This window comes from Enterococcus sp. 7F3_DIV0205 (assembly GCF_002141365.2).
GTDB lineage: Bacteria > Bacillota > Bacilli > Lactobacillales > Enterococcaceae > Enterococcus_L > Enterococcus_L palustris.
The window spans coordinates 865,074-922,744 of sequence record NZ_CP147244.1 but is presented as its reverse complement, the minus strand read 5'-3'; the positions used below and the strand labels follow the sequence as shown (position 1 = coordinate 922,744).

General features: G+C 36.1%; 54 protein-coding genes, 1 other RNA gene and 1 pseudogene (2 of these 56 cut by a window edge). 49 read left to right on the top strand and 7 right to left on the bottom strand.

Translation table 11 applies throughout. The annotated features are described in order from the left end of the window. The 11 genes from ppdK to A5821_RS04250 form a co-directional block, all read left to right on the top strand. Nucleotides 1-284, top strand: partial view of a pyruvate, phosphate dikinase gene (gene ppdK, locus A5821_RS04300; RefSeq protein WP_086313382.1) — the 3' portion only. Its footprint begins 2,332 nt before the window's first position; the window shows 284 of its 2,616 coding nt (coding positions 2,333-2,616); the start codon falls outside the window, past its left edge; the stop codon is at nt 282-284. 137 nt (nt 285-421) lie between these two features. Beyond that, the gene (locus A5821_RS04295; RefSeq protein ID WP_086313381.1) at nt 422-1,528 is read left to right on the top strand and encodes a serine hydrolase domain-containing protein; all 1,107 of its coding nucleotides are present in this window, start codon (nt 422-424) and stop codon (nt 1,526-1,528) included. 91 nt (nt 1,529-1,619) lie between these two features. Then, complete coding sequence (gene lysA / locus A5821_RS04290) at nt 1,620-2,921, top strand: diaminopimelate decarboxylase (protein ID WP_086313380.1); 1,302 nt, start codon at nt 1,620-1,622, stop codon at nt 2,919-2,921. 180 nt (nt 2,922-3,101) lie between these two features. Then, nucleotides 3,102-4,070 carry an alpha/beta hydrolase gene (locus A5821_RS04285; RefSeq protein ID WP_086313379.1) on the top strand — a complete coding sequence of 323 codons (969 nt, stop codon included), beginning with the start codon at nt 3,102-3,104 and terminating at the stop codon, nt 4,068-4,070. Between the two features lie 14 nt (nt 4,071-4,084). Beyond that, entirely contained in the window at nt 4,085-4,453 is a 369-nt protein-coding gene (locus tag A5821_RS04280) for an EamA family transporter (RefSeq protein ID WP_086313378.1), read from the top strand. Beyond that, nucleotides 4,450-4,797 (top strand): EamA family transporter, encoded by a 348-nt coding sequence (locus A5821_RS04275; RefSeq protein ID WP_086313377.1) that lies wholly within the window; start codon nt 4,450-4,452, stop codon nt 4,795-4,797. Before A5821_RS04280 ends, A5821_RS04275 begins: the two co-directional genes overlap by 4 nt. Nucleotides 4,798-5,229: 432 nt before the next feature. Beyond that, nucleotides 5,230-5,673 carry a hypothetical protein gene (locus A5821_RS04270; RefSeq protein ID WP_086313376.1) on the top strand — a complete coding sequence of 148 codons (444 nt, stop codon included), beginning with the start codon at nt 5,230-5,232 and terminating at the stop codon, nt 5,671-5,673. Between the two features lie 202 nt (nt 5,674-5,875). Next, nucleotides 5,876-6,346 (top strand): hypothetical protein, encoded by a 471-nt coding sequence (locus tag A5821_RS04265; RefSeq protein WP_086313375.1) that lies wholly within the window; start codon nt 5,876-5,878, stop codon nt 6,344-6,346. Next, nucleotides 6,343-7,512 carry a hypothetical protein gene (locus A5821_RS04260; RefSeq protein WP_086313374.1) on the top strand — a complete coding sequence of 390 codons (1,170 nt, stop codon included), beginning with the start codon at nt 6,343-6,345 and terminating at the stop codon, nt 7,510-7,512. The genes A5821_RS04265 and A5821_RS04260 overlap by 4 nt, the downstream gene beginning before the upstream one ends. A 16-nt stretch (nt 7,513-7,528) precedes the next feature. Beyond that, entirely contained in the window at nt 7,529-7,870 is a 342-nt protein-coding gene (locus A5821_RS04255) for a hypothetical protein (RefSeq protein WP_086313373.1), read from the top strand. Then, nucleotides 7,864-8,121: a hypothetical protein gene (locus tag A5821_RS04250; RefSeq protein WP_086313372.1), complete on the top strand. Its 258-nt coding sequence runs from the start codon at nt 7,864-7,866 to the stop codon at nt 8,119-8,121. Before A5821_RS04255 ends, A5821_RS04250 begins: the two co-directional genes overlap by 7 nt. A gap of 286 nt (nt 8,122-8,407) precedes the next feature. Here the strand turns inward: A5821_RS04250 and A5821_RS04245 are convergent, their stop codons facing one another. Beyond that, nucleotides 8,408-8,749 (bottom strand): metal-sulfur cluster assembly factor, encoded by a 342-nt coding sequence (locus A5821_RS04245; RefSeq protein WP_069644547.1) that lies wholly within the window; start codon nt 8,747-8,749, stop codon nt 8,408-8,410. A 185-nt stretch (nt 8,750-8,934) separates the two neighbouring features. Further along, nucleotides 8,935-9,501 carry a helix-turn-helix domain-containing protein gene (locus A5821_RS04240; protein ID WP_086313371.1) on the bottom strand — a complete coding sequence of 189 codons (567 nt, stop codon included), beginning with the start codon at nt 9,499-9,501 and terminating at the stop codon, nt 8,935-8,937. A gap of 303 nt (nt 9,502-9,804) precedes the next feature. Between A5821_RS04240 and A5821_RS04235 the strand changes: the two genes are divergently transcribed. The 4 genes from A5821_RS04235 to A5821_RS04220 all read left to right on the top strand — a co-directional run bounded on the left by A5821_RS04235 (nt 9,805) and on the right by A5821_RS04220 (nt 15,803). Further along, nucleotides 9,805-10,869, top strand: a complete 1,065-nt coding sequence (locus A5821_RS04235; RefSeq protein ID WP_086313370.1) for a dipeptide epimerase — start codon at nt 9,805-9,807, stop codon at nt 10,867-10,869. A gap of 16 nt (nt 10,870-10,885) precedes the next feature. Further along, a complete protein-coding gene (locus A5821_RS04230) occupies nt 10,886-12,256 on the top strand; it encodes a transglutaminase-like domain-containing protein (RefSeq protein ID WP_086313368.1) in 1,371 nt (456 codons plus the stop codon). 32 nt (nt 12,257-12,288) lie between these two features. After that, on the top strand, nt 12,289-13,959 hold the full coding sequence (locus tag A5821_RS04225; RefSeq protein WP_139844045.1) for a peptide ABC transporter substrate-binding protein: 1,671 nt from the start codon (nt 12,289-12,291) through the stop codon (nt 13,957-13,959). 242 nt (nt 13,960-14,201) lie between these two features. Further along, nucleotides 14,202-15,803 carry a CTP synthase gene (locus A5821_RS04220; RefSeq protein ID WP_086313366.1) on the top strand — a complete coding sequence of 534 codons (1,602 nt, stop codon included), beginning with the start codon at nt 14,202-14,204 and terminating at the stop codon, nt 15,801-15,803. Between the two features lie 85 nt (nt 15,804-15,888). Here A5821_RS04220 and A5821_RS04215 read toward each other — a convergent pair whose 3' ends face one another. Then, on the bottom strand, nt 15,889-18,216 hold the full coding sequence (locus A5821_RS04215) for a PBP1A family penicillin-binding protein (protein WP_086313365.1): 2,328 nt from the start codon (nt 18,214-18,216) through the stop codon (nt 15,889-15,891). Next, complete coding sequence (recU, locus tag A5821_RS04210; RefSeq protein ID WP_086313363.1) at nt 18,206-18,847, bottom strand: Holliday junction resolvase RecU; 642 nt, start codon at nt 18,845-18,847, stop codon at nt 18,206-18,208. The genes A5821_RS04215 and recU overlap by 11 nt, the downstream gene beginning before the upstream one ends. Before the next feature lie 61 nt (nt 18,848-18,908). On the opposite strand from recU, the gene A5821_RS04205 reads away from it, so the two are divergent. From A5821_RS04205 to nth, 7 genes are all read left to right on the top strand, one after another. Further along, a complete protein-coding gene (locus A5821_RS04205) occupies nt 18,909-19,451 on the top strand; it encodes a DUF1273 domain-containing protein (protein ID WP_086313361.1) in 543 nt (180 codons plus the stop codon). 93 nt (nt 19,452-19,544) lie between these two features. Beyond that, nucleotides 19,545-19,979, top strand: coding sequence for a cell division regulator GpsB (gpsB, locus tag A5821_RS04200; RefSeq protein ID WP_086313359.1), 435 nt, complete (start codon nt 19,545-19,547; stop codon nt 19,977-19,979). Nucleotides 19,980-20,002: 23 nt separating this feature from the next. After that, nucleotides 20,003-20,377, top strand: an RNA gene (gene rnpB / locus A5821_RS04195) — RNase P RNA component class B. Nucleotides 20,378-20,503: 126 nt separating this feature from the next. Continuing rightward, complete coding sequence (locus tag A5821_RS04190) at nt 20,504-21,667, top strand: THUMP domain-containing class I SAM-dependent RNA methyltransferase (RefSeq protein ID WP_086313357.1); 1,164 nt, start codon at nt 20,504-20,506, stop codon at nt 21,665-21,667. Between the two features lie 11 nt (nt 21,668-21,678). Next, on the top strand, nt 21,679-23,178 hold the full coding sequence (locus A5821_RS04185; RefSeq protein ID WP_086313356.1) for a carboxypeptidase M32: 1,500 nt from the start codon (nt 21,679-21,681) through the stop codon (nt 23,176-23,178). A gap of 36 nt (nt 23,179-23,214) precedes the next feature. Further along, complete coding sequence (locus tag A5821_RS04180) at nt 23,215-23,931, top strand: DnaD domain protein (protein WP_086313354.1); 717 nt, start codon at nt 23,215-23,217, stop codon at nt 23,929-23,931. Between the two features lie 11 nt (nt 23,932-23,942). After that, nucleotides 23,943-24,590, top strand: coding sequence for an endonuclease III (gene nth / locus A5821_RS04175; RefSeq protein WP_086313352.1), 648 nt, complete (start codon nt 23,943-23,945; stop codon nt 24,588-24,590). Nucleotides 24,591-24,787: 197 nt separating this feature from the next. On the opposite strand, the gene A5821_RS04170 is transcribed toward nth, so the two are convergent. Together A5821_RS04170 and A5821_RS04165 are read right to left on the bottom strand one after the other, a co-directional pair. Then, nucleotides 24,788-26,590: a glycerophosphoryl diester phosphodiesterase membrane domain-containing protein gene (locus tag A5821_RS04170; RefSeq protein ID WP_086313351.1), complete on the bottom strand. Its 1,803-nt coding sequence runs from the start codon at nt 26,588-26,590 to the stop codon at nt 24,788-24,790. A gap of 92 nt (nt 26,591-26,682) precedes the next feature. Further along, a pseudogene (locus tag A5821_RS04165) lies at nt 26,683-27,072 on the bottom strand (TVP38/TMEM64 family protein); the annotation flags it as partial. Between the two features lie 601 nt (nt 27,073-27,673). On the opposite strand from A5821_RS04165, the gene A5821_RS04160 reads away from it, so the two are divergent. From A5821_RS04160 to rplS, 4 genes are all read left to right on the top strand, one after another. Continuing rightward, on the top strand, nt 27,674-29,041 hold the full coding sequence (locus A5821_RS04160; protein WP_086313348.1) for an Nramp family divalent metal transporter: 1,368 nt from the start codon (nt 27,674-27,676) through the stop codon (nt 29,039-29,041). A 115-nt stretch (nt 29,042-29,156) separates the two neighbouring features. After that, a complete protein-coding gene (gene rimM / locus A5821_RS04155; protein WP_086313346.1) occupies nt 29,157-29,681 on the top strand; it encodes a ribosome maturation factor RimM in 525 nt (174 codons plus the stop codon). Beyond that, nucleotides 29,671-30,420: a tRNA (guanosine(37)-N1)-methyltransferase TrmD gene (trmD, locus tag A5821_RS04150; protein ID WP_086313344.1), complete on the top strand. Its 750-nt coding sequence runs from the start codon at nt 29,671-29,673 to the stop codon at nt 30,418-30,420. The genes rimM and trmD overlap by 11 nt, the downstream gene beginning before the upstream one ends. Before the next feature lie 144 nt (nt 30,421-30,564). Further along, on the top strand, nt 30,565-30,912 hold the full coding sequence (gene rplS / locus A5821_RS04145; protein WP_010772344.1) for a 50S ribosomal protein L19: 348 nt from the start codon (nt 30,565-30,567) through the stop codon (nt 30,910-30,912). A gap of 500 nt (nt 30,913-31,412) precedes the next feature. Here the strand turns inward: rplS and A5821_RS04140 are convergent, their stop codons facing one another. Next, entirely contained in the window at nt 31,413-33,830 is a 2,418-nt protein-coding gene (locus A5821_RS04140; RefSeq protein ID WP_086313343.1) for a hydroxymethylglutaryl-CoA reductase, degradative, read from the bottom strand. 185 nt (nt 33,831-34,015) lie between these two features. On the opposite strand from A5821_RS04140, the gene A5821_RS04135 reads away from it, so the two are divergent. The 23 genes from A5821_RS04135 to A5821_RS04025 form a co-directional block, all read left to right on the top strand. Further along, nucleotides 34,016-35,167 (top strand): hydroxymethylglutaryl-CoA synthase, encoded by a 1,152-nt coding sequence (locus A5821_RS04135; RefSeq protein ID WP_086313340.1) that lies wholly within the window; start codon nt 34,016-34,018, stop codon nt 35,165-35,167. A gap of 221 nt (nt 35,168-35,388) precedes the next feature. Next, nucleotides 35,389-35,931 carry a hypothetical protein gene (locus A5821_RS04130; protein ID WP_086313339.1) on the top strand — a complete coding sequence of 181 codons (543 nt, stop codon included), beginning with the start codon at nt 35,389-35,391 and terminating at the stop codon, nt 35,929-35,931. 209 nt (nt 35,932-36,140) lie between these two features. Beyond that, nucleotides 36,141-36,554: a MerR family transcriptional regulator gene (locus A5821_RS04125; protein ID WP_086313338.1), complete on the top strand. Its 414-nt coding sequence runs from the start codon at nt 36,141-36,143 to the stop codon at nt 36,552-36,554. Nucleotides 36,555-36,673: 119 nt separating this feature from the next. Then, the gene (locus A5821_RS04120) at nt 36,674-37,657 is read left to right on the top strand and encodes an aldo/keto reductase (RefSeq protein ID WP_086313336.1); all 984 of its coding nucleotides are present in this window, start codon (nt 36,674-36,676) and stop codon (nt 37,655-37,657) included. A gap of 36 nt (nt 37,658-37,693) precedes the next feature. After that, a complete protein-coding gene (locus A5821_RS04115; protein WP_086313334.1) occupies nt 37,694-38,110 on the top strand; it encodes a cupin domain-containing protein in 417 nt (138 codons plus the stop codon). 19 nt (nt 38,111-38,129) lie between these two features. Next, nucleotides 38,130-38,444 (top strand): carboxymuconolactone decarboxylase family protein, encoded by a 315-nt coding sequence (locus tag A5821_RS04110; protein WP_086313332.1) that lies wholly within the window; start codon nt 38,130-38,132, stop codon nt 38,442-38,444. A 192-nt stretch (nt 38,445-38,636) separates the two neighbouring features. After that, on the top strand, nt 38,637-39,323 hold the full coding sequence (locus tag A5821_RS04105) for an alpha/beta hydrolase (protein WP_086313330.1): 687 nt from the start codon (nt 38,637-38,639) through the stop codon (nt 39,321-39,323). A gap of 261 nt (nt 39,324-39,584) precedes the next feature. Beyond that, nucleotides 39,585-40,826: a sugar ABC transporter substrate-binding protein gene (locus tag A5821_RS04100; RefSeq protein WP_086313328.1), complete on the top strand. Its 1,242-nt coding sequence runs from the start codon at nt 39,585-39,587 to the stop codon at nt 40,824-40,826. Between the two features lie 115 nt (nt 40,827-40,941). Further along, nucleotides 40,942-41,826, top strand: a complete 885-nt coding sequence (locus tag A5821_RS04095; protein ID WP_086313326.1) for a carbohydrate ABC transporter permease — start codon at nt 40,942-40,944, stop codon at nt 41,824-41,826. A 14-nt stretch (nt 41,827-41,840) separates the two neighbouring features. Beyond that, nucleotides 41,841-42,671 (top strand): carbohydrate ABC transporter permease, encoded by an 831-nt coding sequence (locus A5821_RS04090; RefSeq protein WP_139844044.1) that lies wholly within the window; start codon nt 41,841-41,843, stop codon nt 42,669-42,671. 33 nt (nt 42,672-42,704) lie between these two features. Beyond that, entirely contained in the window at nt 42,705-44,852 is a 2,148-nt protein-coding gene (locus A5821_RS04085; protein ID WP_086313324.1) for a glycoside hydrolase family 3 N-terminal domain-containing protein, read from the top strand. Between the two features lie 14 nt (nt 44,853-44,866). Next, entirely contained in the window at nt 44,867-48,172 is a 3,306-nt protein-coding gene (locus A5821_RS04080; protein ID WP_086313322.1) for a GH36-type glycosyl hydrolase domain-containing protein, read from the top strand. 13 nt (nt 48,173-48,185) lie between these two features. Further along, nucleotides 48,186-49,157 (top strand): LacI family DNA-binding transcriptional regulator, encoded by a 972-nt coding sequence (locus A5821_RS04075; RefSeq protein ID WP_086313321.1) that lies wholly within the window; start codon nt 48,186-48,188, stop codon nt 49,155-49,157. A 144-nt stretch (nt 49,158-49,301) separates the two neighbouring features. Beyond that, entirely contained in the window at nt 49,302-49,727 is a 426-nt protein-coding gene (locus A5821_RS04070; RefSeq protein WP_086313319.1) for a MarR family winged helix-turn-helix transcriptional regulator, read from the top strand. Nucleotides 49,728-49,738: 11 nt separating this feature from the next. Continuing rightward, nucleotides 49,739-50,644 carry a magnesium transporter CorA family protein gene (locus A5821_RS04065; RefSeq protein WP_086313317.1) on the top strand — a complete coding sequence of 302 codons (906 nt, stop codon included), beginning with the start codon at nt 49,739-49,741 and terminating at the stop codon, nt 50,642-50,644. A 193-nt stretch (nt 50,645-50,837) separates the two neighbouring features. Further along, nucleotides 50,838-52,811 (top strand): BglG family transcription antiterminator, encoded by a 1,974-nt coding sequence (locus A5821_RS04060; protein ID WP_086313315.1) that lies wholly within the window; start codon nt 50,838-50,840, stop codon nt 52,809-52,811. 2 nt (nt 52,812-52,813) lie between these two features. Then, entirely contained in the window at nt 52,814-53,269 is a 456-nt protein-coding gene (locus A5821_RS04055) for a PTS sugar transporter subunit IIA (RefSeq protein WP_086313314.1), read from the top strand. A gap of 18 nt (nt 53,270-53,287) precedes the next feature. Then, nucleotides 53,288-54,625, top strand: coding sequence for a PTS galactitol transporter subunit IIC (locus A5821_RS04050; protein ID WP_086313312.1), 1,338 nt, complete (start codon nt 53,288-53,290; stop codon nt 54,623-54,625). A 24-nt stretch (nt 54,626-54,649) separates the two neighbouring features. After that, complete coding sequence (locus A5821_RS04045; protein ID WP_086313310.1) at nt 54,650-54,934, top strand: PTS sugar transporter subunit IIB; 285 nt, start codon at nt 54,650-54,652, stop codon at nt 54,932-54,934. A gap of 11 nt (nt 54,935-54,945) precedes the next feature. After that, complete coding sequence (locus A5821_RS04040; protein WP_086313308.1) at nt 54,946-55,773, top strand: class II fructose-bisphosphate aldolase; 828 nt, start codon at nt 54,946-54,948, stop codon at nt 55,771-55,773. 14 nt (nt 55,774-55,787) lie between these two features. Further along, complete coding sequence (locus tag A5821_RS04035) at nt 55,788-56,489, top strand: triose-phosphate isomerase (protein ID WP_086313307.1); 702 nt, start codon at nt 55,788-55,790, stop codon at nt 56,487-56,489. A gap of 3 nt (nt 56,490-56,492) precedes the next feature. Next, nucleotides 56,493-57,008, top strand: coding sequence for a YjbQ family protein (locus A5821_RS04030; RefSeq protein WP_086313305.1), 516 nt, complete (start codon nt 56,493-56,495; stop codon nt 57,006-57,008). A 343-nt stretch (nt 57,009-57,351) separates the two neighbouring features. Next, nucleotides 57,352-57,671, top strand: partial view of a GntR family transcriptional regulator gene (locus A5821_RS04025; RefSeq protein WP_086313303.1) — the beginning only. Its footprint extends 388 nt past the window's final position; only the first 320 of its 708 coding nucleotides appear in the window; the start codon lies at nt 57,352-57,354; its stop codon lies beyond the right edge, outside the window.

Genomic DNA, 57,671 nt, shown 5'->3' with positions numbered 1-57,671 from the left:
TTTCTCGAGATGATTCAGTGAAATTTATAGGTGCCTATCAAGAGAAGCAATTACTAAAAGAAGATCCGTTTCAGCATATCGATGAAGAAGGAGTCGGTGCTTTGATGAAAATTGCGGTAGATAAAATCAGAAGCGTTGATCCTACGATTAAAATTGGTGTTTGTGGAGAAGTAGGTGGAGATCCGCAGTCCATTCGATTCCTAAAAAAGATTGGTGTAGATTATATTTCGTGTTCCCCATATCGAATCCCATCCGCTATATTGACGATTGCACAAGAACAGTAGAATGAAATACAAGAGATTGTGATGTGACTTATAGAGTCATGTCTCAGCCTCTTGTATTATTTTTTTCTTAGTAGTCTGATTATTTTTCAGTAAATGGTATAATTTATAGGAAGTCTATTGAGAAAGAAGTGAGTGAGATGAATAAGCGATGGAAGTTGTCTATTTTGATTGGCACATTCTTTTTGCTTTTAATTCTAGTAGGTAATTGGTTTTTTGATGAAGAAAACAGTCTTTTCGGAGGAGAATCATCACAGAAACAGGCAAGTAATCAAGAGGATAATTTCTCTAAGGCGGATCGACAAAAGAATATTGATAAGATAATAAATGAGACTCATTTTCAAGGGTCGGTATTGTTAGTGAACCAAGATCAAATTTTCTATCAACAAAGCTATGGTTATGCAGATGCACAAGAAAAACGACCAAATAAAATAGACGGTCCTTTCCCAATTGCTTCTTTACAAAAAATAATTACTGGCTCAATTGTTTTAGAATTAGTAAAAGAAGGTAAGGTAAAGTTAAGCACGACATTAGATACATTTTACCCAGATATTGATCTAAGCCAAGCAATCACGATCCAGCAACTGCTTGATCATAATTCAGGTATTTTCATGGCGGAAGAAGAACCAGAACTATTATTAAAAGATCAAGACAGTCAGATAGAGAATGCTTTAACTGTTATGTCTGTCACGAGCAATAAAGAGTTTAATTATACGAATGTTAACTATACTTTATTAGCAGGAATTATTTCCAAGCTTACAGGTCAGCCTTATGAAGAAGTTGTCAGAAAAAGGGTAATTGATAAACTCTCATTGACGCATACTTATTTTTGGGATGACGTACCAAAAGATGTCATAATTCCCCGTCCTTATTATTACATGGGGGAAGATTATCAAGCAGATCCTTTTCCAGCAAGTGAAAAATTATTCTCTAGCTTGTTAGGTGCAGGAAATATGTATATGTCAACGGAAGATTTTTGGTCGTTTATTCAAAGCTTAGCCAATGGTCAACTCTTTGAGCAAACTGAATATGAGCGACTTGCTGGTACCAAGGAAGAAGGATACCAGGCAGGCATAGTCTATTTTGGTGATTTAAAATATTCTGAAGGGAATTTGGGTGGTTATGATACTGTGATTTATGGCGATCAAGACAATAAAAACGTAGTGATTCTTTTTGCAAACCAACCAGCAGATGATGGGATGAGAGCGTTAAGTGAAGAGTTATATGATCAGTTACTAGAAATGTAAGTCATTTGTTGTGAAAATAATGAAAAATAGATAGGAAGTTTTTCATTTTTGTGCTATTATTTTTAATAAATCAATTGAAGAAGGTGAAGAGATGCCACTCTTATTTGGAACGGCGGAATTTAATGAAAATGAACATTTAACAATCGGCGGTTGCGATACGGTTCGTTTAGCTGAGAAATATGGAACACCATTATTCGTTTATGATGTTGCACATATTCGTCAACGTGCTAGAGGCTTCAAACAAACATTCGACTCTTTAGGAGTAAAAAATAAGGTTATCTATGCAAGCAAAGCATTCTGCTGTTTAGCAATGTATAAACTGCTAGAAGAAGAAGAGCTAGGTTGTGATGTTGTTTCGGCTGGAGAGATTTATACAGCGATCAAAGGCGGTATGTCTCCTGCAAATATTGAGTTTCATGGAAATAATAAGACCAAAGAAGAACTTGCTTATGCAGTGGAGCAAGGGGTTGGCACGATCATAATTGATAATTTTTATGAGATCGAATTGTTAAGTGCTATTTTAAAAGAAAAAAAGAAGAGCCAAAACGTTATGTTTCGTATTACGCCTGGGGTAGATGCTGAAACGCATGAGTATATTCTAACTGGGCAAGTAGACTCAAAATTTGGTTTTGATGTAAATAGTGGACAAGCAACACAAGCGCTAGAAAAAATCATGGCTGATGACTATTTAGTGTTAAAAGGCGTACATTGCCATATTGGCTCGCAAATATTTTCTGCAGAAGGTTTTTTAGCGGCAGTTGAAAAAATGTTGCTGATTTTAAATGAATGGAAAAAAACGTTTGATTATACTGTAGACATCTTAAATATGGGAGGCGGTTTTGGTGTGCGCTATACTGAAACAGATGATCCTTTAGAGCCAGAAGCATTTGTTAAAGCTATTGTAAATGCAGTAAAAGGTCAATGTGAATTGCTTGATTATACGTTCCCAGAAATTTGGATCGAACCAGGGCGTAGTATTATTGCTGAAGCAGGAACAACGATTTATACAGTTGGTGCTCAAAAAATAATCCCTGATGTTCGTCATTATGTTTCAGTAGATGGTGGTATGGGTGATAATATTCGACCAGCATTATATGATGCAGTTTATGATGGCTTTTTGGCAAATAGAATCAGTAACGATGCAGCTGAGAATATGAGAATTGTCGGTAAATATTGTGAATCAGGCGATATTTTGATCAAGGAAATCGCGTTGCCGCCAATGGAAGCAGAAGATTTATTTGCTATGACAAGCACTGGTGCATATGGGTATTCAATGGCTAATAACTATAATCGCAATTTAAAACCAGCAGTTGTTTTTGTGGAAGATGGGCAAGATAAGTTAGTCATACGTCGTGAGACTTATGAGGACTTGGTTTCATTAGATTGTGAGTAATAGTAATTAGGGGATAGCTCAGAAATGTTTATCCAGATTCTAAGTTAGTGGAATATGACTCGAAGAGTTATATTCCACTAACTTTTTTTACTCACACTTGTTTGAGTACATCGGTACTTTTTTTCTTAAATAAGAGTATACTTAGTTAAGAGAATAAAACTTAGAATAGAGGTGTCGTGTTTGAAGTGGATTGTGTTGATTTTGGTTATTTTATTTATTTTGGTTGTGGCAGTGTCAGTTTATGCAGCAAACTTCTTCTTGAATGTAGCGCTTTTTAGAGATAATAATTGGTATGACAAAATGGGTCATAAAATGATGAATCCTGATAATTTTAATAAGGGACAGTCGCAATATGACCTTACTGAAGAGCAACAAAATCAACAAGGCGATATATTTTGGCAGACAAAATTTGCTCAGGATCATTGGCTAGAGACAGACGGAGAAAAGCTCTATAGCCGTTTGATCGTTCCGCACCCTGAAAGTAAGAAATGGGTGATTTGTGTCCATGGTTATCGTTCTTACGGTCAGCGTGACATGGCCTATGTTGCTTCTCAATTTTCTAATCAGCACTATAATATATTGATTCCTGATTTAAGAGCGCATGGTAAAAGTACAGGAAATGTGATAGGAATGGGATGGTTGGACCGTTTAGATTTATTGAAATGGATTCAAGAAGTGGTTAAGATCGAACCACATGCTGAAATCATTCTATTTGGCGGTTCAATGGGTGCTGCAACTGTGATGATGACAAGTGGCGAGGAACTACCAGTATCTATCAAAGGTTTGGTTGTTGATTGTGGGTATTCATCTGTCTATGATGAATTTGGAGCTATGTTACGTTCGGCGTTTAAGTTACCAGCTTTTCCTATATTGACTATTGCCAATATAATGGCTAAAAAAAAGGTTGGATACTCACTTAAAGAAGCTTCTTCTGTTGCTCAGTTGGCTAAAAATGATTTACCAACTTTATTTATTCACGGAACGGGTGATAAATTTGTACCGCATCAAATGCTTTATGACAATATGGAAGCTACCAATGGTGTCAAAGAAAGCTTGATTGTTGAAAAGGCACCTCATCTCTCTTCTTTTATTTATGAACCAGAGCATTATTTTGATACTGTGTTTGAGTTTATCCATCGTTATTGTTAGAAAGGAGAAACCATATGGATGCTAAAAATAAACAACAAAAGTTAAGCTTAGGCGTTATACTGATTTTAATTGCAGCTGCGTTGAGTAGTTTAGGTCAATTGGCATGGAAATTTGGCGCTGATGGAACAGGGAGTTACGCAATTGTACTTTATGCAGTCGGTTTTTTAGCTGCAGGAGCAGGAATGTTTTTTATGATGGCAGCTTTTCGTTATGGAGAAGTATCGATTTTACAACCAATGATGAGTTTGGGATTTGCCTTGTCGATCGTATTAGGTGCACTATTCTTAAATGAAAGTATTACTTGGTATAAATTATTAGGAACAGGATTCATTATTGCTGGTTCGATTCTTCTAGGGATTGAAGGAAACGAGGAAACCATATGATGGATTATGCAGCAATTTTGACGATTCTTGTCATTACTACTTTTTCTGGCAGTGCAGGTGCTTTAGCGTTGAAAAAAGGAATGAATGACTTACCACAATTGAGTCTCAAACGAGTATTGCGAAGTGGTTGGATTTATCTGGGTTCGTTTTTATATATTTTAAGTGCAGTAACTAATATTGTTTTATTAAAATTTTTAGATTATTCGATCGCTTTCCCAATGACGTCGTTAACCTATGTTTGGACAGTTATTATTAGTTATTTTATTTTTAAAGAAAAGCTAAGTGTTCGAAAAGTTTTAGCTGTGATTTTGATTATTATTGGTGTTTTTATTATTAGTCAATAAAACCTGATGTTGGTAATGAGAGCATTCTAGTTGTAAAATAAATCTATAAACAACAGGAGGGATTACTATGACCGTTAAGTCAAAGGGAATCGATAAAATCAAGTTGTTACAAGCAGTAACAACAATCGTAACAGGAATTATTATGTTAAATGCAGTGTTGAAAGCAAGCAAAAAATAAATAGACAGCAAGGATAAGTATTATTGTGGACGTTCTTATAAAGAGCATCTGTGATAATACTTTTTTGTATGCAGAAAAAATCGGGAGACATTTAAAAGGTTGACCTAATTGCGATCTTATATACTTAAATAAGACAATAAACCGTCTAAAGGAGGGATCAAGATGAATAGAAAAACTAGCCTTTTATTTGTTTTCATAGTAATGGTGTTACTTTTATCAGGATGCGTAATTGTGCGGATGTAAGGAGGAGAAAGATGAAAAAATTGATAGGTGCAGTGTTTTTCTGCTTATTTGCATTATCTGGTTGCAAGATAGAATGTAATAGTCCACAGACTGCTAGAGATGATAATTATGGCGTGAATACTGGAAATAGCTACAGTAATGAAAGCCTTGGTGATGATAAAACGAGTGGTATACTCGCAGCAAAAACAGGTACAGGTGACGAGGTTTTGACGAATTTGGCTTTTAAAAAAGGACCAGTGATTTTTACACTCAGTCATGATGGACAAGGGAATTTTATTGTGAAAATGTTAGATAGCAATGGCATTGTTGTCGCAACTTTAGTAGATAAAGTAGGCAATTATTCTGGAAAAGTAGTTGTTCAAGTTCCTAAAGATTCGGACAATTATATTTTGGAAATTCAAGCAGATGGTAAATGGCAAATGGTACCATCGAAAGCAGATGAAAAGGGCCAATAAAAAATTTTTGCGGGTATCTATTTGGAAGTCTAGTATGGAAATAGGATGTTGTTTCGTGTTCTGGTTTATAGAAAAAGAAGTGTTCTGGTGGTTAGAACACTTCTTTTTTTATAGATTTTTTTGTTACTCTAACATTATTTCGTGACGTTTACACATGCTCTTTGGTTATGTATAATTTACTTATGGTTAGGTGGAGATAAACTTGTCAAAAATGAAAATCAAAGCAATTAGTTTAGTAGTTATAGTGGTAATTTTAGGGATTGGAGGGAAATTGTATATGGATGAGCAAGAGAAAATTAGGGAAGAAAGAAATATGGCAATAAAGAATGTACAAGTAGAAGCTTCAAAGTATATTATAGAGAACTATGTTGGGATTAAGAAAATTGAGTGGCATGGTTGGAGTGTGTCAAAAGGGCCGTTGTCAATACTTACTTCTATGACAGTAAATGATTATCCTATGGGTGAGGATGGAGATGGGTTATTTTCATATAGCGCAGGTGGTGAGAAATATATTAAAAAATATACAGATATACGTTTTGAGGTTTCTCCAGAGTGGGAAAATGATATGAGCCAAGAAGAAATGGCAAAAACACTGAGAAAAGCTGGAATAAGGAAGTCCAAAGAAGGAAGTTCAAATACGGAAATCATTTATAATTGGGAGGAACGTAAATGACTTTGACAGAAGAGGACTTAGCATGGTTGAACCAGTATGTCTATAATGTAGATGAAGATAAAATTGTGAATTTTGAACTTACTAGACCAAAGAAAAATAAAATTCTTGAAATGAGAAATGGAACAAAAGTCTGGATAGTAGATGTTACAGATGACAATGATACAGGCTTCCAAGGTATGGCGGTTGCTCCAATCATAAACGGAAAACCTGACTACAACCAAGTAACAGTCGTCGCAGCAGCAACAGACAGCAGTGATCTTAAAGATCTACATGGCGCTTTAAGTGGCACCACAGAATCAGGTTCACACCAATATGATGCAGCATTAGACTTCATAAAAAATCTACCAAAAAACTGTACAGTATCACAATTAACAGGATACTCTCAATCTGCTTTTATGCTAAAAGCAGGGGCAAAGCTAAAGATCCCTGCCACAGTCTTTAACGGTTGGTTCCAATATACGTCACTGAATGATGATGAACGGAAATTTATCAGAGATAATCCTGGATTATTCCTTAATTACCGTCATGCAAGCGATTGGATCACCATGTTAAATGACCGAAATTCAAAGTCAGTAAAAGATCTAGGCACTATTGTATGGGTAAAAGGTTCTAGTCATAATATTTATGATTGGGATTTTGATGGTGATGGGCGGCTAATTGTTAACGGTGATACAAGAGAAAAAGTAACTGTGCGAAACAATCAAATAAAAAATAATGCGGCAATCTTGTTATTAGCTTTATCTGGTTTGGCTAATAAATTAAGAGCAAGCGGTGGTGGACTGTCTTCAAATGAAGAGATTTTCTTAGATAACTCGGAAGCACTGATTGTGTTAGAAGCTGCCTCTCAAACAATGTATATTGGTTTACAAGGGACAATCAAGGTTTGGAAAGACTCCATTTCAGAAGCAGAAGAACTTTGGAAAACCGGTGTACAAACAGCTGAATCCGTTGGCGAGGATTTGAACCCCTCTGAGGTAATGGAAACTGTGGAAAGTGGTTCTCCCAAGGCAAGTATTGTAAATGAACCCACAAACTATTATGAAGAGAAAATAGCTGAAGCAAAACAAATGAATGAGAGCTATGATCATTTAATTGATGAAATTAAAGAAAGTATTAACCAATTAATTGCAAGTGATCAAGAGTTGGCTAAACAACTTCAGCTGTAAAGACGGGAGAAACATCGTGAAGCAAGAACACTTAGAAATAGAATATAGAAAGAATAGAAAGCAATATGAAGAGCAAGAAGAAGAGTTATATCATCAAAGAGATAAAGGGATTCAGATGCTAGAAGAAATAGCAGAATCTACAGATTACTATTTGAGAAATCTTGAAGAGGATAGAACTGCTAGAAATCAAAGTTTATACGTATTGGAAGAAATGAAAGAAGAAATTGTACAAGTATTCAAAGCAGATCAAACGCAAATAGAGGAATCGTTAGAACAACTTGAAATAAATTACCACAAACAGCAACAACAGTTAATTGAGCAGGAAAACGAGACAAAGGAAGGAGAAATTGAATGCTAGATAAAGTATTAAAAGATTTAAAGAAGAATGCGCAAAAAATGATGATCCGTATTCGTGTTTGTAACGCTCTAAATCAGAAAAGTTATGCCAACCGCGAAAAAGCGAAAAGCTCTGCAAAGGAATTTCTTACTACAACCAAAGATGAAATGATAAGTATTACTGGAGATTTAGGTAGCTCGATTAAAGGTAAATTTGGAAAGCAAGTAAAAGAAACCCTGAAAAATCAAAGTGATAAGCTGAAATCATTTTAAAGGGGTAGATGATGACTATAATTAGTTTTGCATTCACCTGAGTAAAAGTACAAATCTAGAAGGATATGGGGGAAGAAGTGTAGGCTCACAACATGAATTATTTTAATCTGAAAGCCCTCTAGCTTTACTAAAAACTAAACTTTGGTAAAAGCTCCTCTAAAGGGTTTTTTTCAGCCATACAAAAAAGCCTTCTAACTGTGATTACTGAGGTACAGATTAGAAGGCTTTACGTTTTCATTATAAAACTACTGTTAATTTTTACTACAGAAGCGTTGTTATATCAGGTTTAACGAATCCCTAAAGCAATGCGAGCATAGCGAGACATTTTATCAGTTGTCCACGCTGGGTACCAGACAAGTTTTACTTCTGGATTTTTTACTTCTGGAATTTCTTTTAGGGCTTCATGAATTTGCTCAGTAAGAACATCAGCTAGTGGACAACCCATGGTTGTTAAGGTCATTTTGATGACCGTATCGCCATTTTGGGCAAATTCTACTTCGTAAATCAATCCTAAATTAACAATATCAATCCCAAGTTCAGGATCGATCACGGTTTCTAGAGCAGTTAGAATCTGTTCCTTGATATCTTCAATCTCTTCAGCAGACCATTCTTGATTTGTTTCAGTCATTGTATCTACTCCTTTTTCTTAGTCGTTCGCTGTGCCTAAATTGAATCAATATATCGAAATAAAGGCACTCCTTTACAGTTCGTTCTTTCCATATAATACCTTTTTTTAAATGCTTTGTAAATGAGAATCTTTTTCAATAAAGCGAAGTTTGCAAGCTTAGTGATTCAATGGCGTCAAGGGCTAAGCTAAAATTGAAGAGTAAAAAGCATCAATTCATTCTCTGTAGCGTTGAGAATATTATGTTGAGTGAATGCTTCTAAAAAAATTGCATCACCTTCTTGCAGAATAAGTACCTCGTCGTTCAATTCAACCGTTGCTTCACCTTTTAGAACGTAATTGATTTCACAAAGATTATGAGCAATTTTTTTACCACTGGATGATGACTGAGCATCGATATAAATTTTCGAGATGACCATATTGTTTGTATGTACAGGTAGATTGAACAACGTATCATAATAAGTAGAGTTTGTCTGCCACGGATTATAGATCGTACCAGAAGAGTTGCGAATCACTTTATAGCCATGTTCAGACGTTTCCTCATCCTGTATTACTTGCGGAGCCTCATTTGCTAAAAGATAAGCAACAGTGACACCTAAAGAATCTGCGATTTTTCTCAACGCTTCAAGAGAGGGACGATTAGTACCACGTTCGATTTGTGATAAGAAACTTGCGGAATAACCAGTTTTTTCACCTAGTTCAGTTAACGTAATCTTTTTTTCTTTTCGTAAATTCTTGATTTTTCTAAATTCCATCTACAGCCGTCCTTTGCATATAGTCCTTTTTTCATTCATATTATCTCGGATTCGTTACAAAATTACAAGCACTAGAATTTTAATTAAAAAAACCACATCGTAATCTCATAAATATATTGACATTTACATAGAGTAAACTTAAAATTGTAACCAATAATTCAAAATTTGTACTAAAATTTAATTCAAAATTAAAAAAAGAGTAGTTATTATTTCCTTTGGACATATTTAATTTTTTTGATTAAGATTAGAAAGTAGTATGAAAATGAGTGTTGAATTAAAGAGATGACCATTGGAGGAAATGAATTGAAGATAACAAAAATAAATGTGGCGCCTAAATCAGCAAGATTAAAGGAACCGATCACAATTTCTCTTGGAACGATTGAGCATTCTATGAGTGCAATCGTCGAAATTGAAACTGACGAAGGAATTAACGGATATGGCGAAGGATCACCAGGTATCTTAATTACAGGTGAAACGTTAAAAGGGACAACAGAGTGCATTCAATTATTTGAAAAGCAGCTAATAGGTGTCGATCCTTTAGATATTGAGAAAATCCACAGCATAATGAATGCAACAGCGGCATTAGCACCCTCTGCGAAGACTGCGATTGATATTGCTTGTTATGATTTGTTTGGAAAAAAAGCAAATCTGCCAGTGTATAAACTTTTAGGTGGTTTTGATTCGTGTGTTAAGACAGATATGACGATTGGGATCGATACATCTGAAATAATGGCTGAAAAAGCAAAAATAGCTGTTGGACAAGGTTTTGATACACTAAAAGTTAAAGTCGGAACAGGTTTTGCTGCAGATATTGCCCGCATCAAAACAATCAGAGAAGCCGTTGGCAGTGAAATAAACATTCGTTTAGATGCTAATCAAGGCTGGAATCCGAAAGAAGCTGTGAATACGATCAACAATTTAGCGCAATACGGCATTGAATTAGTAGAACAGCCAGTTGCATATCATGATATTGAAGGACTGACATATGTTACAACTAATGTTGGGACACCAATCATGTCAGATGAGAGTTGTTTTAATTCAAAGGATGCTCTTCGTTTGATTAAAGCGCGGGCAGTTGACTTTGTGAATATCAAGTTAATGAAGTGCGGTGGTATCCATGAGGCACTGAAAATCAATAGTATTTGTGAAGCAGCGGGTGTTGAATGTATGATTGGCTGTATGGTGGAAGAAACGAATATCGGTGTGACTGCTGCAGCGCATTTGGCCGCAGCAACTAAAAATATCACAAGAGCAGACTTAGATGCGACTTTTGGCTTGAATGAAGTCGCAATTCCTGGCGGTGTTGGATTAGAGGCAACTAGTGAAATTCAGTTATCAGGTAAAGCTGGTTTGGGTTTAAGTAAATAAGAGAGGTGCGTGTCAAATGTATTATGATTTAAAGTATATGAGTGTGCCGTTACCGGAAGATGTAATTAAATTAAAAAATTATGGTGATTTTGAGGGTGCAGGTAAGTTGATTGAACATTTATTGTCTAACGAACTGCCCCACGCATTGAGAAAACGATTAGAAATCGAACAAGATATTATCCGAATCGTCGGAATCAATGAGTATCCGTTTGATTTTAGCGAAGCAAATAAAATGATGAAAGAAACGTTTAAAGACTATCAAGAGCAAGAATTAATAACACTAAAAGAAACCGGAAAAGTAGACTGGCTGTATATTGATGGTAAGGTTCATTTTCAACGACGTTTCTTAATGAATTTGATCAAGACACAAGCAGATTATGAAGCAAGACTGCTTGTTAAAGAAGACAATGAAATCGATCTTTTGAGAAAACAAGAACTAACCCAAAATGTTCAAAAAATGAAAGAACAAGGGAGAAGAAAAGTCAAGATTCACCTGAGAACTAGTATTCAAGTTAAAAAAGAATACGAGCGTCCAGGCGAAACGGTCAAAGTATACTTGCCAATACCAAAAGAATGCAAACAAGTATCAGACATTCAAATCATAAAAACCACACCAGAAGCTACTTTTATCGCGCCAGAAACACAAGCGCAACGCACGGTTTACTTTGAAACGGTTTTAGAAGAAGATCAAGTCTTTTCAGTGGAATACAGCTATACGAATCAAGTTGATTATGTAGAGCTAGATCCAGAAAAAGTATCAGAACTACAACCAGAATTTGAGTTAAGTGAAGAATTACCGCACATTCGTTTTACCCCTTATTTGGAACAATTACTTGAAGAAATTTTGTCTGGCGAGACGAACCCAATTAAAAAAGCACGAAAGATCTATGATTTTATTACAACTAAAGTCAATTATTCATTTATGCGGGAATATTTTACGATTGATAACATCTCAGAGTATGCTGCTGTCAATTTAAAGGGGGACTGTGGCGTTCAAGCAATTTTGTTTATCACTTTATGCCGAATGGCTAATATCCCGGCAAAATGGCAATCAGGGCTATATGTGTCGCAATACTACACAGGCTGCCATGATTGGGCGCAATTTTATGTATCACCTTATGGATGGGTTTTTGCTGACTTGTCATTTGGAGGGGGCGCCCGTAGAAATGGTGATTTAGATCGTTGGAATTATTACTTCGGTAATCTCGATATTTTCAGGATGCCGGCAAATAGTGAAATCCAAACAGATTTCAATCCGCCAAAACAATTTTTACGTGCAGATCCAATCGACAATCAGCGTGGAGAATTCGAGTATGAAAACCAAGGACTTCCTTATGCTTACTTAGATGTGAAACAAGAGTTAGTTACAATGGAGGAACTTGTGTAATAAATAAAAAAGAGAAGGAAAAGGTGGAACGTATGAAAAAAGGGTTAAAACAAAGCATCACATTGATCACAACGATGCTACTGCTTTCAGCTTGCGGGGGAAATACAAGTGATAAATCAGCAGACAGCACAGATGCTAAAGTCTCAACTAATCAAAAATCATCAAGGGTCTTGAATTTAATGGAAGCTTCAGAAGTGGGGTCTATGGACACAATTTTTACACAAGATGAACCTAGTGTAAATGCCCAATCGAATGTTTTTGAAGGCTTGTATCAACTAGATGAAAAAGATAATGTCATTCCGGCTGTTGCAAAAGAAATGCCGGAAATTTCAGAAGATGGTAAGACATATACGATCAAGTTGAGAGAAGATGCAAAATGGTCAAACGGAGACAAGGTCACAGCAAATGATTTTGTCTTTGCATGGAAAAAGATGGCAGATCCTAAAAACCAAGCTAATTACTTTTTCTTGATGGATGGCACGGTTTTAAACGGGACAGAGATCGTCAATGAAGAAAAATCAGCAGATGAACTAGGTGTTAAAGCTCTAGATGACTATACACTTGAGATAAAAATGGCTAAACCCGTGACCTATTTCACGTCGTTATTAGCATTTTCACCTTTCTTCCCGCAAAATGAAAAATTTGTGACAGAAAAAGGGAAAGAATATGGCACGTCTAGTGAAAACATTGTCTCTAATGGTCCATTCTTAATGGAAAACTGGGATCAATCTTCAATGTCATGGGATTTAGTTCAAAATCCAAATTATTATGATGCTGATAAAGTAAAATCGGAAAAAATCCATTTTGAAGTATTAAAAGAAACAAATACTGTATTCAATCTTTATGAATCTGGTGAATTAGACGTTGCGATTTTAACAGGCGACTTTGCCAAACAAAACAAAGACAATCCAGATTATGAAGCAATCCAACGTTCAAAAGTATATTCTTTAAGAATGAATCAAAAAAGAAATGACAAACCATCGATCTTTGCAAATGAAAATGTTCGTAAAGCGGTTGCTTATGCTCTTGATAAGAAAAGCTTAGTAGAAAATATCTTGTCAGATGGTTCAAAAGATATTTACGGTTATATTCCTAAAGACTTTGTTGCCAATCCAGAAACAGGAGAAGATTTCAGAAAAGAAGCTGGAGATCTAGTCAAAACAGACGAAAAACTAGCGAATGAGTATTTGGACAAAGCGAAAAAAGAATTGAATGGCGACGTAACGATCGAATTACTATCTAAAGATGGTGATGGAGATAAGAAAGTAGCTGAATTCATTCAAGGGCAATTGGAAAAAACATTACCTGGTTTAAAAATCAATGTCAAAACAGTTCCTTTGAACAATTCAATTGAATTAATGAAAAAAGGCGATTATGAACTTTCTGTCAGCATGTGGGGACCAGATTATCAAGACCCAATGACTTTCTTAGAAAGTTCAGTAAGCTCAAAAAATAAAACAAGTTACCGCAGTGAAAAATATGACCAGTTGATCGATGATGCATCAAACAAGTATGCCAATGAACCTGAAAAACGTTGGGAAGCATTGATTGCAGCTGAAAAAGTTTTAGTAGAAGAAGATGCAGCGCTGATTCCACTGTACCAACAAGCAAGAGGACAGTTGGTTCGCCCAGGAGTCAAAGGCATTGAATACCATAACTTTGGTGCAACTAGCACTTATAAAAACGCTTATATAAAAGAGTAAATGAGCGAAGCGTTAAAACTTTACTAAAAAAACAAAAGTCATCTAACAGAAACACTTGACCTCAAATTGATTTGCTTGTATTATACTACTTGGGCACCTTTGAGAAGGTCAGAAGTTTACAACAAATTCCAGCTCCCTATTCATTTTGGATAGGGAGCTTTTGTTTTTTATGAGTATAAAAAGCACGATTTGCTGTTTACTTATCTCTACAAATCTATTTTCAGAAAGGGTTTTTTTATATTATGACAAAATATATCTTTGTTACAGGCGGCGTAGTTTCTTCGATTGGGAAGGGTATTGTTGCAGCATCTTTAGGGCGTTTATTAAAAAATCGCGGCTTGAAAGTAACGATTCAAAAATTTGATCCATATATCAACGTGGATCCAGGAACAATGAGTCCTTACCAACATGGAGAAGTTTTTGTCACAGATGATGGTGCCGAAACAGACTTGGATTTAGGTCATTATGAACGTTTTATCGATATCAACTTAAATAAATATTCCAATGTAACAACAGGGAAGATTTATTCAGAAGTATTGAGAAAAGAACGCAAAGGTGAGTACTTAGGTGCAACTGTACAAGTGATACCTCATATTACCAATGAAATCAAAGATAAAATCATGCGTGCGGCGACTATGACAGATGCGGATATCATTATTACAGAAGTTGGCGGAACAGTTGGGGATATTGAATCATTACCGTTTTTAGAAGCGTTACGTCAAATGAAAGCCGACGTTGGTAGTGACAATGTGATGTATATCCATACAACACTGATTCCGTATTTAAAAGCAGCGGGCGAAATGAAAACTAAACCCACACAACACAGTGTCAAAGAATTACGTAGTTTAGGTATCCAGCCAAATATTTTAGTGGTTCGTACAGAATTACCAGTTTCTCAAGGAACAAAAAATAAATTGGCTCAGTTTTGTGATGTAGCACCAGAAGCAGTTATCGAGTCACGTGACGTAGAAACGCTTTACTCGATTCCGTTAGCATTACAGGCGCAAAACATGGATCAAATTGTTTGCGATCATCTAAAATTAGATGTGCCAGTTGCTGATATGACAGAATGGCGTGCGTTAGAAGAAAAAGTATTAGGATTGAAGAAAACAACCAGAATTGCTTTAGTAGGTAAGTATGTGGAGCTTCCTGATGCCTATCTTTCAGTCGTTGAAGCATTAAAACATGCTGGATTTGCTTTTGATTCGGATATTATGATCGATTGGGTCGATTCGCAAGCATTGACTGAAGAAAACGTTGCAGATGTTTTAAAAGATGCTGACGGAATCTTGGTGCCTGGAGGATTTGGTGATCGTGGAGTAGAAGGAAAGATTGAAGCGATTCGTTTTGCTCGTGAAAATGATGTACCATTCTTAGGAATTTGTCTAGGGATGCAAATGGCCTGTGTTGAGTTTGCCCGTAATGTGGTAAAACTGGAAGATGCTGGATCTGCTGAAAATAATCCGGAAATCCTTAACAATATTATCGATTTGATGGCGGATCAAGAAAATGTAGAAAATCTTGGTGGAACTTTACGTTTAGGTCTATATCCATGTAAACTTAAAAAGGGTAGTGTTACAGCGGCAGCTTATGAAGGTCAAGAGGTAGTTCAAGAACGTCATCGTCACCGTTATGAGTTCAACAATAAATACCGTCAATTATTTGAAGAAAACGGCTTAGTCTTTTCAGGTGTTTCACCTGATAATCGCTTAGTTGAAATTGTTGAATTGCCAGAGAAAAAATTCTTTGTTGCTTGCCAATTCCATCCAGAATTGATCTCTAGACCAAACAGACCGCAACATTTGATTAAAGGGTTTGTTGAAGCAGCTTTAAATAATCAATAGTACAAGTCTATATTGTCAATTAAAAGAAAGAAGCAGGGATGTGACTCAAAAGAGCCGCATCCCTGCTTCTTTCATTATTTATATGTCAGCCAGAAGGTGATCGTCTTCTGACTGCATTATTTTGTACAGGAGGTGTTGTTGAAGGTTCTACTGGTTGCTCACTGCTTTGTGGAATTTCCGTTGGTGTAGTGGATATTGGCGGTTCTGTTTGTTGTGTAGACGAAACTGGTGGTTCACTAACCTGAGCAGACGATGATTCTGTTTGCGAAGGAGTGGTCGAACTACTTATTGTTGACTCAGAACTTATCGGACTTTCCCAAGATGAAGAGCTTTCATAGCCAGAGTTTGAAGGTAATAATTGTTCTTCATAAGCACCTTTAACATATAATTCACTGCCAGAGCGTATGACGGAGTCTGGCATTTCCCAATCATCAGTAGCGGTACCTTCAGAAAGGTAAGTCATCATTTCTCTGTAAACTTCAGATGCTGTTGCCCAATATTCAAATGGGATAGGAGTTAAGCGTTGCTTGTAACCTGTCCAGACTGAAACAGCGTAATGAGGTGTGTAACCAACAAATGTACTATCCGGCGCAATACTAGATGATTCAGAAGCGCCCATTTTTACAAGGTCGTCTTCCGTGTAATTGGCAGTACCAGTTTTTCCAGCTTGAATTAAGCCTGGAACAGCAGCGTTAAAGGCTGTTCCTCCGTTGATAACATCTTTAAGCATATCAGTCATCATATATGCAGTTGAATCCTTCATAGCACGCTTACTTTCGGTTTCAGTTACATCTTCGGAGCCATCTTGATAAACTACTTTATTAACATAATAAGGCTTATTGTAGACACCCATATTAGCAAATGCCGCATAAGCAGCAGCTAGTTTTAAGGATGAAACGCCGTATTTATTGCCACCTAAATCACTAGTGTTACTAGAGATTGCGTTGGCAGCAACGAAATCTTTGAATTCAATCCCTAAGTCTTTAAGGAAAGCCGCTGATTTATCACTTCCGACAGCATCAAATGTTTGAATAGCAGTTGTATTTCGAGAATACATAATTGCTTTTCGCATCGTAAGAGCACCATAATACTGCATGTCTGCATTTGTGACAGGAATATTGGTTCCTTCATACGTAGTAGGTTTATCCATCATGATTCGTCCGGTAGAATAGTTCAAGTTCTCGATAGCAGGACCATAATCTGCGATGGGTTTCATTGTTGAACCAACATCACGATCGGTTTCAATGGCTGAGTTAGTCCCTAATTGAACATCGTCAGGAATATTTCGGCCACCGATTTGGGCTTTGACTTGACCTGTTTTTACATCGATTACTGTGGAAGCTACTTGGAAATCTTGGTCAGGGTATTGTACATAAGTATCGCTATTGATGATATCGTACAAACGCTTTTGCGCATTCATATCAAGATTCGTATGAATATCCAAACCGTCTGTATAGACATTTTTACCCATACTTTCTACTTCAGCAATAACTTCTTTGATATAATTATCAACGATCTTACGATTTTCGTTTGATTGTTTCAATGGTTGCAATCCATCGTCGATTGGCGTTGCTTTTGCATCGTCATACTCTTTTTGAGTGATCTTTTCGTTTTCTTTCATTGTAAATAAAACAACATCACGTCGCTCTTTAGCAACATCTGGTTTTACATAAGGATCATAGTCATTCGGCGCTTGCGGCATGCCAGCAAGTAAAGCTGTTTGTGGTAGATTCAGCTCAGATAGCGGTTTTCCAAAATAGGATTGAGCAGCAGTTTCCATACCATATAAACCATTTGCCATATAAACCTTATTGATATAATACGTTAAAATCTCTTCTTTTGATTTTTCTTTTTCTAACTGCATTGCAAGCCAAGCTTCCTGGGCTTTTCGCTTAAGGTTTTGGTCTTTCTCTTTTGTTGAGAAGTAAGAGAGCTTAATCAATTGTTGTGTTAGCGTACTACCACCTTGAAGACCACCTGTTTTAAAGTTTGAAAATGCAGACCCCAGAATTCGGATTGGATCAACACCGCTGTGTTTGTAAAAACGTTTGTCCTCGACGGATACAACTGCATCTTTAAGTAATTGCGGTACATCTGTCGGTTTGATCATTTCACGTTTTTCAGCACCTAGTTCTTCAAAAACTTCATTATTTGCATCGTATAATTTTGAAGAAACCGTAGCACTAAGTTTGTCGTCTTCGAGTTTAGGAGCATCTTTAGCATATGACCAGAATAGTCCTACACCAGCTAAAAGACCCAAGATTCCAAGCAGAATCAATCCTAAAAATATTTTTAGCAGGATCCGTTTTTTCTTTGGTTTTTTGCCACCGCCAGACGGTGTGTTTTCAGTGCTGTTCGATATAGGAGTATGTCCATGTCGTGCAGCACGTGACCCTATTTCATCAGTTGTCATTAAACGCAACTCCTTTATTTGATTGAATATGTTGCCAAACTGCATCCAAGTATGGAACCCTAGGTGCAATTCCAATTTGAATCTCTATTCCTTTTCTTTCAATAATAGATAATGGCAACGATTTTTTTCCAGTATTTTCTTGTTCTGACCAATGGGTTATTAATTCTTCTCCGCTAAAAAAGAAACATCTATTCAATGAAGAAAACCACAATAGAACAAAGCAAATACCGTTTTGTGTCAAACATTGCTGGATATGATCGATTTGATGTTGATGAAAGTTTTTTAAAGGAAATGACGTTTTATTCTTCGTTTCCTTTGCTTCAAAATCAAGATAATATCCGTTGTAGACACCATTATAATCAGTTGTAGAAGCTTGTCGAAAGTAAGCTTCTTTGATTACAGCAGCACTACGGCTGGGGTAATCAACTTTGACAATTTGAACGGGGGTGGGCTTTTTGTGAACGACAGCTATATTGCGTGATAAATAAAAAGCATTGCTCTTATTGATCTCTTCTTCGAAATCCATTCCTCGTTTACCAAATTGAATTGATTTTTGGTTTTTTACTTGTTTTTTTGATTTCGGTGCTTCATGATTGTTATAGGGAGTACCATTAGGATAATGAAAAGCCATTTCTATCACACTCCTAGCCAACATTATAACAAAAAATCTTTATGAAAGAAAAGGAATGTCTATGGAAAACGTAAAAACACTTTATGTGACTGGTTATAAAAGCTTTGAAATCGGGGCTTTTCAAGACAATGACCCTAAAATTACAGTTATTAAAAATGTATTAAAAAAAGAAATTATGGGCTATTTAGACACAGGATTGGAGTGGGTTTTGGTTTCCGGCAATCTTGGAACTGAGATTTGGGCAGCAGAAGTAGTCGCTGAATTGAAAAATGATTACCCAGAATTAAAATTAGGTCTGATCTATCCATTTAAAGATTTTGGTAGTAACTGGAATGAAAAAAATCGAACAAATTTAGAGAAAATTGAACTTTTAGCAGATTTTGTTGATTCTGTGAGTCATCAACCTTATAAATCACCAGCACAATTAAAAATGCATACCCGCTTTTTATTGGAGCATTCAGGTGCCAGCTTGTTAGTGTATGATAAAGAATATCCAGGAAAAACAGAGTATTTTTTGAAAGACGCTGAACTTTTTTCTGAGAAATTTCCTTACGAAATTCGCTTAATAACAATGGATGATTTACAAAACTCGATGGAATCGTGATAATCTGTTTGATTTTCTGACGATTTTCCGATACAATAATGCTGTTGAACTATGAACTTTTATCCTAATCAAAGAAAACAATGAGGTGTAAGTATGGCAAATTTAGTATACAGTCCAAAAGATATTTTACAAAAAGAATTTAAAACAAAAATGCGTGGTTATGATCCAGTTGAAGTTGATGAATTTTTAGATAACGTAATCAAAGATTATGAAGCGTATAACAAAGAGCTTTTGACGTTACAAGAAGAAAATAACCGTCTTTTAGCTAAATTAGATCAAGCATCTAAAGTACAACAAGCAATGCCACCACGTGGCGGACAAGAAATGCCAAAGAGTGCTGCAGTTACAAACTTTGACATTCTGAAACGTCTTTCTAATTTAGAACGTGAAGTTTTCGGTAAAAAATTAGATGATACTCCTGCTTCAAACCCTATTTCAGGTATGAGTCATTCTAACCCATATGAGAGCAACATGCATCACAATTCATATGAACGTGAAATAGATAACTCAGAAACACGTCAATTTTAATTGATCAAATCAAACATTTTGTAATTTTCGGGTGATCGCGGTTTGAATTTATTCAAGCTGAGGAAAGTCCATGCTCGCACAGGCTGAGATGTCTGTAGTGTTCGTGCTTAGCGAAATCATAAGCTAAGGTATTCTAGTAATAGAGTAACGGCAGGAAAAATGACTAAGGTTTCGGCTATGTCAAAGTACCCTTGAAAGTGCCACAGTGACGAAGCAATTTTGGAAACGGAATTGGTGGAACGCGGTAAACCCCTCGAGCGAGCAACCCAAACAATGGTAGGGGCGCTCTTCTAAAGGAAATGAACGAGTAGAAGAGGCAGATTCATTTCTGCAGATAGATGATGACCATCGAGTGTCTTTCCCTGAGAGGCATTCGATACAGAACATGGCTTACAGAAAATTACAATTATTCAGGATGACCTTCCAACTTTGTTGTGAAGGCTTTTTTTAAAGTAAGGGATAAAATAGTTTTTAGACAGATAATCAATCCGTTCTTAATAAAAATAAGAGCAAGAGGAGACATAATGACAAAAGAAAAAACATTTAAACTAGTGGCAACTGCTGCAAGTGGATTAGAAGCACTAGTAGGAAAAGAATTACGAGACTTGGGGATTCCTTGTGAAGTAGAGAATGGTAAAGCACTATTCGAAGGGACGATGGAGACGATTGCTACAGCTAACTTATGGTTGCGTACAGCGGATCGCATCAAAATTATAGTTGGTGAATTTGATGCCTTTAGCTTTGATGAATTGTTTGAAAAAGTTAAAGCGTTGCCGTGGGAAGATTATTTACCGATGGACGCAGAATTTCCGGTTGCTGGAAAGTCGATCAAATCTAAATTATACAGCACACCTGATTGTCAGTCGATTACAAAGAAAGCCATCGTCAATCGTTTAAGAGAAGTCTATCATCGCCCGGCAACTGTACCTTTAGCTGAAACAGGCGCTTTTTTCCAATTAGAAGTTGCTCTTTTAAAAGATCATGTCACTGTAACAATCGATACAACTGGTCCAAGTTTGTTTAAACGCGGCTACCGTATTGAAAAAGGTGGCGCTCCATTAAAAGAGAACATGGCAGCGGCTTTAGTTGCGCTGACAAATTGGCGTAAAGATCGTCCGTTTTATGATCCAGTTTGCGGATCAGGGACGATTTGTATTGAAGCAGCCTTGATTGGACACAATATTGCACCAGGATTCAATCGCGAGTTTGTCTGTGAAACATGGGACTGGTTTGATACGGCTGTATTTGAAAAAGTTCGTAAAGAAGCAGATGAGAAGGCGGATTATGACATTGAATTAGATATTATGGGGTCAGATATCAATGGAAAAATGATCGAAATTGCCAAAGCAAATGCGGAAGAAATCGGATTAGGTGATTCAATTACTTTCAAACAATTAGCGTTACGTGATTTTACAACAGATAAGGAATATGGCGTGATGGTTGCAAATCCGCCTTACGGAGAACGTTTAGGCGAAGAAGAATCTGTGCGCAAATTATATAAAGAGATGGGAGAAGTTTTCCGTCCGTTAAAAACATGGAGTAAATATATTTTAACGAGTGATTTAACTTTTGAACAATATTATGGAGCAAGAGCGACTAAGAAGCGCAAGCTATATAACGGTGCTTTACGCACTGATTTGTTCCAATATTGGGGAGAGCGACCACCAAGAAAACCGAGAGAAGAGTAGGTGAATCCAGTATGAAAGAACAAGAATTTCTACAAGAGGTAAAAGAAATCCAATTACTACAACAAGCTTTAGGTTTATTAGAATGGGATAGCCAAACTGGAATGCCAGAAGCGAGTAGTGAATTCCGTGGAGAGGCTGCAGGGTATTTATATGGGATGGCATTTGAACGAAGTGTAGGCCCTAAAATTCAAGAAGCTTTGGCATATTTTGATACTCATTCTAGTGAATTGTCAGAAGTGGGTTTGTCCGTTTATAAGGAAGTCAAAAAAGAATATGAACTAAATCACAGTATCCCAGCTGAGCGTATGCAGGCTTATAATACTGCATTAACAAATGCTCATACTGCTTGGCTTCAGGCCAGAAAATCTAAAGATTTTACTGAAATGAAACAAGAAATTCAAACAATCATTGATTTTTTAAAAGAGTTTATTCCTTATTGGAAAAAAGACGAGACAACAAACTATGATGTGCTGCTAAATCAATACGAACCTGGTTTGACTGTTGAGAAACTGGATCAAATTTTTGACCAACTTAAAACTGGAATTATGAGTATTAGAGATGCTGTTGTAAAAGAAGGGACAGTTCCACGTACTGACTTTTTATCTAGACGAGTAACAAAAGAACAGCAAAGAACATTTGTGATGGGGATTGCAGAGCAACTTGGTTATGATTTTTCAAGAGGCCGTTTAGATGATACGGTTCATCCGTTTATGCTAGCATTAAATCGTAACGATGCACGCATCACGACACGTTGGGATGAAACGAATTTTTCAATGGCAACGTTTGGTGTGATCCATGAAGCGGGTCATGGAATTTATGAGCAAAGCATTGACCCTAAATATGATTATACACCACTTGCTACAGGTGCTTCTATGGGGATTCATGAATCGCAGTCGTTATTTAATGAAATCATTATTGGCAGTAATAAACAATTTTGGAAAAAGCAATTTCCATTTTTTAAAGAGTGTACAGAGGGAACTTTTGACGATATTGATTTTGATACCTTTTATGACTCATTAAAAGAAACCAAGGCAAGTTTGGTTCGTATTGAAGCAGACAGTTTAACGTACCCGCTTCATATCATTATTCGTTATGAAATTGAGAAAATGATTTTTAATGAAGAGGTTTCAATCGATGATCTACCACAGATTTGGAATGATAAGTATGAAGAATACTTGGGAATTCGACCAGAAAATGACTTAGAAGGTATTGTGCAAGATGTACACTGGTCTGGTGGTAGTTTTGGTTATTTCCCTTCATATGCTTTGGGGTACATGTATGCAGCGCAATTACGTCATGCGATGGGGAAAGAAATCGATGTAGATGCCGTTTTAGCTAGTGATGACTATTCTATCATTAAAAATTGGCTAACTGAGCATATTCACCAATATGGAGCATCTAGAAAACCAAATCAATTGATTTTAGATGCAACAGGTGAGTCATTGAATCCGCAATATTTGATCGACTATATGAAATCAATTTATTATGATGTCTATAAAATCAAAGAATAATTATTTTTATCGAGCAACAGAAATGAGGGAGCAGTTATGTTATCAATTAATGAGTATTTAAAAGCCGGTGAAACGACTGTCTCCAACTTGGTCATTGAGAACTATCAGAAAATTGGTTTAACAGATGAAGAATTTTTATTTTGGTTACAGTTGTTCCGATCTCAAGCAAAGGGAGATTTATTTCCGGATTTGGCTGAAATCAGTTCAATGATGGGAAAACCGATTGATGTTATTTATAAACTAATGAATCAACTTGTTTCACGAGGTTTTCTAATTATTGAAACCAAGCAAAACGAACAAGGTCAAATGATGGATACGTATGATTTATTGCCGATTTTTGAGAAAATTGCTCTTTTGCAAGAAAAACAACTTGAAAAACAACGAGAAATTTCATCAGAAGAAACAATCAAGCAACTTTACCAAGGGTTTGAAAAAGAATTCGGTCGTCAATTATCACCAATTGAATTAGAAATGATTGGTCAATGGTTAGAAACAGATCATTATCAACCTGAGCTTATTAGACTGGCACTAAGAGAAGCAGTATTGAATCAAGCTTATAGCTTAAAGTATATCGATCGAATCTTACTTGCCTGGGAACGTAAAAACATCACGACGAAAGAGCAAGTGGCTGAAGATCAAAAACGAAGAAAGCAAGCCTTGATCCAAAAAGAAATTGAACAACAAGGTGCCCAAAATGAGCCGATTCCAAAGGTTACTCTGCATAATTGGCTTAATCCAGAAGACAGTGAGTAGGAGGTAGGTAAATGCTTTCTAAAGAGAAAACAATGGAAGCAATTCAAATCATGTATGATATGTTCCCAGAAGCTGCGTGCGAGCTTACACACAAGAGTCCATTTCAATTACTGATTGCAGTTATTTTAAGTGCCCAAGCGACAGATGTCTCTGTGAATAAAGCAACACCAGCCTTATTTGCCGCATATCCAACACCTGAAGCACTGGCAGCAGCTCCTATAGAAGATATCATTCAAAAGATTAAAACAATTGGTTTGTACCGAAATAAGGCGAAAAACATTAAAGCATGTGCCGCTCAATTATTAGACCAGTTTGATGGAAAAGTACCTGAAACTCGTGAAGAACTCGTTTCTTTACCAGGTGTTGGTCGTAAAACAGCTAATGTGGTGATGGGGGATGCTTTTGGTGAACCTGCTATAGCAGTTGATACCCATGTTGAACGGGTATCCAAACGTTTACGTATATGTAAACTAGATGCTAGTGTAATGGAAGTTGAACAAACCTTGATGAGAAAAATCCCGAAAGAATTATGGGTAAAAACCCATCATACGATGATTTTTTTCGGACGTTATCATTGTTTAGCTCGAAATCCTAAATGTGATATTTGTCCACTTTTGTACATGTGTCAAGAAGGTAAAACGAGAATGAATACTAAATAAAGAACACAATTTTGATGAAGTCAATACGCTTTGATTTTTATTCATATCAGCGGAAATTCGAAAGAATAATACGGGAAATTTAGAAACTTGGTCAATCTACAGAAAACCGCCCAATGCATAAAGCGCATTGGGCGGTTTTTTAGGTCAATTATTCAAGCCTATATGATTATTTTTATACTCTCTATTATGTTTATTATTTAACCAATCCCGATAACAAAATGTAATAATTTGTCTGAATACGTAAGCTCATCTAAATCTGTTTTGATGGTTTCATTGAGTAACCTTAATTCGTCAGTAACAATACCATCCACTCCATAAAACATCATCCGTGTCATCGTATCTTCATCATTAACAGTCCAAGCGTAGACTTTTTTACCGTCATTATGAGCTGCATTGATAAAGTTTTGATTTAAAGTAGTATATTCCATCGTAAAGAAATCTACATTTGAAATAGGAGGCCCAACAATGTTAAAAGGAAGGATGTAACCAACATAAAAGTCAGGTTCTTGTTCTTTTAACTGAGTAGCTGTATCAAAGGTCAATGTATGCAGAATATGTTTTTCTGATAAAATGATCTGACGATATTTTCGAGTAAAACGTTCAACCAAATCAGGGCTATCTTGCGGTGTTGTTTTAATCTCAATCAATAATTTTTGCCCCAACTCTTTTGCTTTTTCAAGGTATTCATCAAAGGAGCAGACGTTGGCTTCCATGCCATTTTCTTTAGCAGTCAATTTGACAAGTTCTGCTAAAGTAAGTTCATTAGGTCTTTTGTTGACACCCGTAAGCTTTTTCAAATTGAAATCATGCATGACAACAAATTGTTTGTCTTTCGTTTCTTGTATATCCATTTCTACGTAAGTAGGGTGCTCTAAACTAGTTTTTTCAAGTGCAGGTAATGTATTTTGAACACCATTTGCTGCATCGACACCTCTGTGAGATATTGTTAAGGGTTCTGATAGTGATGGGTTACTTAGATAAGTGGTATTATATGCACCGACACCAATACCGAATAGGGCAGAGGTAAGAGAAAATAAGCCGATTTTAACAGCTGTCCATTTTTTTCTAGGCTGTTTTGGTTGATCAAAAAACCACTGCGGAAGTTCTGGCAAAAATCCTTCATCATCCATATAGTCGATCGTGATATAAAAAATGCCGACAGTTGAAAAAATAATATTCAGGAGCAAAATAAATTGTAAAAGAGTCATTGCGATTACAGCACTAGCTAAAGCGTAACTTGGAAATGCAGTTTCAATAATCGCTTGAGCGCTTAGTATTACTGTATAGCTAAATACGAAAACTAAAAGAATACTGCCGCCGATCACAATAAATTGTCCTAGAATCCTGAAAAAATGATGCTTCGTGGATCTCCAGCTTTCTTTAACGGCTTGGCGAAACGGAACATCTCTTAAAATCATTTCTGGCAATGCAAAAATCAAGCGAATAGAAAGATAGAAGAAAAGCAAGTAACCTAGAATGACTAAAGCAATGATTGTTACTCGGTTAGCAAAGATAAAATCCATGATAAATGCAGGTATTTTTATTTTCGCCAATAAATCTGAATTAAACCCTAACCCACTAAGCGGTAAAACTAAGAAAAAATAAAATAAGAAAAAAAGTACAGTACTAAAGCGAATTTTTTTAAGTTGAAGAACCGTTCCTTTTAACAAACTTGTTAGAGAGATTGGTTCTTTTTTCTTTATAAAAAAAACACTTAAAAGTAAAAAAGTAAATTCAAAAAAGACCGCAATCACTGTTGCTAACAGTACAATAATTAAGGCGATCAGAACTCCAGGATGCTTAGAGAAGATAATTGGAATTGTATCATAAGACAGATAATTGATGTTTCCTTGTTTTAATATAAAACGTGTCGAGCTTGCCAAAAGAGGAAGCAGTACAAAAAGCATAAAGCCATGCATCAATAAAACATCTCGAAAATAAGACGATGTACCTGAAAAGAAATCAATGATATTTTTAAAACTATTTTTAAAGTATTTCATTATTTAATCCACCCCTACACACTTAAAATAAAAGAGGATAGGATACTGTGGCATCCTATCCTACACTTGTTTCTATTATATAGTTTTAAGCGTTAAACGCCTAGTAAACCGTTTAAGAATGTACCGCCGTAAATCAAGGCTAAACTATACAAGAAGATTGAAACGGGTTTTGCTAAAATGATAATCAACGTAAATTTCTTTAAAGACATTTTTGTTAAACCAGCCATCAGACAAAGAGTGTCATCTGGTGCGATTGGAAGAAAAATTGCTAATGCGAAGAGACGTTCAAACCGTTTTTCATTATCCAACCAACCAATATATTTATCATAGGTCTTATCGCTAACTAAACTAAGAATAAAAGGTTTACCATATTGGCGACCTAATAGAAAAATGATAACTGAACCGATTGCGATCCCAACATAATTATAGATAAATCCAGCAACTGGACCGAATATCAGAACGCCAGCGGCACAACTGATGCCGCCTGGGATAATTGGGATCACTACTTGAATGATTTGGATCAACATAAATAGAATAGGTCCCATGATAACTGAGTCACCGACTAATCCTCTCAAAGCATTGATATCTTTAAAAACACCTAATCGTATAAAATAAATCGTCATAGCAATCGTTGCTATGATTCCTACGATTGAAATGCAGTTAATAATTTTTCTTGAAAGCGCGATGCTCATGTTTATCATCTCCTTAATTTAGGACTCGTTTGGTCTCATAATAAAAATATGTTTGTGACACTTTTTATCATACACGATATTTTATTATTTTCCTTGAAACTAGCTATGAAGCTAGATAAAGTAACTATCCTTAGTATAAAAGTCTTTGTATTATTTTACCATTGTTATTTATCAAATTTCACGAACAAAGTTGTAAGAATCAACTTGTTACGATTATTATACAAAGAAATTTTTCCAAAAACATCCTACTTTAGCCCTAAAATAAAAAATAACCGAGAGTTTCCTATTTACAAGAAACAATGAGAGGATTATAATTGTTTTAAGGATTATGGCGTGCCTAAAAATATAATAATATAAACCTTATGATTTATAGTTGGAAGAAGGATAAAAGATGAAAGAAGAGAAAAGTGAAGCGGAGAAGTTGTTGGAATATGCCAACGGTCCTAGTTTGGAAGAAATCAACAATACAGTTGATGTTCCTAAAAATGCTAGCTTTTTGCGTACATTGTTGGCTTATAGTGGACCGGGAGCACTTGTAGCAGTTGGCTATATGGACCCAGGTAATTGGATCACTTCAATTGCTGGAGGGGCAGAATATAAATATGCATTACTAAGTGTTATTTTACTATCAAGCTTGATTGCGATGTTACTTCAAAGTATGGCAGCTAAACTAGGTATCGTGACAGGAAGAGATTTAGCACAGGCAACTAGGGAACATACAAGCAAAAAAACAGGTTTTGTTTTATGGATTATTACTGAACTTGCAATTATGGCGACGGATATTGCTGAGGTAATTGGTGGGGCTGTTGCTTTACAATTACTATTTGGTTTTCCATTATTGATCGGTGTATTGATTACAACGTTTGATGTCCTATTGTTATTACTGTTAACAAAATTAGGATTTAGAAAAATCGAAGCAATTGTTGCATGTTTAATAGCAGTTATCTTTTTTGTTTTTGCATACGAAGTAGCGCTAGCTGATCCAACTATTGGTGAAGTACTTCGTGGATTTATTCCAGATCCGAAAATTGCTACTGACAAATCAATGCTGTTTTTAGCTTTAGGGATTGTCGGGGCAACTGTTATGCCACACAATTTATACCTACACTCTTCAATTGCTCAAGCACGAAAATTCGATCGCAATGATGATGAAGAGAAAGCAAAAGCAATTCGTTTCACGATTTGGGATTCAAACATACAATTGACGGTGGCATTTATTGTTAACTGTCTATTGCTGATATTAGGTGGAGCTTTGTTTTATGGAACAAATAGTGACTTAGGTAAGTTTGTAGATTTGTTTGATGCATTGAAAAATCCTGATATCGTTGGGCATATTGCTAGTCCTGTTTTAAGTATTTTATTTGCAATCGCATTGCTGGCCTCAGGTCAAAATTCTACGATCACCGGAACACTTTCGGGTCAAATCGTTATGGAAGGGTTCATTCACTTAAAAATGCCATTGTGGATGCGTAGAGTAGTAACGCGTTTGATTGCGATCGTACCCGTTATTATTTGTGTGATTATTTATGGCGGTAGAGAATCAGCAGTTGAAGATTTATTATTGTACACCCAAGTATTTTTAAGTATTGCGTTGCCAATTTCGATCATTCCTTTAACGATGTATACGAGTGATAAAAAAATCATGGGTCGTTTCGCTAATCCAATGTGGGTGAAAGTTTTAGCGTGGATCATCGCGATTGTATTGACAGCACTGAATCTATTCTTGATATATGGAACTTTAACTGGCGTGAATGCGTAATAAAAAAGAAAGCGATTCTTGATTGAATGGCTTTCTTTTTATGTATATATAATAGAATTCGTGCTATAGAAATGGTAGAATGAGAAAGACTAAAATTTTGAAATGAGGGTTTTAAGTGACTGAATATTTAAATGTTGGAAAGATCGTCAATACTCAAGGCTTAAAGGGTGAAGTACGAATAATTTCTCAAACAGATTTTCCAGAGTTGCGTTATAAAAAAGGATCAGTTTTGACATTATTTCAAGAAAAAAAAGAGCCGATCGAGTTAACGATCAAAACTCACCGAAAACATAAAAATTTTGATATTGTAACGTTTGAAGATCATTTTTCTATTAATGATGTTGAAAAATACCGTGATGGGATTTTAAAAGTATCAAAAGATGATTTAGCTGATTTACCAGGCGATGAGTTTTATTATCACGAAATCATTGGATTGACTGTTATTGACGAAAACGAAAAAGAATTAGGGAAAATCAAAGAAATTCTTTCGCCAGGCGCAAATGATGTCTGGGTTGTTCAAAGACCAAAGAAAAAAGATGCTTTGATTCCTTATATCGAATCTGTTGTTAAGTCGATCGATTTAGAAGAAGGAATTGTTCGTGTAGAAATTCCAGAAGGTTTGATTGACGATGAAAATTGATGTATTGACGCTTTTTCCAAGAATGTTTGAAGGTCCGATGGGAGAATCGATCATTGGAAAAGCTGTAGAGAAAAATTTACTTGAAATCAATGTGTCTAATTTCCGTGATCATTCAGATAATAAGCATCAGTCGGTCGATGATTATCCATATGGTGGTGGAGCTGGAATGTTGCTGAAAGTTCAGCCGATTTATGAGAACTTACGAAGGATTGAAGAAGCATCGCCGGAAACTAAAAAACGTGTGATTTTACTAGACCCAGCGGGTAAACAGTTTGACCAAAAAATGGCGGAAGAATTTTCTGAGGAAGAGCATTTAGTTTTTATTTGTGGTCACTATGAGGGATATGATGAGCGTATTCGTTCTTTAGTCACTGATGAAGTTTCATTAGGAGATTACGTATTAACTGGTGGAGAATTAGGCGCGATGGTCATGATCGATGCAACAGTCCGTTTACTTCCTGATGTTTTAGGGAATAAGCTTTCTGCACAAACCGATTCACATTCAACTGGCTTACTAGAGCATCCGCAATATACACGTCCAGCTGAATTCAATGGAATGAGTGTACCAGAAGTTTTGACAAATGGAAATCATAAACTGATAGCCGAATGGCAGTTGAAAGAATCGTTGCGGAGAACCTACTTAAGACGTCCTGATATGTTGGAAACCATGGAGCTTGATACTGAAATGAAAAAATTTCTTGCAGAGATCATTGAAGAAGAGAAGTCAGCAAAGGAATAGAAAATAAGGCCTCTTTAAAGAAAAATCCCTTTACAGCTATGAATAGCTATGTTAAACTATTTCAGTGAGTGCAAAGCGCTCAACTATTACGATATTCCGCTGTGACAAGAGTCATAAGAATGTTTGGAATGAGGAGAAAAAAGAATGAATCCATTAATTCAAGAATTAACACAAGAACAACTACGTACGGATATTCCTGCGTTTCGTCCTGGAGACACTGTTCGCGTTCATGCGAAAGTAGTCGAAGGAACGCGCGAACGTATCCAATTATTTGAAGGAGTTGTTATCGGACGCCGCGGCACTGGTATCAGCGAAACTTATACAGTACGTAAAATTTCTAACGGTGTTGGTGTGGAACGTACATTCCCATTACACACTCCACGTGTTGCTCAAATCGAAGTAGTACGCTATGGTAAAGTTCGTCGTGCGAAACTTTATTACTTACGTGCATTACATGGTAAAGCAGCTCGTATTAAAGAAATCCGTCGTTAAAAACTTGTTATTAATTAACAATGAACCCCTTGATGATCAAGGGGTTTTATTTTTTTATTTTATTGCTCATTTATTTTCTACGGTGCTCAGTTAAATGATAAGCTTTGTAAAGCAGCTAAACAAAAAGATAATGAAGAATAAAACCTATAATGAATGAAAAAGAAAAATAAGATAATGCAATATATATAAATAGTTTCTCTTTTGTTGCTCTGTACTTAAATAATGATAAAATACCTAAAACAAAGAAAATGATCGATAAAACCATTATTTTCACCTCAAAATGAATTGTAACAGCTTGAAATAAAAATTAGAAAAATAAAGGATTCTCAATAAACGAATTTTTACTTAAAAAACAAAATTAGTTGTAGTGAGAGCGATATCCAAATTCAGCTATAACAATTTTGGCGAGCGAAAAGTCAATATGAAAAAACTAAGCAAGTAGCTAATGAAGAGCGTCTACAGGCTTAGTTTATTTTTGTTTGTTATGTCTACATAAATGATTATTGTCTCAGGTCTAATAAAAACGCTAAAGCCTTGTCTTGGTTCATCAAGCCAGTTTTTAGTTTTTCAGCGATGATGTCGATTTCTGTGCCTTTTGCACCAACAGACATTGCTAGAGAGCGAGCTTGTAAGGACATATGACCTTGTTGAATACCTTCTGAGACTAGTGCCCGTAAAGCAGCTAAATTCTGTGCTAAACCGACGGCGGCAATTACTTCCGCCAATTCTTTTGCAGTTGTTACGTTTAAAATCTCTAAAGCAGCCTGGGCTTTAGGTAAAACATTAATGGCACCGCCAACGGTTCCAATCGCTAATGGTAACTCAATTGTACCTTTTAAACCATATTCAGTAAGTTCCCAGCGGCTTAAACCATGATAGGTGCCTGTAGCAGCATAGGCATGAGCTGCGGCAGCCACTGCACGAGTATCATTCCCAGTTGCTAAGACTACAGCTTCGATACCATTCATAATGCCTTTATTGTGTGTGGCCGCACGATAAGGATCTATTTGAGCAAGTTGCGAAGCTGCTGCAATTTTCTTCGCAACTAATTTTCCAGCTTCTAAATCACCTGTTTTACTTAAACTAGTAAATGAAACATCACAAGTAGCGGTTACTATCGATTCAGTTGCATAGTTGCTTAAAATGCTAAATAATATATCAGCATCAAACCATTGACGGAATAAATCAGTGACACCTTCTAAAATGGAATTAAGGATATTGGCTCCCATTGCGTCTTTAGTATCAACAAGTAAATCTATTGATAAATAGCTGCTATTCTCTGGGAAATGACGGATTTGGATTCTTTTTAAGCCGCCACCTCGTTTCACGATAGAAGGGTAGCTTTTTTCAGCTTGGGCGAAAATTTCTGCCGAGAACTGGTTGATTTTTTCTTCTATTGGTGCTGAATCTGTAACATTCATAAAAACAATTTGACCGCGTAAAAGTCCTTCTGCCAATTCACTTTGAATGCTGCTAGATTGTTGAATCATTTTTGCTCCGTTACTACAGGCTGCAATGACAGATGGTTCTTCTGTTGCCATAGGGACTTGATAGCTTTTATTATTTACTAAAATATCCGGAACAATACCCATTGGTACGGCCAATTCACTGATTTGATTTTCAATCAAATGATTAGCGGTATCTTCATCTAATGATATATTTTCTAATTCTTGCTTGCTTTCTATAGAAAGATGACCTGTTGTTTGTAAAAATGTTAATCGTTCCTCTTTGGATAGTTGATAAAACTTTTTATCTGTTTTGGTTTGTTGAGGACGCTCAATCAGCATGGCAAGCCCAAGGCCTCCTCCAACACACAGCGAAGCCACTCCATAGCGACCATTGATGTCTTCTAATTGGTGAGCTAAAGTTGCTACGATGCGCGTTCCAGAAGCACCAATCGGATGACCTAAGCTAATGCCACCGCCCCAAATGTTGAGTTTTTCTTCAGGTATCTTTAGTTCATTTTGAACAACAATAGAAGAAGCGGCGAACGCTTCATTGATTTCAAATAAATCGATATCTGGAACTTTTAAATTGTTGCGTTCTAATAAGGTTTGAACAGCCTTAATTGGTGAGATGCCCATTATACTTGGATCAATACCAACCTCAGTAACATCTTTGACAATAGCAATATAAGGAATCTGATGTTTTTCTGCAAACGATTTAGAAGCCAAGATCATTGCTGAAGATGCATCGTTGATTGTTGAGGCATTTCCTGCTGTGACAGAACCGTTTTCTTTAAATACCGTTTTTAACGTACTTAGTTTTTCTAAAGTTGTATCTTTTCGAATACCTTCGTCGTAATCAAAAATAACGTCATTGATCGTCAAAGGAACTATTTCTTTCACAAACTTTCCTTCTGATTTTGCTTTAGCTGCCTTTATTTGGGAATGTGCAGCAAAACGATCTTGCATTTCTCGTGTGATGTTAAACTGTTCAGCTACATTTTCCGCCGTCAAGCCCATTGCTTTACCGCTAAAAGCATCGGTTAAGCCATCTACTATCATAGTTGGAGCAGGTTTTGAATAAGTGTCTTCTTCTTTGTACGTGATAGCAGGAGCAGTTGTCATGCTTTCTGTTCCACCAGCCAAAATAACGTCAGCTTGACCTAATTGAATAGCTTGTTTGGCTAAGCTGATTGCTTTCATGCCAGATCCGCACACTTCATTTACAGTAAAGGCAGGGACATCAAAGCCTAATCCACTGTTGAGTGCAATTTGTCTTGCAGGGTTTTGTCCATTTCCGGCCTGTAATACGTTTCCAAAAATGACTTGTTTTATATGTTCTGCGGCTTTTGTATTCCTTATAAGTAACTCTTTTGTAACAGCTGTTCCTAGTTCAACTGCAGATAATGATTTTAATTGTCCTCGGTACTTGCCGATAGGCGTTCTCAAGGCGTCGATAATTACGATTTCCACGACGTCACCTCCACTATGAAATATACCATGCTTTGTGAAAAAAGAATACTCTATAAACCATAATAAAAAAACTTCTGAAATTCTTTAACAAATTTTAAATTGTTCTTATTTCTACCAATCTTACTCGAATTTATGATAAATTATACTATGTAATGAATTGATAATAACGACAAAGGAGATATACAATGAACGTTGGCATAGATAAAATTAGTTTTTTTGTCCCACCATACTATGTAGATATGACCGATTTAGCTTTAGCGAGAGAGGTAGATCCAAATAAATTCCATATTGGTATTGGACAAGACAAAATGGCAGTAAATAAAAAAACACAAGATATTGTGACTTTTGCGGCAAATGCTGCAAAAAATATTTTAGCGGATGAAGATAAAGAACAAATCGATATGGTGATCGTCGGTACAGAATCTGGCATTGATGAGTCAAAAGCTTCTGCAGTCGTTTTGCATCGCTTGATAGGGATCCAACCATTTGCGCGTGCTTTTGAAATGAAAGAAGCTTGTTATGCTGGAACGGCAGCTTTGCAGTATGCTGTTGCGCATATTAAAAGTCATCCGAAAAGTAAAGTGCTAGTCGTTGCCTCTGATATTGCAAAATACGGCTTAGCTTCTGGAGGAGAACCGACACAAGGAGCAGGAGCGGTGGCAATGCTTGTTTCCGCTGATCCAAGAATTTTACAGTTAAATGATGATAGTGTGGCACTGACACAAGATATTTATGATTTTTGGCGGCCCGTTGGACATGATTATCCAATGGTGGATGGACAATTATCTAATGAAACTTATATTCAAGCTTTTCAAAAAATTTGGGAGGAATATCAGAGCCGTCATAAAAAGACAATCGCTGATTTTGATGCACTAGCTTTTCATATTCCATATACAAAAATGGGGAAAAAAGCATTGTTAGCAGCTTTAGAAGATGAGTCACCAGAAGAACAAGAACGAATTTTAGCTAAATATGAAGCAAGTATTGTGTACAGTCGGCAAGTCGGCAATTTATATACAGGTTCATTGTACCTTGGGTTGATTTCATTATTAGAAAATGGTCAATTGAATGCGGGTGAACAAATTGGATTATTCAGTTATGGATCTGGTACTGTAGCGGAATTCTTTAGTGGAAAGTTAGTTGAGGGATACCAACAACAATTACTTGCAGATATCCATCAAAAACAATTAGTAGAACGAAAAAGATTATCTATCGCTGAATATGAAGCAATGTTTAATGATGTTTTGGATGCGGATATAGACAGTAACTACGAAGACTCACTTCTTTACAGTATCGCTTCCATCTCAAATACGGTTAGAACTTACAAGGAAAAATGAAGCTTTTCTTTAAGACAGACAGTTTAAATACTTCTTGTTGCATTCAATCAAACTGAATGCAGCAAGAAGTATTTTGTATTTCTGTAATTTTATAGCTATCCCTGCTAAATTATACCCTTGATATAACATTAAAAAATAAAAGTGAATAGAATAAAGTTATCATCACTGTATCAGATAAGTGATACAGTAATCGAGAGATGAACTGATAAAAGGAGACAATGATGAAAACTATTTATATTTTATTAACTCGTTCTAAAACGTATATTTCACGACTGATTCATTTAGCTACGTCAGATGATTACACACATGTTTCTATTTCTTTTGACAAAACGTTGACCCAATTCTATAGTTTTGGTCGTAAACATACCCATTTTCCTTTACCAGCAGGGTTAGTTCAAGAAAGCTTGACCAATTGTTTTTTTGGCTATCACAAAGATATGCCGTGTGCCTTGTATGAATTGAAAGTGCCAAAATCAGTCTTTGCGCACGCCATGAAAGAAGTTCAACGAATGATAACTGAAAAAGGACAATATCGTTATAGTATCATTGGGCTAGTATGCTGCAAGTTTTCGATTCCATATCAAAGAAAAAAATATTATTTTTGTTCTCAATTTGTGGCTGAAATATTAGAAAAGAGTCAGGCTGTTGTGTTGCCAAAGCCAGCGGAATTAATAAGACCTGTCGATTACATGAATATAGCAATAGGGGATTGTTTGTTTACCGGTAAAATTAGTGAGTTAGTTGCTAGAGTTGCTACATTTTAGTTATCATCAAATTGAAAGTTTTATCTGATGATATATTATTATTTTTGAAGCAGATCCCAAAAGAAATTGCCCGATGATGCACAATAAAGACGTTATTTATCGTATGAGATGTTTTTCAAATTAATAAGAGAGTTTGTAAAAGATTAGAAAATTGTACTATAATAAAATAGTAAAAGACCTAAGAGCAGTGCAAGGGGGAGGAATAAGGCTTGAATATAAAGAAAGTTAGTGAGTTAAGTGGTGTTTCTGCTGATACGATCAGATATTATGAACGTATTGGGTTGATTCCGCCTGTGAAACGCAGTGCTAATGGAATTCGTGATTTTGATGAGGAAGATTTACGCTGGATCGTTTTTAGTAGACAGATGAGAAACGCTGGGTTATCTATTGAATCTTTAGTAGAGTATTTAACTTTATTTCAAGTAGGAAATGAAACCGTACCTGCGCGTAAAGAAATCATTGCCGACAAAATCAAGGAATTAAAGAAAAAAGCATCAGAATTAAACACAGCAATTGAACGGTTGGAGTTTAAGTTTGATAATTATGAGGAACATATGATTCCAGCAGAAAATGCGTTAAGAGATTTTAATCAAAATAAAGAACAAACAATAAAAAACTTCTAAACATCTTTGTTTGGAGTTTTTTTTAATTTAGTAAATAAATCACTTGACTTAGAGTTCACTTTAAGAAGTAAACTGTATTTATCAGGAAGAAAAACGAACTACTATAAGGAGGAATTTTAATGGACTATGTTAAATTTGGCAACACAGGAATGGATGTTTCAAGAATTTGTTTAGGTGCAATGGGCTTTGGTGATCCAAATAGTGGGTTTCATGAGTGGGTATTAGAGGAAGTAGAGAGTAAAAAGGTGATTAAAAAAGCGTTGGACTTAGGCATTAATTTCTTTGATACAGCGAATGTTTATTCCTATGGTGCTAGTGAACGAATTCTTGGAAAAGCGCTAAATGAGTATGCCAATCGGGATGAAATCGTTGTGGCAACGAAATTATTTACCACGATGAAAAAGAATGTTCCAAATAGCGGTGGGCTTTCAAGAAAAGAAATATTCCATCAAATTGATGCTAGTTTAGAGCGATTAGGTATGGACTATGTTGATTTATATATCATTCACCGTTGGGATTACAATACACCTATTGAAGAGACGATGGAGGCACTACATGATGTAGTGAAATCTGGAAAAGTTCGCTATATCGGTGCTTCAGCTATGTTTGCTTGGCAATTTGCAAAAGCACAAGCAGTAGCTGACAAAAATGGTTGGACAAAATTTGTTTCGATGCAAAATCACCTGAATTTGCTATATCGTGAAGAGGAAAGAGAAATGCTGCCGTTGTGTGAAGACCAAAAAATTGCTGTTACACCATATAGTCCATTGGCGTCAGGACGTTTGACACGCGATTGGAGTGCTCAAACGAAGCGTTTTGAAACGGATAAAACAGCGATGTCAAAATATGATACTACAGCTGAGCAAGATCGTATTATTGTTGAGCGAGTTGCTGAAATTGCAGAGAAACGTGGCGTTGAACGAGTACAAATTGCTTTAGCATGGTTGCTTCAAAAAGGACCAGTTGTAGCGCCAATCATTGGTGCTACTAAAGAAAGTCATTTAACGAATGCGATTCCAGCTTTGGATCTGGTGCTAACTGAAGCTGAAGTGTTATTTTTGGAAGAACCTTATGTTCCACATGTTATTGTTGGGCATAATTAAAAGGGTATAAAAGGTTAGTAATTGGAGGAATAGGAAATGGCTAAATTTGAAGAAGTACAACATGGTGTGATTTTTCCAGTAGGAGAAAAAAATGAGACGTATGCTCAATATTTTGTTGGTCAAAGTTATCTAAAAAACTTAGTTGCAGATCCTAACATTAATGCGGGCGTAGGGAATGTTACTTTTGAACCTGGTTGTCGTAATAATTGGCATATTCATCATAATGGGTTTCAACTGCTGCTCGTTACAGGTGGTGAAGGCTGGTATCAAGAAGAGGGCAAACCTGCTCGGTTTTTAACAGTTGGCGATGTTGTTGTCACTCATGATGGCGTGAAACATTGGCACGGTGCTGTAAAAGATAGCTGGTTTGAACACTTAGCAGTTACTGCTGGAACACCAGAATGGTTAGAACCTGTTGCGGATGAAGTATATGATGCGCTAAAAAATGAATAAAAGATGGGAGTCCTACTTAATGAAAAAACAAACAGCTGGTAGAGACCAACTAGGAGCATTTGCACCGAAATTTGCAGAATTAAATGATGATGTATTGTTTGGAGAAATTTGGTCAAGAGAAGAAGAGTTATCACCTCGTGATCGTAGTTTGATTACTTGTTCAAGCTTATTAACCCAAGGAGTACCGCAGTTAAAACCACACATGGAAATGGCGAAACAAAATGGTGTAACTAAGGAAGAAATGGTGGAATTGATCACTCATTTAGCTTTTTATACGGGATGGCCAAAGGCATGGTCAGCATTTGCTCTTGCAAAAGAAGTTTTTGGCGAATAAAATGGTTTTTACTTATTAAAAAAATGGAACGCATGTACCATACAGCGTTCCACTTTTTTTATGCTAAATTTTCATTAAGTTTAATCAAGAAATGAAAAATAAGTAGGCTTAAATAAGGTAAAATGGTAAAGTGAACTATAAAATGATTGCTTCTATGCAAAATTCATTCATCTAAAAGGAAGAGGGGACAAAATGAAAAAAAGAGCAATATTGATTATTCATGGCTTCGGCGGTAATGAGAAAGAAATTTTGTTTTTACATGAATACTTAAAACAAAGTGATCTTGATTCATTTTGGATTCAATTGACTGGACATGATGGAAATAAACAAAACTTTTCAAAAGGAACTGCCAATCAATGGGTAGCAGATGTTGAAAAGAAATTAGATAAACTTGAAGAAAATTACACACATATTACTTGCATTGGTTTTTCAATGGGAGGATTATTGACGATTCAAGTTTCAGAGAGAGAATCAGTAGATCAAATAGTTTTGTGTAGTACACCGATTTATCTTTACAATGTTAATGTAATTGCACAAGACATTGTCAAAGGGGTATTCTTTAAAAAGCAAGAAACATTGAATTATTACCTCGGTTCGGCCAAAACGGTGTCGATTCGTCCGTGTATTCAATTTTTGTCCTTACTTCAAAAAACAAAGAAAAAAATGAAAAAGAATAGATTAACTAAGAAAAATAAAAAGATGCTCATTTTACAAAATAGGCAAGATGAAACGACATATTATAAAAGTGCCTATTACCTTGCGAAAGCTAGCAATGCAAAAGTATCGTTGAAAATGTACGAGAATGGACGACACCAGTTATTTTTAGGCGAAAATAAAAATCAGGCTGTTGAAGATATTAAAACCTTTATTACTCAATAAATGTGTGATTGTGATACTTATCATTTCATTATTTAAAAATCTCATGGGCGAACAGGGCTATTGAGGTTTTTTTGTACTTTACGAGATACTAGTTCAGTAAAATGTTTCGGTGAAACGTTTTTATTTTATTTCCAGATAAAAAGGATGGTTCTTCTCTTTATTGTGAATAAATAGAAAAGAAAACGCTTGCTTTTAATTGAGATAAGGAATATAATCATTTTTGTAGAAACGTTTCACTAAATAATATTGAGGAGTGGAAGTATGAAATCATGGAAAAAGCTTTGCTTACTTGGAACAACTTTATTGGTAACTGTAGGTGTAATGGCAGCCTGTTCTTCGGGGAATAAAGAAAGCGCTTCAGATGAACTGACATTTTGGTATATGGGTGATGGAGATCAAGGGATCAAACCAATCGTTGATGAGTTTACTAAGGAATCAGGGATCAAAGTCAAAATCCAAAGTATTCCGTGGTCTACTTCCAGAGATAAATTATTAACTGCGGTGGCATCTAAAGAAGGTCCAGATGTTGTGCAAATGGGGACCACTTACATGAGTGAATTCGTTGATGCGGGTGCTTTGATGGATATAACGGATGATGTGAAAAAAAGCGATGTGATGAAATCAGCTAATTTCTTTGACGGTTCAGTGGCTACGACAGAATTTAATGGACAGACATACGCAGTGCCTTGGTATACCGAAACTCGCGGATTGTATTATAGAAAAGATTTGTTAGAAAGCGTTGGTTACAAAGAAGCACCTAAGACGTGGGATGAGTTAGCGGATGCAGCGAAAAAATTGGCAGCACGCGGTGATAATAAATATGGTTTTGGTGTTGAATTGAAAGAACCAACCTTCGGCTTTATGTTTGCTCGTCAAAATGGCTCGAAATTATTTGATAAAGACGATAAACCTTTATTCAATCAACCAGAAATGGTTGATGCTTTAAAATTTTTAGATAAGTTAGTTCAAGATGGTTCAGCGCCTAAAACAGATCTTGGTTTAGAAATTGGTCAAAGTTTTGGTGGTGAAGGCGTTGTCCCAATGTTTATCAGTGGTCCGTGGATGATCAATAGTATTAAAGATTCAGCACCTGATATCGAAGGGAAATGGGGAGTTGCTGAATTACCAAAAGGTCCTGTGAATAATACGTCTGTGACAGGTGGGGCCAACTTAGCAGTTTTCAATAGTTCTAAGAAAAAAGAGGATGCAATAAAATTGATCGAATATCTATCTAAACCTGAAAATCAAACAAAATTCTTTGAAAGTACAAATTCACTTCCAACCAATAAAGAATCTTGGAATTCTGATGTGTTCAAGAGCGATCCGTTAATTTCTGTTTTTGGGAAACAATTGAATGAATCGCAACCAATGCCGTTATTAAAACAATGGGATGAAATTTCTCAAAACTTTATGAAGCAATGGGAGCAAGTTGTTGTAAGTGGAAAGAATCTTCAAGAAGCAATGGATGAACTGAACGAACAAACGGAAAGCTTGATTAAATAGTCTTAAGGAGAAGGAGGAACAAAAGCCTAGAATATGTTATCTATTACTTACTAAAGTGTAGAGGCAAAAACTATCTTTTGTTCCTTTAATTGATTTGGTAAGGAGGAACAAAGCGATGAAGAAGTCAAAATCGCCATATTTTTTTATAGCTCCAGCCGTTGCATTATTGCTTGTTTTTTCAATCATTCCGATTTTTATTGCCGTAACAATTAGTTTTACAGATATGAGTTTAGCTGGCTTGGCTGATTTTTCACGAATCAATTTTGTTGGTTTTGATAATTATTTGAATATATTTAGTGACAAGGTTTTTGGGCAAGCCATGTTCAATACAGCTTATTATGTCGTCATAGGTGTACCCTTAGTTATTATTTCTGCATTAGCATTAGCCATTATGATCAATTTTGGTGAAAACAAATTTTTCTCTTTTATGCGTTTAGTGTTTTATAGCCCTTCTATTACTAATACAGTTGCAGTATCTGTTGTCTGGATGTATTTATACAATCCAACGATTGGCTTATTAAATCATTTATTATCGTATATAAATGTTGGCCCGATTATGTGGCTAACAGATCCTAGTACATCGAAGTTTTCTCTGATTATTATAGCTGTCTGGAAAGCAATCGGCTTGAATATGTTGATTTTCCTAGCAGCGATCCAAGGAATTCCAAAAGAATATTATGAAGCGGCAGAAATTGATGGGGCTAATAAATGGCAGCAAATTTTAAAAATTACTATTCCGCTTTTAAAATTTTCTATTTTCTTTGTGACCGTAACGACGTTGATCGGTTGGTTCCAATTCTTCGATGAACCTTTTGTTATGACTAAAGGAGGGCCACTTGACAGTACCTTATCTGTTGCCTTGTTCATCTATCAAAGAGGTTTCCAATACAACAAATTCGGGTATGCAGCAGCAGGCTCCGTGATTTTATTCATTGCAATCATTATCGTGACCAGTATTCAAATGAAAATCCAAACGAAACAAAAAGAAAATGAAGGATAAAAGGAGAGAACGTTATGAATTCACATAAAAATGCACAAATGAGTTTCAAGCTTTTTATAGGTATCCTTCTAGGCGTTCTGGGTATTATGACCTTTTTCCCATTTCTTTGGATGATTTTTTCTTCTTTTAAAACGAATGCGGAAATCAATCAGATCGTTCCTAGTCTATTTCCAAAAAATGCGACTTTCGATAATTTTAAAGAGCTTTTTATCAGGCTTAATTTTGGAACCTATCTTAAAAATACTCTGATCATAACAGCTTGTTCATTCGTAGGGTTATTACTAAACGCGATGGCGGGATATGGTTTTGCCAAGTTTGATTTTAAAGGGAAAAATTCACTTTTTCTAATGGTGTTAGCAACTATGATGATACCAGGGCAAGTAACAATGATTCCTGTGTATTTACTTTTAAACTCAGTTGGTTTAACGAATACCTTGATTGGGATCGTGTTACCTGGATTAGCGGGAGCTTTCGGGATTTTTCTTTTCCGACAGTTTATGCACAACATATCTAATGAAATGCTTGAAGCAGCTCGATTGGATGGAGCGAGCGAATGGTACATCTTTTTCAAAATCATCTTACCTGTAAGTCGTCCGATTTTGGCTGTTCAAGGGATCTTAACCTTTATTGGCGGCTGGAATTCATTTTTATGGCCGTTGATCATTGCCAATGATGAAAAGTATTATACGTTATCGGTGGGCTTACAATTATTACAAGGACAACATGGCTCAAATTATGCCTTACAAATGGCAGGAGCAACATTTATGGTGATTCCGATTTTAATTGTTTTTTCGATTTTCCAAAAGTATATTTTACAAGGATTTAATGTATCAGGAATGAAGTAACAAAGGATAATATAAAGGATAAGGTGAATAAATATGGAGCAAAAGCAACTAATAGAGTTATTGAAGCAAATGACCTTAGATGAAAAAGTAGGTCAATTACTTCAATTAGCAGCAGAATTTTACTCAGAAAAAGCTGAAGAAAAAACAGGGCCTATGACGGATCTTGGTTTGACGCATGAAGATATCAACAATGCTGGAACAACACTAGGCATCTCAGGAGCGAAAGAAGCGATTCGTGTACAAAAGGCCTATATGGAAAACAATCGACTGGGAATTCCCACTATTTTGATGGCTGATATTATTCATGGATTCCGTACGATTTTTCCAATTCCGTTGGGGTTAGGTAGTTCATGGGATGTGGATGTTGCTGAAAAAGTTGCAGAAGTTTCAGCGAAAGAAGCCGCTGTCTCGGGGTTACATGTGACATTTTCGCCAATGGTAGATTTAGTTCGTGATCCTCGTTGGGGGCGTGTCATGGAATCAACAGGGGAAGATCCTTTTTTAAATAGCCGCTTTGCAGAAGCCTTTGTTAAAGGGTATCAAGGTGAGGACTTACAAAATGATTTCTTCCGTGTGGCTGCATGTGTTAAGCATTTTGCAGCATATGGAGCAGCAATTGGTGGACGTGATTATAATACGGTCAACATGTCTGAAAGACAATTGCGAGACAGTTATTTACCAGGTTATAAAGCAGCACTTGATGCAGGCGCTAAGTTAGTGATGACGTCATTTAATACGGTAGACGGTGTTCCTGCAACTGGGAATAAATGGCTATTTAGAGACGTATTGAGAAAAGAATTCGGATTTGATGGTGTGGTGATTTCTGACTGGGGAGCTGTGATCGAGTTGATTCCTCATGGTGTAGCAGCAGATAAAAAACAAGCAGCAGAACTTGCGATCAAAGCAGGTGTTGATATTGAAATGATGACGACTTGCTATACCGAAAACTTAAAAGAATTGATTGAAGAAAAGATCGTTGATGAAGCAATTCTTGACGAAGCAGTTTTAAGAATTCTGACATTGAAAAATGATCTAGGTTTATTTGAAAATCCTTATCGTGGCGCAGATGAAACCTTAGAAAAAGAGCTGGTTTTGTCGAAAGAACATCGGGAGATTGCGAAGGATGTTGCAAGAAAATCGATTGTTTTACTAAAAAATGAGGGGATTTTACCGTTATCTAAACAGGATAAAGTTGCCATTGTAGGACCTGCTGCTGCTTCTAATGATGTTATTGGCGTCTGGTCTTGGCAAGGGAAAAAAGAAGAAGCAATTTCTTTAGGGCAAGGAGTGGCGCAATTAAATGCAGATTATCGGATTGGAAAAGAAGCCTTTGATTATTTTAAACCAAGTCAGGCTGCAATCGATGAAGCTGTTTCCTTAGCTAAAGGCGCAGACAAAGTAGTTTTAGCACTTGGAGAAGAAGACTGGATGAGTGGTGAAGCGTCAAGCCGTAGTGATATTCGCTTACCGCAAGCTCAACTAGATTTATTCAATGCTATTCAGGCTGTAAACGACAATATTATTGTGACCCTTTACAATGGCCGTCCACTTGATTTAAAAGGAATTGATTCAGCAAAAGCCATCGTTGAAGCTTGGTTCCCAGGAACAGAAGGTGGTGCCGCATTAGCTGATATTCTTTATGGGCAGTATAATCCAAGTGCTCGTCTAAGCATGTCATTCCCTGAAACAGTGGGACAAGTTCCCGTGTATTATAATTACGACAATACAGGTAGACCATATAAACCAGGTGATGAAAAATATGTATCCAAATATTTAGATGTTTCAAACTTTGCCAAATATCCTTTTGGTTTTGGCTTGAGCTATAGTGAATTTACCTATACTGACTTTCATTTAAGCTCGGATGAAATGAAGCCAGATGAAACAATTACTGTATCCGTTACTGTGGAGAATCAGTCAGATATATCAGGACAAGAGACTGTCCAATTGTACGTGCGCGACAAAATCGGTGAAGTCGTTCGTCCAGTACAAGAATTAAAAGGCTTCAAAAAGATAACGCTTCAAGCTCATGAGAAAAAGACAGTTCACTTTGACATTACCGAAGAACTTTTGCGCTATGTGCATGGTGATCAAACCTTTGTCAGCGATGCTGGGATCTTTGATGTAATGGTTGGCGCAAATAGTAGAGATGTAGCAACAAAAACCTTTAAATTATTGAAATAGATAGGAAGATTGAGATGGCGTATCAAAAACGAACGATTGAAAATGGTGGAACAACGGTCTCGTTTTTAGAAACTGGAGATCTTTACGAAATAATGCATGGAAATATTATGGTCAATCAACTGAACGGAAATCCATTGGATGGTAGCTGTAACCAGATTTATCTTAGAGTTTATAATGGAGCTGGTATTCAGTCAGTGCCAATGATTGGGTCTAACTCAAAGAGTAAATTTCAAATATCAAAAGAACAAGCTTCATGGAACGGCACATTTTTAGATGTTTCTTATCGCGTTGATTTCCAAATTGCTAAATCAGGCATTTGGTTTTGGCAGGTAACAGTGAATGGATCTGGACAAACAATCGATGTCATCTATGGACAAGACATTGGCAACGCGACAAAAGGAGCTGTTCAATCGAATGAAGCCTACATGTCACAATATGTGGACCATCATGTTGCAAAAGGAAATGATACTATTACGATTTCGTCTCGACAAAATCAACCACAAGAAGGAAACTTCCCAGTAATCGAACAAGGAAGCCTGAATCCACTAGTCGCTTTTTCAACAGATGGGTATCAATTTTTTGGACGTGATTATAAAGAAACAAATCAGGCTGTTGCTTTGACACAAGAAATGCTAGCGAATGAAGTGTATCAATATGAGTTTGCTTATATTGCGTTACAAACGGAACGCTTTGAAATGATGGATCAAGAGATGGTATTCGTATTTTATGGAGCGCCAATAGCAAATCAGCAATCGGTCATTCAACAACCACTTATTTCTAAAGAAGTTATCAAGGAAAATTATGACTCATTAAAAATAGAAAATAATGCTGGACAAGGAAAGGTTAGTGAGAAAAACATCGGTGATACTATCACAGGTGAGACATTTTCAGAAAAAGAGCGAAACCAATTATTTCCTAGTCAAAACCTAGTTGAAACAGTCGATGGGCAAATCGCTTCTTTCTTTACTGACGAGTATCATCATGTTGTTTTAAAAGAAAAAGAAGTTGCTATGGAGAGAGCACATGGGCACATTTTATTGAGTGGAACGGAACTTGATGTGAAGCTTCCAGTGCTTAGTACAACAGTCTATATGTACGGCATATTTAATTCTCAGATCGTTTTAGGCAATACCTCAATGAATAAGCTAATGAGTAATAGCCGTAATTCATTAAATGTCATGAAACAATCAGGGCAAAGGATCTACATCAAACAAGGAGATCTTTGGCGACTGTTAACAATGCCATCTGCTTTTGAAATGGGATTAAACTCTGCCACATGGTATTATAAATTAGAGAATGATATAATTACCGTGAGAACGTTTACGTTGTGTGATACAAGAGAAGTCATTACGGAAATAAAAAGTCAGCAAAAGAGACATTACACCTTCGCTGTAACGAATCACTTGGTGATGAATGCCGATGAAGAAGAGCCAGCTTATACGATAAACAAAGTAAAGGATTTGGTGACAGTAAAAGCGTCAACGGATTCTGTTATCCATCAAGAATACCCAGAACTAACCTACTACTTTTCTCTGGATAAATCTTTTGAATTGACGGATGAAAGTTTGTTTTTACCTAATGAATCATCGGAACGATTGGCTGTATTTGTGATTGAAGAGCAATCAGCGTTTTCTATGCAGATTCAAGGAACCTTGACAGGCGAAGCTTACGACGTGGTAGACACTACGTATCAATCAGAAAACGACCAATTCTTAACTTTTGTAAATGATTTATTGAATCATTTCAAGTTAGCCCATGCAACGGAAGAAGTCGAAACAATGAATGTCTTAGCTCGCTGGTATACTCATAATATGCTAGTCCATTATCTTTCACCACATGGATTGGAGCAATATGGCGGCGCTGCTTGGGGCACAAGGGATGTTTCACAAGGGCCAACAGAATTTTTCTTTGCGGTCAATCGCCCAGAAGTTGTGCGTTCTATCATTCAAAATGTCTATGCGAATCAGTTTGAAAATGATGGGAACTGGCCGCAATGGTTCATGTTTGACCGCTATGAAAAACAAAAAGCCGATGAAAGTCACGGGGATGTGATTGTTTGGCCGATGAAAATCGTTGCAGATTATTTAGCTAAGACAAAAGACTTTGGGATTTTGGATGAAGAAATTGCTTATACGGATCGTTCAACATTTTTAAAAACAAAAGACCGGTATCGTCTATTCGACCATGTAAAAAAAGAAGTTCAATTTATTGAGGACAATTTTTTAGAAGGAACATATCTTTCTTGTTATAGTGATGGTGATTGGGATGATACTCTACAACCGTATGACAATAAGTTGAAAAAATATATGGCAAGTAGTTGGACAGTTGCTTTGACGTATCAAGTAGTGAAAAAATTAGCAGATCTATTAAAAGAAGTTGATGTTGAATATGGCGAGCATTTATATGAACTAGCTCTAAATATCAAAAAGGATTTTGAAACCTATATTTTATCTTCTGAGACGATTCCTGGGTTTGTCTATATGGAAGATACAGAGCATGTAGAATTTATGATTCATCCAACCGACAAAAAAACGGGGATCCAGTATCGTTTACTACCTATGACACGGAGTATGATAGCTGAGCTGTTAACAACTGAACAAGTTGAGCATCATTATGCTATTATTAAAGAGCATTTAGAATTTCCCGATGGCGTTCGTTTGATGAATCGGCCTGCTGTTTATCGAGGCGGTGTAAGTACAAACTTTAAGCGTGCAGAACAATCAGCTAACTTTGGTCGTGAAATTGGGTTACAGTATGTCCATGCTCATATTCGTTTCACTGAAGCAATGGCAAAGTTAGGGAAGACAGATGAAACATGGCAAGCATTGCATCGAATCAATCCGATTCAACTAAAAAATCACGTGAAAAATGCGGAAATTCGACAAGCAAATGCCTATTTTAGTAGTTCTGATGGAGATTTTAAGACTCGCTATGATGCGCAAGAAAATTTTGGCAAACTAAAAACAGGGCAAGTTGGTGTCAAAGGTGGTTGGCGAATTTATTCCAGCGGACCGGGGATTTATATGAACCAGTTGTTGACAAATGTATTAGGTATTCGTGAAGATAGGGAGAATGTGATTTTTGATCCAGTATTGCCGGATAGTTTAAATGGTTTGAAAATGACCTATCAGTTAGCAGGAAAAGATGTACAAATCATATTCCATTTGACTGGTCAAAAAGAGTTCATTTTGGTAAATGGCACAGAGCTTTCGGTCAAGAGAGAGCAAAATCCATATCGTCAAGGCGGATTGGTCGTTTCGTTAGCTGACTTTACGACATTATTAGATAAGCAAGAGAACCAAATAGATATTTTTTGTTAGGAGATGAGCGTACATGGTAGGAATCAAAGAAATTGCAAAAAAAGCAGGGGTATCGATTTCAACTGTTTCTTATGCGTTAAATGGTAGTTCCAAAGTTACTGAAGCAACTCGAGCAAGAATTCAAGCGATTGCAGAGGAACTGGACTATGTTCCTAACATGGCTGCTCGTACCTTAAAAAGACAGCAAACCAATATAATCGGTGTATACCTTGCTGATTATGGAGGCAGCTTTTATGGTGAATTATTAGATGGAATCAAAAAAGGGTTAGAAGCCCAGAACTATGAAATGATCGTCTGCAGTGGGAATAAATCACACTTGTTCATTCCAGAACGAATGATCGATGGTGCAATTGTGTTAGATTGGACATTTAAAAATAAAGAAATCGAACAATATGCGGATCGAGGGCATTTTCTGGTCATTTTAGATCGTTTGATCACCCATAAAAATGTTCGGAAAGTTTTGTTAGATAATAAAGGCGGTGCTACGCTGGCGATTGAGAAGGCAGTTGCCTGTGATACGAAGAAATTATTTTTAGTATCAGGTCCTGAAAAGAGTTATGACGGTCAAGAGCGGCTAAATGCTAGTATGAAAGAACTAGAGCGATTTGGCATTGAGTATGAGATTATTTCAGGTGACTTTACAGAACCTTCAGGCTATCGTGCAGCAAAAGAAATCATGGAAAAAGAACAAGGTTTTCCTATAGATATCTTTGCACTGAATGATGAAATGGCTATTGGTATTTACAAATATTTTAAAGAAACGTCATACGAAATTGGGAGAGATGTTCGTGTGATTGGTTTTGATAACATTGATATCAGTGCCTTTGTTCAGCCGCGATTAGCGACGATTTCTTACTCTAAACATCGTTGGGGGATGCTGGCAGCTGAAAAAATTATTCAGTTGATTACGGGAGAAGAAACAGAAGATGATCATATTTATACAAGTTATATAGAAGGAGACTCATTTTCTGATCGCAATGAGTGACGTAATATGCATAGTAGAACAATCAGTTAAGAGTAGGACAAAAACAGATAATTAGTTTTTGTCCCGCTCTTTTTTAGTTTATTTTTAGATAGTTGTAAATTAAAGTGTTTTGATTTAAACTATTTAAGAAGAGGTGATGATAGAATGTCTAATCAGGAGAGCCTAGCAGAAAAAATTTATCAGATAAGTATTTTGCAACAAAATTATGTACTTCAAAGATTCAAAGAATTACAATTAAATAGTTTACAAGCGCGCAGTATCAGCTATATATTTCATCATCAAGGATCAATGCAACGAGAGTTAGCAGAGTATTTAGGTAAAAAGCAGGCAACAGTTACGAATATCTTAAAAGGGTTAGAAAAACGAAATGTAGTCTATCGTAAAATCCCCAAAAACAATGAGCGACAGAAAAATATCTTTCTTACGACTGATGGTGAGCAAGTAGCACATCAAGTAAGTCTGATTTTTAAAGAGCTAGATGAAAAAATTTGTAATGGATTAACGCAAGAAGAACAAGACATGTTTCAACTGAATCTTACTAAAGTTGAAACGAAGTTTTTTGAAAATTAGGAGGTTTTTTTATGATCACAGAAAAAAAGTTTGGAAATAAAGAAAATATTTGGATCAATATCAATTCTGATCAGATTGCGATTGATTCTGATTTATATAAACAATATGGTATTGATAGTGAAATCATTTCGTATGCATTAGATAGAAATGAACGAGCTCGTATTGAGTATGACAGTGAACTGGATGCGTTCATTTTGATATATAATGTTCCACAAACTAAAAAAAACGACAATCATTATGAAGCTGTCCCAATGACATTTCTCATTAAAAACAACCAGTTATTAACAATAACAAACAGTGAAAACACCTATATTATTCAATATATGGAAAAATACTTACAAAATAATTTGGATAATTCAGTATTTAAATTTCTATTTTCAAGTTTATTTATGATTACCGATAAATTTTTTCCTGTGATAGAAGAAATGAACAGAGAACGAAATCATATTAATGATATGTTAAAAGAGAAAACGACTAAAAAGAATTTATTAGCGTTGTCAGATGTTGAGACCGGCGTTGCCTACTTTATCTCTGCTACAAAACAAAATGCTGTTTTACTAGAACAAATTAAAACAAATGCGATTTTTCAGTCACTAAACGAAGATGAGAAAGAACAATGGGAGGATACTTTGATTGAAGCCAGACAATTGGTAGAGATGGCTCAATTGACTTCTCAGGTTTTACAGCAATTATCAGGTACGTATAATAATATCTTAAATAATAATTTAAATGACACAATGAAAATTTTGACGGTGCTTTCTATTTTATTGACGATTCCAACGATCGTAACAGGTTTTTTCGGAATGAATATGCCTTTACCATTGGAACATAATATTTTAGGTTGGGTGATTGCAATCGGTATCAGTTTGATAGGGTGGTTTGGGTTATCATTTATTTTACGTCTGATTTTAAAATAATAGCGAAACGAGTTACTAAACAGTATCAGGAACTAATTTCCTGATACTGTTTTTTTATTTTTTCTTTCTTAATGAATAAAATAACGACCGTGCTAACAATTTCCACATTAATGTGGAAATAGAAGATGATTTACTATCTATTCAAATATTCGTATACTCTATTTATGGAAAGCGCTTTCCGGAGGTGTGATAAATGGAAAAACGAACAAAACGAGAAAATGAGTTGATTCGTTTACTGCTGCATCAAAATGAATACCAAGCAACAAACTATTTCAGTGAAAAGCTCTCTGTATCAAGTAAGACGACGTATACTGACTTAAAGAATATTGAGACTTATCTTAATGAAAATGGGTTAACGATCGATCGCGTTCCAAGAAAAGGAATTTATTTAATTGGAAGCAAAGAAATGAAGGAACGTTTAAAAGGAATGGTCCAACAAGATCGTGTCCTTGTCCTAGAGGATGAGGAATATTCACCTGCTTATCGACAATTGATCATGATTTCATCGATTTTATTGTACGGTGAAAAAATAACATACGACGATTATGCAAAGCAATTTTTAGTCAGTAAACAATCGATCAAAAAAGATATGGATGAAGTGTTGCATTACTTAAAAAAGACAGAACTTCTTGAACTGAATGAGCGTAGAATCAATGCTTTAGAAAAAGAAACTGTGATTCAAAAGGTCTATAAGAAATATTTAGTACGCTACAGCAAAAAATATCATCCACATGTTGAAAAGAGTCCCAGAGGTAGTTTGAATTTTCTTGCTGAAATTATTGAACCAAAAATTCTTGAAATAGTGAATGATTTCATTGAGAAAATAATGATTCATACCGGTAAAATACTAAATGATTATTTTGTTTACTCTTTAAAATTGTCACTGATTATTTTTCTAACAAGGCTTAAAGCTGGACATCATGTGGAAAAGCAAAATGAATTTGTCTTTAAGGATTTACAGAAAATGCAACTTTATATGGTTGCTCTAAATTTTTCAGATGAAATCAATCAAGAGTTAAATTGTCTTTTTTCTAAGAATGATATCCAATATGTTTGTTCATTGTTATTCGCTCACAGTGTTGTACCAGGAATATCAGACTTACCGGTTGATCAAAAAATGAATGCTGTCACAAATGCCTTGATCAATGAAATGACACATTTACTTGATATAAAAGTCGATCAAGATGAACAACTATTTCAGTCATTGATTGCTCATATCATGCCAATGCTTCATAGATTAAAAAACGATATTTATGTAAGGAATCCGCTTAAAGAAAGTATCAAGAAGCAATATACTACAATGTTTACATTGACACAATTTGCTTCTGCCGTATTTGAAAAATACTATTCACTTTTTTTAAATGAAGATGAAGTATCATTTTTGACGATCCATTTTCAAGTAGCGTTTGAAAAAATTCAATCAACGAAACATGTTTTGATTGTATGTGGTAATGGATTAGCAACATCCGAATTGATTTTTAATCGTATCAAGCAAAATCTACCTGCAAGCGTTATTGTTGAAATTGTGACAGAAAAACAGCTACTAGAAAATCCAGTAGATGATATTGACTTGATCATTGCAGCAATTCCACTCGAAATAGAGAAAATTCCAGTTCTTCATGTTTCTGCTTTACCTACTGCAGAAGAAGTGGCAATGATTGCAACTTATTTATCCAACATTAGTGAAAATGAAAAAACGTTCACCTATTCAAAAGAAAATAGCACAATTTCTTTGATTCCATTTATTCAAAAAGAATTAATTTTCTTAGAACAGAGTTTTTATCGAAAAGAAGAAGTTTTGGCTTATTTAATTCAGCAATATCAAACGCTAGGATTGGTCAATGACGGTTTCGAAGAGTCGATAATTCAAAGGGAAGAACTAGGGAATACTAGTATTGTCAGTGGTGTAGCGATCCCGCACAGTGCACCAGATACAGTTAAAGAAACCAAATTATCTTTTATGACAACAAAACAACCTATTCAGTGGGGAATAAATCAGGTTCGACTGATCGTGACCATCGCAATTGCAGAAAAGGATATGGTCATAGCCAAAGATTTGGTTTCAGCTTTATATGACAGAATTGATTCAAAAGAGTGCGTGGATCAGATCATTCAAAGTCAAAGTGTGGAAGAACTAATGACTTGTTTAAAAAGGAGGGAATGTTGAAGATGTATTTTAATAGTGAGATTGCTGAATTTCAGGTAGAAGTTAAAGATAGAAATGAAGCATTTCGACGCTTAACGAAACAATTAAGAGAAAAACAGTTTATCACAGATAGCTTTCTCGAACATATTATTGAAAGAGAAGAACGTTTTCCTACAGGACTTCCTGTTACGAATATTGGCGTCGCAATTCCGCACACGGATAGTGAGTATGTAAAAAAATCACAAATTGCCTTTATGTCTTTAAAAGAACCGATCTCATTTTTTGAAATGGGAACCTCAGATAAGCCAGTAGCTGTTCATATGATTTTTATGCTGGCGTTGAAAGAACCACATGAACAATTGGAAATGTTACAGAAGCTGATTGAGATGATTCAAAATCCAGAAACAATGGAAAATTTATATCGTTGCCAAACCAAATCAGAATTTATTGAAATTATTCATCATGTTGGCTTAGCTTAAAGAAATGGGGGAAATAACATGTTAGATGCATTACAGTGGTTTGTTGACTTGGGTGCCATCGTCGTTTTACCGATCTTGATTTTTGTATTTGGTATGATTCTCGGGACCAAACCGGCTAAAGCCTTTACATCTGCTTTGACGGTCGGCGTTGGGTTTGTAGGGTTAAATTTAGTGATTGATTTGTTGAGTAGTAGTTTAGGACCAGCAGCACAGGCTATGGTTGAGCGCTTTGGTTTGAATTTAACGACAATCGACGTAGGATGGCCAGCGGCTGCGGCAATTTCGTATGGAACGGTCTTAGGAAGTTTAGCAATTCCAATCGGCGTATTACTAAACGTAGCCTTGATTATTTTAGGGTTAACGAAGACCTTAAACGTGGATATTTGGAATTTCTGGCATGGTGCGTTTATTGCGTCGTTAGTCTATGCTTTAACTGGTAATTTTGCGATTGGAATCGCAGCAACTGTGGTTTATATGATGATGATTTTGTTGTTCGGTGATATTTTAGGACCAATCGTGAAAAAATTCTATGGTTTCCCTAATATTACATTTCCTCATGGGACTGCGGCTCCCGGCTTCATTTTTGCAATACCAATGAATTGGCTGTTTGACCGTATTCCTGGAATAAAAAATTGGAAAGCAGATCCTGAAACGATCCAAAAACGCTTTGGTATTTTCGGTGATTCAACTGTGATGGGCTTTCTGATTGGGTTAGTGATTGGGCTCTTTGCAGGATATGATGTTGCAGGCGTTGGTCAATTAGCAGTGAAAACTGGCGCAGTGATGGTTTTGATGCCGAAGATGGTTGCACTTTTAATGGAAGGATTGACACCAATTTCAGAAGCAGCGAATGAATTTGTGAAGAAACGTTTTCCTGGAAGAGAATTATATATTGGGATGGATGCAGCATTATCAGTAGGACATCCAGCCGTTCTATCATCTTCTCTATTATTAGTTCCAATTACAATTTTATTAGCTGTTATTTTACCAGGAAATACAACCTTACCGTTTGGAGATCTTGCAACGATTCCTTTCTTAGTTTGTTTAATGGCCGCAGTTTTTGCTGGAAATATCGTTCGAACAGTTATCGCAGGTTCAATTTATATGGTCAGCATTCTTTATATCACTTCTTGGGTCGCACCATTAGTGACGATGTCAGCCAAGGCAGCGAACTTTGACTTACAAGGGAATTCAAGTATTACGGCACTAGCTGAGGGTGGTTTATGGACGACATGGATGTATGTTGGCTTGACAAAACTATTGAGCTGGGGTGGGTTAGCCATCATAGGCGTAGTTGTTTTATGCGGAATGATCTATGTGAATAAAATTTTACCCAAAAAACAAGCAATTAAATAAACGAAAAGAGAGGAAGTATGGATAATGAAAAAAATGTTGATTATGTGTGGGACAGGTGTAGCTACGTCTACAATCGTAACAAACAAAGTGAAAGATTGGTTGAAAGAAAAGGGTTATGAAAATGATGTGAAATTATACCAATCAAAAGTCGCAGATGAGATGAATAGAATTGATGATTATGACATCATCGTTAGTACAACAGTCGTACCAGATAAAATCAAGGATAAAATAATCATGGGGTTACCGTTATTGACGGGAATGGGAACTGAGGAAATGTATCAAGAAATCGAAGCTAAAATCAAAGAATAGGAGGAATTGCTTTGTTAGTTACATCTAAAGAATTATTTAATAGGGCGCAAAAAGAACAATTTGCTATTCCTGCTGCTAATTTCTTTGACTTAGATTCAGCACGATCTTACGTAAACGTGGCTGAACGAATGAATAAACCGTTGATTTTAGCTTTTGCACAAGCGCATATGGATATGATGTCGCTGGAAGAAGCGGCCTTGATCGGAAATTATTTAGCAAAAAAAGCGCAAGTGCCAGTGGTCTTACATTTAGATCATGGACAAGATGAAAAGATTATTAAACAAGCAATAGAATTAGGCTTTTCATCTGTCATGATCGATGCGTCTCTTGATTCATTTGCAGAGAATGTTCGGCGGTCCAAGGTGATTTCAGACTATGCTCATGAAAGAGGAGTAGTTGTTGAAGCTGAAATTGGTTTTGTCGGTTCTGGTTTGAATTATGAAAATCATGATCACAGTGATTCCGTATATACGGAAGTAACAGATGCGGTGCGTTTTGTTGAAGAGACAAACGTAGATTCTTTAGCCGTTTCCATCGGAACAGCTCACGGTTTTTACAAGGGAACACCTAAAATAAGTTTTGACCGTTTAGCCGAACTTCGAGAGGCTATAAAAACACCCCTTGTATTACACGGAGGTTCTTCATCAGGTGACGAAAATTTACATCGATGTGCAACAGAGGGAATTAGTAAAATCAATATTTTTACTGATTTTATTACGGCTGCGATGAAAACGATCGAACGAGAATCTCCAACAGATTATGTTCGACTAAAAAAACTAGCCAATCAAGCGATGGAAAATACGTTGGAGCATTGTTATACACTATTTGCAACTAAATAAAAGAGGTGATCAATTTGAAGAAAAGGACGGTTCGAGCACCATTTTTCTGTGTGAATCCAAAAGCATATTTATATGGGGATGATGCTCTAAAATTAGCGGAAAAAGCAGATGAACTTGCTGGTAAGTATGATATCGATATTTTTTTCACGGTTCAGTATGTGGATGCATATAGAATTTCTCAAGCAACAAAACATTTGATTCTTACCGTGCAACATATGGATGGCTTAACAGTCGGACCAGGTATGGGTTATATTTTACCAGAAGGACTTGTAGAGGCAGGCGTGCAAGCGACATTTTTGAATCATGCGGAACATCCTGTTGGGATCAATCAATTAGTAACGATTATGAAAAGAGCACAGGAGCAAGGGATTTTGGTTATTGCGTGTGCAGATTCAATTGCTGAAGCACATGCAATTGCTACACTTAAACCTGATGTCATGGTTTGTGAACCGACAGAGTTGATCGGGACAGGGAAGACCAGCGATAGTTCGTATATGAAACAAACAAATCAGGCTGTAAAATCTGTTTCACCCAACACGCTTGTGCTTCAAGCTGCAGGGATCAGTACGATTGAGGATGTTCGTCAAGCGCTAGAATCGGGAGCGGATGGAACAGGTGGGACGAGTGGTATTGTGTGTGCAAAAGACCCAGTTCAAACGTTGCAAGATATGGTAGAAGAAGTTGTTAAAGTCAGAGCAGAGTTAAAGGAGTCATAAGAAATGAAAATATATACAAAAGATTTAATTTTGACGTCTAATGGACAACGTGTAAGTTATCATAATATCACAGAAGAAGTGAAACAAGCCGTAAAAGAGAGTGAGCTTCAAAATGGGATATGTGTTGTTCAATCGCCGCATACGACTTGTTCAGTGATTTTTGAAGAATATGTTCACGATTTAGATTTTAATGGAGACGAATTTTTACAAGTGGATCTTAATCGTATTCTAGATGAAATCATTCCTAGAGAGTTGTCAGAAGAAACCAATTATCGTTATCCAGGTCCCAAACATCTTGAATTCCTAATGAGTTTGGATGATCCAAACTATCCCTGTGATCCGGGAACAATCTTAAATGGAGATGCCCATATACGAGCTTCTCTATTCGGTGCTAGTGAAACCTTTATTGTGAAAGATGCAGGACTTCAAATAGGTTCAGTTGGGTATATTTACTTTATAGATTTTGACCAAAACCGAAAACGAAATAGAAAATGTCAGTTGATGATTTTAGGTGAATAAAATGTTATAAAGATTTAGGAGAAAAGGGTTGTTTCTTTTAAATTAAGACTTTAGATAAATTTCATGTGATCGGGACATAACGTAAAGAGTTATGTCCCGATCACATTTTTGTCATAAGCACAAAAAAGAAATAATCAGATTAAAATTATTGCTAATCAATATCAAAATGTATAGAACAATTGTAAGAATGTTCTATCTGGAAAATACATAAAAGATGTAATGGAATAAAGCGATATTCACAGGTTCTGCTGTGTTTAACGTTATATACATAAAAAATAAACTTGCAATAAATACAACCGTGTGCTATTGTTATGACAATAAGATGTGAACGGAAGGTGAGACAATGAATGACAATAGATTACCCTTGTATATTCAAATTGCCAGCGACTTAAAATTCAAGATTCATTCAGGCGAATGGGAGGTTGAAGATCAAATTCCTACGGAGTTTGAACTATGCAATATCTATGATGTCAGTCGGATTACGATTCGTAAAGCGATTGATCAATTAGTTAATGAAGGACTCTTGTATCGTAAACGAGCTGTAGGAACATTTGTACAATCCAAAGAGCCAGAAATCAAGGAAACCATTGTAAAAAGCTTTACGCAAGAAATGAATGATCTTGGAAGAAAAGTCCATACTCTACAAGCAAAAATAGAAAAAAA

Bases quoted from the DNA above. Each gene is read 5' to 3' on its own strand.
- rplS (WP_010772344.1), top strand. From the start codon at position 30,565: ATGAATCCATTAATTCAAGAATTAACACAAGAACAACTACGTACGGAT.
- A5821_RS04240 (WP_086313371.1), bottom strand. From the start codon at position 9,501: ATGGAATTTAGAAAAATCAAGAATTTACGAAAAGAAAAAAAGATTACG.
- A5821_RS04055 (WP_086313314.1), top strand. From the start codon at position 52,814: ATGTATTTTAATAGTGAGATTGCTGAATTTCAGGTAGAAGTTAAAGAT.
- A5821_RS04030 (WP_086313305.1), top strand. From the start codon at position 56,493: ATGAAAATATATACAAAAGATTTAATTTTGACGTCTAATGGACAACGT.
- A5821_RS04205 (WP_086313361.1), top strand. From the start codon at position 18,909: ATGGAAAACGTAAAAACACTTTATGTGACTGGTTATAAAAGCTTTGAA.
- A5821_RS04180 (WP_086313354.1), top strand. From the start codon at position 23,215: ATGTTATCAATTAATGAGTATTTAAAAGCCGGTGAAACGACTGTCTCC.
- A5821_RS04120 (WP_086313336.1), top strand. From the start codon at position 36,674: ATGGACTATGTTAAATTTGGCAACACAGGAATGGATGTTTCAAGAATT.
- A5821_RS04065 (WP_086313317.1), top strand. From the start codon at position 49,739: ATGATCACAGAAAAAAAGTTTGGAAATAAAGAAAATATTTGGATCAAT.
- A5821_RS04295 (WP_086313381.1), top strand. From the start codon at position 422: ATGAATAAGCGATGGAAGTTGTCTATTTTGATTGGCACATTCTTTTTG.
- lysA (WP_086313380.1), top strand. From the start codon at position 1,620: ATGCCACTCTTATTTGGAACGGCGGAATTTAATGAAAATGAACATTTA.
- A5821_RS04275 (WP_086313377.1), top strand. From the start codon at position 4,450: ATGATGGATTATGCAGCAATTTTGACGATTCTTGTCATTACTACTTTT.
- A5821_RS04160 (WP_086313348.1), top strand. From the start codon at position 27,674: ATGAAAGAAGAGAAAAGTGAAGCGGAGAAGTTGTTGGAATATGCCAAC.
- A5821_RS04185 (WP_086313356.1), top strand. From the start codon at position 21,679: ATGAAAGAACAAGAATTTCTACAAGAGGTAAAAGAAATCCAATTACTA.
- A5821_RS04135 (WP_086313340.1), top strand. From the start codon at position 34,016: ATGAACGTTGGCATAGATAAAATTAGTTTTTTTGTCCCACCATACTAT.
- A5821_RS04250 (WP_086313372.1), top strand. From the start codon at position 7,864: ATGCTAGATAAAGTATTAAAAGATTTAAAGAAGAATGCGCAAAAAATG.
- A5821_RS04270 (WP_086313376.1), top strand. From the start codon at position 5,230: ATGAAAAAATTGATAGGTGCAGTGTTTTTCTGCTTATTTGCATTATCT.
- A5821_RS04170 (WP_086313351.1), bottom strand. From the start codon at position 26,590: ATGAAATACTTTAAAAATAGTTTTAAAAATATCATTGATTTCTTTTCA.
- gpsB (WP_086313359.1), top strand. From the start codon at position 19,545: ATGGCAAATTTAGTATACAGTCCAAAAGATATTTTACAAAAAGAATTT.
- A5821_RS04050 (WP_086313312.1), top strand. From the start codon at position 53,288: ATGTTAGATGCATTACAGTGGTTTGTTGACTTGGGTGCCATCGTCGTT.
- A5821_RS04080 (WP_086313322.1), top strand. From the start codon at position 44,867: ATGGCGTATCAAAAACGAACGATTGAAAATGGTGGAACAACGGTCTCG.
- A5821_RS04105 (WP_086313330.1), top strand. From the start codon at position 38,637: ATGAAAAAAAGAGCAATATTGATTATTCATGGCTTCGGCGGTAATGAG.
- A5821_RS04260 (WP_086313374.1), top strand. From the start codon at position 6,343: ATGACTTTGACAGAAGAGGACTTAGCATGGTTGAACCAGTATGTCTAT.
- A5821_RS04245 (WP_069644547.1), bottom strand. From the start codon at position 8,749: ATGACTGAAACAAATCAAGAATGGTCTGCTGAAGAGATTGAAGATATC.
- A5821_RS04060 (WP_086313315.1), top strand. From the start codon at position 50,838: ATGGAAAAACGAACAAAACGAGAAAATGAGTTGATTCGTTTACTGCTG.
- A5821_RS04070 (WP_086313319.1), top strand. From the start codon at position 49,302: ATGTCTAATCAGGAGAGCCTAGCAGAAAAAATTTATCAGATAAGTATT.
- A5821_RS04115 (WP_086313334.1), top strand. From the start codon at position 37,694: ATGGCTAAATTTGAAGAAGTACAACATGGTGTGATTTTTCCAGTAGGA.
- A5821_RS04095 (WP_086313326.1), top strand. From the start codon at position 40,942: ATGAAGAAGTCAAAATCGCCATATTTTTTTATAGCTCCAGCCGTTGCA.
- A5821_RS04220 (WP_086313366.1), top strand. From the start codon at position 14,202: ATGACAAAATATATCTTTGTTACAGGCGGCGTAGTTTCTTCGATTGGG.
- A5821_RS04280 (WP_086313378.1), top strand. From the start codon at position 4,085: ATGGATGCTAAAAATAAACAACAAAAGTTAAGCTTAGGCGTTATACTG.
- A5821_RS04100 (WP_086313328.1), top strand. From the start codon at position 39,585: ATGAAATCATGGAAAAAGCTTTGCTTACTTGGAACAACTTTATTGGTA.
- A5821_RS04110 (WP_086313332.1), top strand. From the start codon at position 38,130: ATGAAAAAACAAACAGCTGGTAGAGACCAACTAGGAGCATTTGCACCG.
- A5821_RS04225 (WP_139844045.1), top strand. From the start codon at position 12,289: ATGAAAAAAGGGTTAAAACAAAGCATCACATTGATCACAACGATGCTA.
- recU (WP_086313363.1), bottom strand. From the start codon at position 18,847: ATGGCTTTTCATTATCCTAATGGTACTCCCTATAACAATCATGAAGCA.
- A5821_RS04230 (WP_086313368.1), top strand. From the start codon at position 10,886: ATGTATTATGATTTAAAGTATATGAGTGTGCCGTTACCGGAAGATGTA.
- A5821_RS04215 (WP_086313365.1), bottom strand. From the start codon at position 18,216: ATGACAACTGATGAAATAGGGTCACGTGCTGCACGACATGGACATACT.
- A5821_RS04075 (WP_086313321.1), top strand. From the start codon at position 48,186: ATGGTAGGAATCAAAGAAATTGCAAAAAAAGCAGGGGTATCGATTTCA.
- A5821_RS04090 (WP_139844044.1), top strand. From the start codon at position 41,841: ATGAATTCACATAAAAATGCACAAATGAGTTTCAAGCTTTTTATAGGT.
- nth (WP_086313352.1), top strand. From the start codon at position 23,943: ATGCTTTCTAAAGAGAAAACAATGGAAGCAATTCAAATCATGTATGAT.
- A5821_RS04085 (WP_086313324.1), top strand. From the start codon at position 42,705: ATGGAGCAAAAGCAACTAATAGAGTTATTGAAGCAAATGACCTTAGAT.
- A5821_RS04045 (WP_086313310.1), top strand. From the start codon at position 54,650: ATGAAAAAAATGTTGATTATGTGTGGGACAGGTGTAGCTACGTCTACA.
- A5821_RS04190 (WP_086313357.1), top strand. From the start codon at position 20,504: ATGACAAAAGAAAAAACATTTAAACTAGTGGCAACTGCTGCAAGTGGA.
- A5821_RS04130 (WP_086313339.1), top strand. From the start codon at position 35,389: ATGAAAACTATTTATATTTTATTAACTCGTTCTAAAACGTATATTTCA.
- trmD (WP_086313344.1), top strand. From the start codon at position 29,671: ATGAAAATTGATGTATTGACGCTTTTTCCAAGAATGTTTGAAGGTCCG.